Below are 55,295 nucleotides of genomic sequence, written 5' to 3'. Positions count from 1 at the left end.
ACCCCCCGTCCACCCTCGCACCCGCCCCCGCCCCCGTCCCCGCCACTCCCGCCCCCACCCCCATCACCTCGATCGTGATGCCCCGGCCCGGGTCCCTGAACGTCTCCCCGGGAGTGAACGGCGCGTCCGAGAGTTCCGCGTGGACGTTCGGTGCGCGCGTGCAGCCGCCGCTGTTGCGGCGGGAGTCGGTGACGGTGACCGGGCCCATGCCGGTGTCCACCTCCGCGTCGACCCTGTAGATCAGGACGCCCGGGCGGCACACCGCCTCGTCGTTGCCGGCGTGGGTGCGCAGTTCGACGGCGTAGCCGGTGCGGCCGTCGAGGGGGATGAAGACCAGCTTGGAGCCACCGGCCCGGGCCAGCGGCGTCAGGGTGTACTCCGTGGTGCCGGGGGATGCCGCGCAGTGGACCTGGGCGGCGTCGAGCCAGCCCAGCTTCCACTTGTGCCAGCCGAGGAAGTCGTTGTTGGCGCCCCAGTCCTCGCTCATGATGTCCCAGTGGCCGACCGCGCCCCCGCCCTCCGCGGTGTACAGGTCGGGAAGGCCGAAGACGTGGCCGTTCTCGTGGGGGAGGACGCGGTAGCCCGTGCGGTCGTAGGAGCCGGAGCCGTCGTCCTGGCGGGAGTAGACGAAGGACGCGTTGGCCACGGGAATGCCGTCGGCCACCGGGGCGTCCGGGTTGCCGGCGAAGGTGACGGACAGGACGGTGTCCAGGGCGGAGGGGCCGGCGTTGGGGCTGACCAGGACGTTCAGCAGGTCGTACGCGCGGAAGTCCACCTCCGGGTCGGCCACGGCCACGAGGTCCTGGACCAGGGTGCGGTAGCCGGGCTCGAACGGAGCCCCGCGCTCTATGCCGTACTCCCGGAAGGACTTCGGCATCCGCAGCCAGCCGGGGATCGGCGTCTCCGGGCGGTAGTCGAGGCGGCCGTAGGAGCTGGTGCGGAACCACTCGCGGGTCTGCGGGAAGAACTCGCGGAAGCGGTCCTGGGCGTCGCCCGCGCCGGGGGCGTCGGAGAAGTCGATCATCAGGGTGAGAGCGCGGACGACGCCGGTGGAGCGGGTGTAGCCGGTGGCGGTGGGGATGCCCTCGGACATCTGGACCTCGCGTGCGCCGCGGATCATGCAGGGGCCGTGTTCGGGGGTGTGGGACAGGACGATGGGCCCTGCTCCCGCCGTGCTGGAGCCCGGGGCGAGCCGGCCCGTGCCGGCCGAGGTGCTGACGGTGAAGGTCAGGGCGCTCACACAGGCCAGGGCGGCTAGCCGCCGCCTGGGTATCCGGCGGCGGGGCGGGCGCGTGCCGCCCGGGCGGGGGCGCCGGGGCGGCGGCTGTATGCAAGGGACCTGCAAGAGACCTCCCGCGCCGCGGCAGCCTCCCGTCTCCGGCTGCACCCTTGCGCTCACCCTGCGTCGCTGGGTGGGGGGACGCGCGCTGGAAGAGACCGATCGTGGGTTTCCCGTCGGTAGCGGTGGGGGGCACGCGGCGGGTTTGTGAGCCAGGTCACAAAGAATTTCCTCCGGAGCGGGAAATACCGGGGACCTACTCCCCGTTTAGCCATGTGTCCGACCGAAACGGGGACCCGCTCCCCGGATCGGAGCACCACCCGCTTTCCACCACGAGGAGTACGCCGTGCAGACCGCCAGCCCCGAAGCGCGCAAGGTGCCCCGGCCCCGCGCCGACGCCCTGCGCAACCGGGAGCGGATCGTCACCGCCGCCCGGGAGATGTTCGTCGAGCACGGCCCCGAGGTGCCGCTCGACGAGATCGCCCGCCGGGCCGGCGTCGGCAATGCCACGGTGTACCGCAACTTCCCGGACCGCGACGCACTCGTCCGCGAGGTCGTCTGCTCCGTCATGGACCGCACGGCCGCGGCCGCCGAGGCCGCGCTCACCGAGACCGGCGACGCGTTCGAGGCGCTGGAGCGCTTCGTGCACGCCGCCGCCGACGAGCGGATCAGCGCGCTGTGCCCGATGGTCGCCAGCACGTTCGACCAGCACCACCCGGATCTGGAGGCCGCGCGCGAACGCGTCGAGCGGCTGATCGCGGAGGTCATGGACCGCGCCAGGTCGGCCGGACAGCTCCGGTCCGACGTGGACGTGGGGGACGTCACGATCGCCGTGGCCCAGCTCAGCCGGCCCCCGGCCGGCACGGACTGCATCCGGGCCGACCGTTTCGTCCACCGCCATCTTCAGCTGTTCCTGGACGGGCTGCGGGCTCCCGCTCGCTCGGTCCTGCCGGGTACCGCCGTGACCCTGGAGGACCTGCGCCGGCCGTGACCCTGGAGGATCCGCACCGGCCCTGACCGACCTGCCCGGCCCGATCGGCTCCGTCCGATCGCTTCGGCCGAGAGTTCAACCCGATGAGCAACCCGATGAGTTCAGCCCGATGAGTTCAGCCCGATGAGTTCAGGCCGCCCCACCCGCCTGAACCCTCACTGACAGTCCCTTCGGCCGTCCCTGTGGACGAGTCGTCACCTTTCGTCACCTTTTTCCGTCACGAAGTCCCGAAGTGGGTATCCCCATGTCTGAAACAGCCTCGAAGACCCTCGCCGCACCGGCCAGAGAACCGGACGCCGGCCGCTGGAAAGCGCTCGTCTTCATCGCGCTCGCCCAGCTGATGGTCGTGCTGGACGCCACCATCGTGAACATCGCCCTGCCCTCCGCCCAGCAGGACCTGGGCATCTCCGACGGCAACCGGCAGTGGGTCGTCACGGCCTACGCCCTCGCCTTCGGCGGTCTGCTCCTGTTCGGCGGCCGGATAGCCGACCTGTGGGGTCGCAAGAAGGCCTTCGTGGTCGGGCTCGGCGGTTTCGCCGCGGCCTCCGCGCTCGGCGGCGCGGCCACCAACGAGGCGATGATGTTCGGCGCCCGCGCCCTCCAGGGTGTTTTCGGCGCGCTGCTCGCGCCCGCCGCGCTCTCCCTGCTCGCCGTGATGTTCACCGACGCCAAGGAGCGCGCCAAGGCGTTCGGCATCTACGGCGCGATCGCCGGTGGCGGCGGTGCCGTCGGTCTGATCCTGGGCGGCTTCCTCACCGAGTACCTGGACTGGCGCTGGACGTTCTTCGTGAACATCCCGTTCGCCATCGTCGCCGCGGCCGGCGCGTACTTCGTCATCCGTGAGCCGGAGGGCGGCCGCAACCGCTCCCCGCTCGACATCCCCGGCGTGATCCTGTCCACCCTCGGCCTGGTCGCCCTCGTCTACGGCTTCACCCGCGCGGAGTCGAACGGCTGGAGCGACTCCGTCACCGTCGGCATGTTCGTCGCCTCGGCCGTGCTGCTGCTCGCCTTCGTGCTCGTCGAGTCGAAGGTCAAGGCCCCACTGCTGCCGCTGCGCGTGATCACCGAGCGCAACCGGGGCGGGATCTATCTCTCCCTCGGCCTCGCAATCATCGCGATGTTCGGCCTGTTCCTCTTCCTGACCTACTACCTGCAGATCGTGAAGGGCTACTCGCCGGTCAAGACCGGGTTCGCCTTCCTGCCGATGATCGCGGGCATGATCACCGGCTCCACCCAGATCGGCACGCGCCTGATGACCCGGGTCGCGCCGCGCCTGCTGATGGGCCCCGGCTTCCTGGTCGCCGCGCTCGGCATGCTGCTGCTGACCCAGCTGGAGATCGGCTCCTCGTACGCGGCCCTGCTGCTGCCGGCGATGCTGCTGCTCGGCCTCGGCATGGGTACGGCGTTCATGCCGGCCATGTCGCTGGCCACCCAGGGCGTCGAGCCGCGGGACGCCGGTGTCGCCTCCGCGATGGTCAACACCTCGCAGCAGGTGGGCGGCGCGATCGGCACGGCCCTGCTGAACACCATCGCCGCCTCGGCGACCACGGCGTACGTCGCCGACCACATCGCCGGGGCGACCAGCCGGTCCCAGCAGCAGCTGGTCCAGCTGGAGGCCATGGTGGAGGGCTACACCAGCGCCATCTGGTTCGCCGTCGGCATCCTCGTGGTGGCCGCCGCGATCGCCCTGACGTTCGTCAACGCCGGCCGCCCGGGCACCGGCATCGTGACCGGCGGCGACTCCGGCAAGGACGTGGCGGACGAGGTGCAGATCCCGGTCGTCGCCCACTGACGGCCGCACGCCCCACCCCTTCGGGCCACTCCGCGGGCGCGAGGAAGGGGACGCCTCGCACCTGCGGAATCCAGGACCTGCCCCGGCTCCGCGCGGCTCAGCGGAGCCAGGGCAGGTCCGCACCGGCTTCGGCCGGCTGAAGTCCCTCGGCGACGATCCGCATGATCTCGCCGAGGGACTTCTGCTGTTCCGGCGAGAGCCGGTCGAAGACGGCCTGGCGTACGGCTTCGACATGCCCGGGCGCGGTCTGTCGCAGCACCTGGAGGCCCTCGTCCGTGAGGACGGCGAACTGGCCCCGCTTGTCGTCGGGGCAGTCCTCCCGGCGCACCCAGCCGTTCTTCTCCAGACGCGCGACGGCGTGCGAGAGACGGGACCGGGTGATCTTCGCCAGCATCGCGAGCTCGGTCATCCGCAGCCTGCGCCGCGGCGCCTCGGCGAGCTTGACCAGAAGGCCGTAATAGACGTGCGGCATGCCCGCGTCGCGCTGGAGCTGACGGTCGAGATGGTCGTCGAGGAGGGTGGCGCCCTCCATGAACCAGCGCCAGACGCGCTGCTCCTCGTCGGTGAGCCAGCGCGGCTCCTGAGGTGGGGCGGTCGAGCCGGTTGTCGGTGCGGATGCGGGTGCCTTCATGTGTTCCACTCTACGTGGCCCCTCCTTGAACTTTAAACAAATGGCCCGTACAGTTTTGTTAGGGAACCACGTTTTGGAAGGAGCCGCAGCATGTCCGCCGCCACCCAGGAGCGCATGCCCGCTCTGTACCTCAGCCACGGCGCGCCGCCCCTGGCGGACGACCCGTTCTGGCCCGGTGAACTGGCCGCCTGGTCCGCCGGCCTGCCTCGGCCCAAGGCCGTCCTGATCGTCTCCGCCCACTGGGAGGAGGCCCCGCTCGCCCTCGGCGCGACGGAGACCGTCCCGCTCGTCTACGACTTCTGGGGCTTCCCCGAGCGCTACTACCGGGTGAAGTACGACGCCCCCGGCGCACCGGAGCTCGCGGAGTCCGTACGCAAACTGCTACGCGCCCCCGGCATCCCCGTCCAGGACGCCCCCGACCGCGGCCTCGACCATGGCGCCTACGTCCCGCTGGTCGAGATGTACCCCGAGGCCGACCTGCCGGTCCTGCAGGTGTCCATGCCGACGCTGGACCCGGTCCGGCTGATGGAGATCGGCCGCAAGCTCGCCCCGCTGCGGGACGAGGGCGTGCTCATCGTCGGCTCGGGCTTCTTCACCCACAACCTGGCCGCGCTGCGGCAGGGCGGCATCCCCGCGTGGTCGGCCGAGTTCGACGACTGGGGCCGGCGGGCGCTGGAGGCGCGGGACGTGGACGCCCTGCTCGACTTCACCCGCAAGTCGCCCGCGGGGCAGCTGGCCCACCCGCGCACCGAGCACTTCGCCCCGCTCTTCGTGACCATGGGCGCGGCCGACGCGGCCGGTGAGCTGGACACCCAGAAGTCCGTGATCGACGGGTTCTGGATGGGGCTCGCGAAGCGGTCGGTCCAGTTCGGCTGAGGCAGGCCCGGACCGTGTGCCCGCGGGGGCGGTCCTACAGCGGCTTCTCGTACCAGGCCACGTCCCAGTACCGGCCGAACTTGCGGCCCACCTCCCGGTACGTGCCGACGTGCCGGAATCCGAAGCGCTCGTGCAGCCGGGCCGACGCCTCGTTCGGCAGCGCGATGCCCGCGTAGGCGCGGTGCAGGTCCTCACCTGACAGGGCCTCGAAGAGGGCCGTGTAGAGGAGTGTGCCGACGCCGCGGCGGCCGGCGCCCGGGGCGACGTACACGGTCGTCTCCACGGAAGTGGCATAAGCGGGCTTCATGCGGAAAGGGCTTGAAGTGGAGTACCCCAGAACCTCCTGTGTCCCGGGCTCCGCGGCAACCATCAGGCGGTGCGGCCCGTCTTCAGGGTGGGAGAGCAGCCAAGGGCGGCGCTCCTCCGGACTGAAGATCGCGGTATCGAATGTGATCGCCGTCTCAGATACATAGTGGTTGTAGAGGGCCGTGAGGGCTTCGAGGTCGTCCTCGACTCCCGGCCTGACCTGCACCTCTGTGGACTGCGACGGCATCGGGCCTCCTCATGTGGCCGGACAGGGTACTGCATGATCAGAAAAATCGGAGGCCCGGTTGGGAATTCTGTCCTGATTCCAGTCGTTGTTTCCATCGGATGCAGGGCACCCGAGGAGAGTCCGGAGAGTCCCGGAAGACGGAGTCCAGCGTCCGAAGGACCACCCGCTGACCTCACCATCGCAAGGGAGCTCGCATGGCAACCCGTGCCGTCGCCCGTCGTCAGTCCGCCACCGGCGAGACGGCCGACGCGGCAAGCAGTGTTCGCGCCCATGGCGGCGAGATCGCCGACCGCGACCTGGTCGGCATGTACCTCGACGAGATCGCGCGCACACCGCTGCTCGACGCCGCCAAGGAGGTCGAGCTGTCGCAGATCATCGAAGCGGGTGTGTTCGCCCAGCAGATCCTCGACGGCCTGGAGGAGAACAAGGCCGGGGCTTCACCCGAGGAGCTGCAGGCCCTGGTCGACGCGAGCGAGAGCGCCAAGGACATCTTCATCCGCTCCAACCTGCGCCTCGTCGTCGCCGTCGCCCGCCGCTACCCCCGCAGCGGGCTGCCGCTGCTGGACCTGATCCAGGAGGGCAACGCCGGCCTGGTGCGCGCGGTCGAGAAGTTCGACTACCGCAAGGGCTTCAAGTTCTCCACGTACGCGACGTGGTGGATCCGCCAGGCCATCACCCGCTCGATAGCCGACCAGTCCCGTACGATCCGCCTGCCCGTCCACCTCGTGGAGGAGCTCGGCAGGATCCGCCGTGTGCAGCGCGAGTTCAACCGCGAGCACGGCCGGGACCCGGAGCCCGCGGAGATCGCGGCCGAGCTCGGCTCGACGCCGGAGCGCGTCACCGACGTCCTGGACTGGGCCCGTGACCCGGTCTCGCTGAACATGTCGGTGGACGACGAGGGCGAGACCCAGTTCGGCGACCTCCTGGAGGACACCTCGGCGGTGTCGCCCGAGCAGTCGGTGCTCACACTGCTGCGCAGCGAGGAGCTCGACGACCTCATCGGCCGGCTCGACCAGCGCACGGCGTCGATCATCAAGATGCGCTACGGCATCGAGGACGGCCGCGAGCGCACGCTGACCGAGGTCGGCAAGGAGCACGGCCTGACCCGCGAGCGCATCCGGCAGATCGAGAAGCACGCGCTGCTGGAGCTGAAGAAGCTGGCGCGCAGCACCGGGTTCGACGCGGCGGCGTGACCTACGGGGCCGCCGGGCGGAGCAACAGCCCGTCGGGCGGCTCGAGACCGGTGGAAGACGGTGAGCGTCCGGGCGCACGACGCGTTCCCACGCCCAATGGGTGACGGGCCGTAATGCGCCCGGGGGGCACCGCGTACGCCGGGTGGCGAAAGACCGCGCAAACATGGCGGTGTAACGCCGCTTCAATCCGCAGACTCAGGGAACAAGACTTCTGGGTCCACCAGTTCGGACCCGGGTCACGCCCCCTGACCCCCGAAAGCCACGTCCCGTCGCACTCCCCCCGGCGCCGGGACATTCCCCGAGACCGGGCTTCGGCGTCCTTCCCCCCGGACGCCGGAGCCCGGTTCTCCGTTTCTGGAGGGCGGGGCACCCCGTACCTGAACCACGGGGTGGCCCGCCAGTGGCAGATTGTGTCACATGGGCATAGCCTGCCGGGCGTGAGCAGCACCACCCCGACCCCGCCTCTGCCCTCACTGACCGAGCGGCGGAAGGCCGAGACGCGTATGGAGATCGCCCGGGTGGCAGCCGGTCTCTTCGTACGGCACGGCCTGCGCGCCACCCGTGCGGAGGACATCGCCCAGGCCGCCGGTATCGCCCCGCGCACCTTCTACCGGTACTTCGCCACCAAAGAAGAAGCCGTCGCCCCGCTCTACGCGACCGGCGCCCGGCGCTGGGTGGAGGCGGTGCGTGTCGCTCCCCCCGACGCCGGTGTGCTGCGCGCACTGGAGCAGGGGGTGCACCACACCCTCACTCCGGGCGTGGGCGTCTCGGTGTCCTCCTGGGAGTGGGTCCGCACTCTCCTGCGCCTGGCCGAGGCGACCCCGTCCCTGGGCAGGGTGTGGGCGGAGGTGTGCCAGGCGTCCGAGCGGCGTCTGGGGGAGGTTCTGGCGGAACGGGTGACACGTGCAGGGTCCTCCGGAACCGGCGGTGGCGACAACGTTGCCGTGGCCGGTGAGCCGCCCGTGGTCACCCCCGAGCTCCGCTTCGCCGCCGCCGTCGCCGGTGCCGCCGTACGGGCCGCGCTGGAGGCCTGGGCCGTGGGGGACGCTCCTGCGGAAGGACCGGACGGTCCGGCGGAAATCGCCCTGCGCAATCTCACGGCATTGCGCGACTTCCCGTGGGGGCGGTGACGCGACGGTCATACCCCGCCCGCGTCCGGCACCCCGCCCGCGTCCGGCACCCCGCCGGCGTCCCGCATCCTGCCCGCGTCCGGCGCCCCGGCGGCCTTGCTCAACCGTGCCCCCAACTCCCTGACCGCCGTCACGAGTTGTTCCGGCTCGTGCACCACGAAGTCGCACCCCAGCATCGCCAGCCGGAACGCCGCCCACTGCACGGCGTCGCCGATGGATCCCCGCAGCCGGCAGCTGCCGTCGTCCAACGGCACGGGTGTGCCCAGCCAGTCGGGCACCCGGGCGGCGACGAAGTCGGCCGGTGCGGCGAACGTGACGTCGAAGGCGTAGGTCTGGTGCTGCCGTTGCATCGAGCGCCGCAGGAACTCCGCCGCGTTCCCCGTCGGCAGCTCACGCGGCACGAAGCGGGCTCCGGTGGCGAACGGCTCGCTCACCCGGTCGACGCGGAACGTGCGCCAGTCGTCCCGGTCGATGTCGTACGCCACCAGGTACCAGCGGCGACCCGTCGACACCAGCCGGTAGGGCTCCGTCAGGCGCCGCGACCCGGTGCCATCCGCGGCCCGGTACGCGAACCGCAGCCGCTCGTGCCCGGCCACCGTCGAGGCCATGACGGTCAGCGTCTCGGGCGCGATGCTCGGACCGTCCCCGCTGGTCAGGGGCGTGGTCGCGGCCTGGAGGGTGGTCACCCGGTGGCGCAGCCGGCCCGGCAGGACCTGCTCCAGCTTGGCCAGTGCCCGCACCGAGGCCTCGTCCAGGCCCTCCACCGCGTGCCCCGCTCCGGCGCGCAGCCCGACCGCGATGGCCACGGCCTCCTCGTCGTCGAGCACGAGCGGCGGCATGGCCTTGCCGGCGACCAGCCGGTAGCCGCCGTCGGCGCCCTTGGTCGCCTGCACGGGATAGCCGAGCTCGCGCAGCCGGTCGATGTCCCGCCGCACCGTGCGGCGGGACACCCCGAGCCGCTCGGAGAGCTCGCCGCCGGGCCATTCGCGGGGCGTCTGGAGAAGGGAGAGGAGCGTCAGCAGCCGGGCCGGAGTGTCCGTCGTCATACCGACGAGGATGCCGGACCACTAGGACACGATCTGACCTATTGGGGGTCTAACTTCGAAGCATGAACTCCACCGACACCACCCTCGGCACGGCGGGCGGCGGGACCGACCGCCGGCGCTGGTTCGCCCTCGCGATCGTGATGACCGCGGCCTTCATGGACCTCGTGGACGTGACCATCGTCAACATCGCCATCCCGTCGATCCAGCGGGAGGCGGGTGCGTCCTTCAGCCAGATCCAGTGGATCACCGCCGGTTACGCGCTCGCCTTCGCCGCCGGACTGATCACCGGCGGGCGGCTCGGCGACATCCACGGGCGCAAGCGGATCTTCCTCGTGGGCATCGGCGGGTTCACGGTCGCCTCCGCGCTGTGCGGCCTCGCGGTGAACCCGGAGATGCTGGTCGCCTCGCGGTTCCTCCAGGGCGGCATGGCGGCACTGATGGTGCCGCAGGTGCTCTCGATCGTGCACGCCACCTTCCCGGCGCACGAGCGCGGCAAGGTGTTCGGGCTGTTCGGCGCGGTCGTCGGCCTCGGGGCCGTGTCCGGTCCGCTGCTCGGCGCGTTGCTGACCGAGTGGAACCTGTTCGGCTGGGAGTGGCGGTCGATCTTCCTGATCAACCTGCCCGTCGGTGTGGCCGGACTGATCCTCGGCAGCCGCTTCATCACCGAGTCCAAGGCACCGCGCGCCCTGAAGCTGGACCTGGTGGGTGTCGCGCTGGTGACGCTGGGCCTGCTGATGCTGCTCTACCCGCTCATCCGCGGCCGCGAGCTGGACTGGCCGGTGTGGGGGTACGTCTCGATGGCCGGGTCGCTCGTCGTCCTCGCGGCGCTGGTGGCGTACGAGAGGCGCAAGGCCGCGCGGGACGGTTCCCCGCTGGTCGAGCTGTCGCTGTTCAAGGTCAAGAGCTTCGCGGCCGGGATCGCGGTGCAGACCGTCTTCGGTGTCGCACTCGGCGTGTTCTTCCTGGTGTGGACGCTGTACATGCAGTTCGGGCTGGGCTGGAGCCCGCTGAAGGCCGGGCTGACCGGGGTGCCGTTCTCGATCGCCGTGTCGGTGGCGGCCGGGATGTCGGTGCAGAAGCTGGTGCCGCGGTTCGGCCGCAAGGTGCTGCAGGCGGGCGCGCTGGTGATGGCGGCCGGGGTGCTGGTCTACATCTGGGAGTCCGGGCACTACGGCCTGGACATAGCTCCCTGGCAGATGGCGCTCCCGCTGATCGTGATGGGCGTGGGGATGGGGCTGATCGTCGCGCCGCTGACCGACGCGATTCTCTCGGAGGTGCCGCGCGAGCACGCCGGTTCGGCGTCGGGGCTGATCAACACCGTGCAGCAGATGGGCAACGCGCTGGGGCTCGGCCTGGTGTCGGTGGTGTTCTTCGGTTCGATCTCAGACCGTCTGCGGCCTGAGCAGGTCGGTCGGGCCTTCGCGGACGCCTTCCAGAACTCGCTCGGCTGGGTCGCCGCGGTGATGGGCGTCATCTTCCTGCTGATGTTCGCGCTGCCCAAGCGGCCCGCCCAGCATGTGGAGGGCGAGCAGGTGCCGGCGGGGGAGAAGGAAGCGGTGCTGGTCTGACCGCTGGAAACGGGCCCGGCACCTCGGTGCCGGGCCCGTTCGCGTGTCCGCTCCCGTTCCTGCCCGTTCCCGCTCCCGCTTTCTACTCATGCCCGATTGGGTCCGAACCTGTTTACTTTGCGGAAATCTCGGCGTAGCCTCCCGCTGAAACCACACGTTCGGGCATGAGGCGGAGGCGAACGGACATGTACGCACCGGAGCGGCAGCAGGAGATCCTCCGGCTCGCCCGTGACGGCGGCCGAGTGGATGTCGTGTCGCTGGCCGAGGAGTTCCAGGTGACGGCGGAGACGATCCGCCGGGATCTGAAGGCCCTCGACCGCGCCGGACTGGTCCGCCGGGTGCACGGCGGTGCCATCCCGGCCGGGCGCCTCGACTTCGAGCCGGATCTCGCCGAGCGCGAGACGACCGCCGCCGACGAGAAGGACGGCATCGCCAAGGCGGCCCTCGCGGAACTGCCCGGCGAGGGCACGGTGATCCTCGACGCCGGGACGACGGTGGCCCGGATGGCCGCCGCCCTCCCCCTGGATGCCTCGCTCACCGTCGTCACGCACAGCCTCCCCATCGCCGCCCGCCTCGCCGACCACCCCGGCATCCAGCTCCACCTCATCGGGGGCCGCGTCCGGCACCGCACGCGCGCCGCCGTGGACGCCTGGGCGCTCAGGGCATACGGCGAGATCCGTGCCGACGTGCTGTTCGTGGCCGCCAACGGCTTCTCCGCCGAACACGGCCTGACCACCCCCGACCTCGCCGAGGCCGCCGTGAAACGCGCGGCCGTGGCCGCCGCCCGCCGGGTGGTGCTGCTCGCCGACTCCTCCAAGCACGGCCAGGAGCACTTCGCCCGCTTCGGCGACCTGAGCGATGTGGACCTGCTGATCACCGACAGCGGGCTGAGCCCCGAAGACACCGTCGCGATCGAGCGCGGCGGCACGGAAGTAGTGCGCGCATGATCCTCACCGTCACCCCCAACCCGTCCCTGGACCGCACCTACGAGGTGCCGTCCCTCGACCGCGGCGAGGTCATCCGCGCCACCGGCGAGCGGATGGACCCGGGCGGCAAGGGCGTGAACGTCTCGCGTGCCGTCGCCGCGGCCGGCCGGCGCACGGTGGCGGTCCTGCCGCTGGGCGGCGCCCCGGGCGCCCTGGTCGCCGATCTGCTCGACCAGCAGGGCATCGAGGTCGCGCCCGTCCCCGTCGCCGGGGCCACCCGCTCCAACATCGCCCTCGCCGAGTCCGACGGCGTCCTGACGAAGATCAACGCGCCCGGCCCCGAACTCTCCGCCGCCGAACGCGAACTGCTCCTGGAGACCGTACGGCGGCAGTCCCGCGACGCGTCCTGGATCGCCTGCTGCGGCAGCCTCCCGCGGGGCCTCGCCCCCTCCTGGTACGCCGACCTGGTCGCCCGCGCGCACGCCGCCGGGGCACGGATCGCCCTGGACGCCTCCGGTCCCGCGCTGCTCGCGGCCCTGCGCGAACGGCCCGACGTGGTCAAGCCGAACGCCGAGGAACTCGCCGGAGCCGTCGGCCGCCCCCTCGCCACCGTCGGCGACGCCGTGAAGGCCGCCGAGGAACTGCGCGAGATGGGTGCCCGGGCCGTCCTCGCCAGCCTCGGCGCCGACGGGCAGCTGCTCGTCTCCGAGCAGGGCGCCTGGTTCGGAAGCGCCCGTGTGGCCTCCGTCCGCAGCAATGTCGGTGCCGGCGACTCCTCCCTCGCCGGATTCCTGATCGCCGGCGGCAACGGCCCCGAGGCCCTGGCCTCCGCGGTCGCGCACGGCGCGGCTGCCGTCCAGCTGCCCGGCAGCGTGATGCCGACGCCACGCGACCTGGACCCGGCAGCGGTGACGGTCACGGCCGAGGTCCCGGCGGACCGTGCGCTGAAGGAGCCGGTGTCATGACGTACGAGGAGCCGGTGTCATGACGTACGACGAGCAGCGTGCACCGACGCGCGAGCGGCGAGCCCCCTCCCCGTTACTCGTGGGCCCCGCCTCCACCCCCGTCACCCCCCACCGCACCCCCGTCCCCCTCCCCGCCCACCCCTCCCATCGGGCGATACGCGTGCTAAGGAGCCCGCGATGAGCGACATGATCACGGCGGACCTGGTCGACCTCGGCCTGTCCGCCGACACCAAGGAAGCGGCGGCGCGTGCCCTCGCCGAGCGCATGGTGGCCCTGGGCCGGGTGACCGACCTGGACGGCTTCCTCGCCGACGTGGCAGCCCGCGAGGCCCAGATGCCGACCGGTCTCGACGGCGGCATCGGCATCCCGCACTGCCGTAGCGAGCACGTCACCGAGCCGACGCTCGCCTTCGGCCGCAGCGCCGAGGGCATCGACTTCGGCGCCGCGGACGGCCCCGCCGACCTGATCTTCCTGATCGCCGCGCCCGCCGGCGCGGACGACGCCCATCTGACGATCCTGTCGTCACTGGCCCGGCAGCTGATGAACAGCGAGTTCACCGACGCCCTGCGCGCGGTGAGCGACGCACCGGCCGCGGCGGCCCTGATCCGCGGCGACGAGCCGGACGCACCCGCACCCGCGGGTTCCGAAGACCCCGTGGCGTCGGCGGGAGCGGCCTCTCCCGCCGCCGCCACGGACACAGCCGAAGCCGGTGGCACCACCGAAGCCGGGGGCGAGGAGCGGCCGTTCCGCATCGTCGCCGTCACCTCCTGCCCCACCGGCATCGCCCACACCTACATGGCGGCGGAGTCCCTGGAGAACGCCGGCCGTGAGGCGGGCGTCGAACTCACCGTGGAGCCCCAGGGATCGGCCGGCTTCACCCGGCTGGACCCGCAGGTCATCGCGGCGGCCGACGCCGTGATCTTCGCCCACGACGTGCCGGTACGGGAGAAGGAGCGGTTCGCCGGCAAGCCCACCGTCGACGTCGGGGTGAAGGCGGGCATCAACCGCGCCGCCGAACTCATCGCCGAGGTGCGCGAGAAGGCCGCGCGCGGCGAGGTCACCTCCGGGTCCGCCCCGGCCACTCCCGTGGAGCGCGCCGGCGAGTCCGGCGAGGGCTACGGCACCAAGCTGCGCAAGTGGCTGATGTCCGGTGTCAGTTACATGGTGCCCTTCGTCGCCGCGGGCGGTCTGCTCATCGCCCTCGGGTTCGCGCTCGGCGGCTACAAGATCAACAAGGCCCCGTCGGTGATGGACCACTTCCTGTGGACGCAGGCCGACAGCTGGGCGGCCCTGCTCTTCCAGATCGGCGGCGTCGCCTTCGGCTTCCTCGTCCCGGTCCTGGCCGGCTACATCGCCTACGGCATGGCCGACCGGCCCGGCATCGTCCCCGGGTTCGTCGGCGGCATGATCGCCTTCAACATCAACGCCGGGTTCCTCGGCGGCCTGGCGGCCGGTCTGATCGCCGGTGGCGTCGTGATGGCGATCCAGAAGGTGAACGTCCCGGCGGCGCTGCGCGGCATCATGCCCGTGGTGGTGATCCCGCTGATCTCCTCGGCGATCGTCGGGTTCCTGATGTTCGTCGTCATCGGCAAGCCCATCGCCGAGGCCCAGAAGGGCATGACCGACTGGCTGAACGGCCTGTCCGGCAGCAACGCGATCCTGCTCGGCACCCTCCTCGGCCTGATGATGTGCTTCGACCTCGGCGGCCCCGTCAACAAGGTCGCCTACACCTTCGCCACGGCTGGTATCGCGGTGGCCAGCCCCAGCGACTCGGCGATGAAGATCATGGCCGCGGTGATGGCGGCCGGTATGGTCCCGCCGCTGGCCATGGCCCTGGCCACGACCGTGCGCGGCAAGCTCTTCACCCAGACCGAGCGCGAGAACGGCAAGGCGGCCTGGGTGCTCGGCGCCTCCTTCATCTCCGAGGGCGCGATCCCCTTCGCGGCGGCCGACCCGCTTCGCGTCATCCCGGCCTCCATGGCGGGCGGCGCGGTCACCGGCGCCCTGTCGATGGCCTTCGGCGCCACCCTGCGCGCCCCGCACGGCGGCATCTTCGTGGTCCCGCTGATCGGCAACGCGTTCCTCTACCTGATCGCCATCGCCGCGGGTGTCTGCGTCACGACGGCCCTGGTCGTCGTCCTGAAGGGCATGCGCAAGCCGGCCCCGGGCGCGGCACCGGCCCCTGGCGAGGGCGGCGCGGTCCAGGCGACCGAGACGAAGCAGCCCGTCGCGGCGTGAAAGCGGCGTGGGTTCGCCCCATTCGAGGCGTGTGAACCGTTCATGCCACCTGCGAGATAGATCACGAAAATCACGGCCCGGGACCGAAGTCCCGGGCCGTGGTGTCTACTGGGGTGCATGCCCGAGCACGTCTCCCGATGGCCCGAAGGCCACCCACTCCCCGCCCTCCCGCAGCAGCGGCAGACGGGCTCCCGGTCGGAATCCGTGGAGCTGACCGCCGAGGAGAGAGGCACCTTCGCGGAGCTGGTGCGGCACTTCGGGGACAGAGGCATCTGAGGAACCTCGGTCCGCCTCAGGACAGCTGCGCCGCCCGCCGCTCCATCGCCTCGCGCGCCGCGTCCTCGCTGGCGTACACCTCGCACATGTGCCGCCCGTCCGGCGTCGCCGTGTGCTCGACCTCCCAGAGGGAGATCTCGTCGCCGTCGCGCAGCAGGAACGCGTGCTCGTAGAGCGAGAAACCCAGCCCCGCCCGGCCCGCGCGGCACGGCCGGCCGAAGGCCTGGGTGATCTGATGCCCGGACGCCGTGGCCAGCAGTGCCGCCGTGTCCACGCCCGGCCGGTCCACGTTCTCCGCCCGGCGCAATAACCTGCGCGCGTGGTCCGCCGAATTCTCCGCGGCGTACGCGTGCCGCGGGGCGGGGACCGGTGACAGCTGCACCGTCACCGGCAGTTCGAAGTCCGGGGTGTCCGGCGGCAGCGGCAGCCGTGCGGTGGCGGCGCGCAACTCCTCCTCGTCGACGTACACCTCGTGCTGCGGTTCGCTGCCCGGCGCGGTGTTGTGGACGAGCTCCCACAGGGTGAGCGCCGAACCGTCGGCGAGCAGCCACGTGTGCCGGTACGTCTCCCGGTGCAGGCCCGCGCTGTGGTGCGCGGAATGCAGCGAACCGTCGTGCGCCAGCGCGCAGTCCAGACGCCTTATCGCCTCGTCCGGTAGCTCGAAGGAGTTCAGGGCGCGGCCGAGGAGTCGCGCGAGGTGCTCCTCCGGAGTCTCGGGCGAGTCGTGGGGTTCGTACGCTGCCGTCTCGTACGGAACGCTCAAGGTTTCTCCCGGCGTTGCTGCATGTCACCTTGTGGGTGCATACCGTAGCCCCTCGGTCGGACATCGTGTCCGGGAACCGAGAAAACGTACCTCCGGGAAAACGCGCGGGCCGCGCGAAAAGTTCCCGCGCGGCCCGTTCGGTCCGTCAAAATCCCCAGTTGGGACGGTTCTTCAGACGATCCGCCAAGAGGTCAGGAAGCGCTGTCCGCGGTCCACTGGCTCCACGCCATGTTCCAGCCGTTCAGCCCGTTGTCCGGCGCCACCGTCTTGTCGGGGGAGTTCTTCACGATCACCACGTCCCCGATGAGGGAGTTGTCGTAGAACCACTTGGCGGTCGTGCTGCCGCCGGCGCCCTGGACGTCGGCGAGGCCCACGCAGCCGTGGCTGGTGCCCTGGCGGCCGAAGGGCGGGTTGCCCTTGTTGTACCAGTAGTTGCCGTGGATGAACGTGCCCGACGTCGTCAGACGCATCGCGTGCGGCACGTCCGGGATGTCGTACTCGCCGCCCAGCCCGACCGTCCGGCTGTTCATCCGGGTCTGGACGAACTTCTCGGAGATCACCATCTGCCCGTTGTAGGTGGTGTGCTCCGGGCTGCCGGCCGAGATCGGGATCGTCTTGAGGGTCTTGCCGTCCCGGACCACCGTCATCGTCTGGGTGTTGGCGTCGACCGTGGAGACCTGCGAACGGCCCACCGTGAAGGTGACCGTCTTCTTCTGTACGCCGTAGACACCGTTCGCGCCCTCGACCCCGTCCAGGTCGATCTTCATCGTGACCTTGGAGCCGGCCTTCCAGTACTCCTCCGGCCGGAAGTCGAGCCGCTGCCCGTTGAACCAGTGCCCGACGACCTGCTGTCCGCTGCTGGACGTCACCGTGATGTGCGACTGCACGGCCTTGCGGTCGGTGATGGCCTTGTCGAAGGTGAACGACACCGGCATCCCCACGCCGACCGTCGTGCCGTTGTCCGGCGTGTACGTGCCGATGAAGCTGTTCGACGTCGTCACCGTCGTGAAGATGGAGTTGGCGGCGGCCGTCCGGCCGTCCGCGTCCTTGGCGGTCGCGGATATCTGGTACTTGGTGCCGCGCTCCAGCTGCTCCTTCGGCTTCCACACCTTGCCGTCGCCGGAGATCGACCCCGCGACGGCCTGGCCGCTGCCCGCGACCGTCATCTTCACGACGCTCAGCTTCCCGTCGCTGACCTTCACGCCGGTCCTGTTGATGGACGCGCCGGTCGAACCGTCCTTCGCCGAGATGGCGATCTTCGCGACGGACGTCTTGGTGCCGCCCTCGCCGCCCTTGTCGTCGTCCTTGGCGTTGGCGCTGCCACCGCAGGCGGTGAGGGTCAGGGCGCCGACCACCAGGGCGGCACAGGCCCCCAGAGTGCGCCGCGCTGAAATGTTCGGCGTTGTCACGGGCTGCTCCCAGTTCATGTGATGTTGCGTGATCCGCTCCGGTACGTGGGAGTAGAGGGGGCCGGGGGCCGGTCGGGTTCCGTCCGTTCCCCATGAAGGCCGTCACGTGACAGAACCGCGACAAATTCCGAGTCCGCTGTGCATCCGCTGTGCGCAGCAAGCCTGTTCAACGGCCCGCGTACAACTCCCCGTACGACGGCCACGCCCCGCCCGGACCGTCCACCGGCTCCGCGGCCCGCACGGCCCGGACGATCGCGCGCGTCACCATGTCGGCGCCCGCGGCCAGGATCTCGTTCAGGGCGAGGGGGTCGGTGGCGTCCAGGGTGCGGTCGCCGGTCGCCAGCGAGAACACCGTGTCCCCGTCGTTGAGGAGATGCACCGGACGCACCGCGCGGGCGATGCCGTCGTGCGCCGTGCCGGCCAGCTTCTGCGCCTGCGCCTTGGACAGATCCGCGTCCGTGGCGACCACCGCGAGCGTGGTGTTGAGCGGCGGTGGCGTGCTCCTCGCGGCCGTCTCGGCGAGACGCCGCCGCGCCGCCGCGTGGACCTCCGCCTCCGGGTACTCCACCCGACCCTGGAACAACTCCCCGTACAGCACCCCCGTTTCCGGATCCACCGTCGACCCCGCCGCGTTGGCCACCACCAGCGCGGCCACGGTGATCCCCGAGCCGAGCACCGTGCTCGCGCTGCCGACACCGCCCTTCACCACCCCGACCACCGCTCCCGTGCCCGCGCCCACGCACCCCTGGGGCACCGGGGCGCCGAGCTCGCTCGCCGCGGCCGCCTCGACCGCGGCCCGGCCGGTCGCCGCGTCCGGCCGGGCCCGGAAGTCGCCGCCCCGCCCCAGGTCGAAAACGCACGCGGCGGGCACCACCGGCACCACGTGCGCCGGATCCGCCCCGACCCGGATCCCACGCCCCCGCTCCTCCAGCCAGGCCATCACACCCGCCGCGGCGTCGAGCCCGTAGGCGCTGCCGCCGGTCAGCACGACCGCCTCGACCTTGCGCACCACGTTGCGCGGGTCGAGCGCGTCCGTCTCCTTGGTGCCGGGCCCGCCGCCCCGCACGTCCACGGCGGCCACCGCCCCGCCCTCCGGGGCGAGTACCACCGTGGTGCCGGAGAGCCAACCGTCGCCGGTGCGTGTCGCGTGCCCCACCCGCAGGCCGGAGACATCCGTCAGTGCGTCAACTGTCATGAGGCACAGTCTCGTCCAGCCGCCGGCCCCGGAGGAGGCACCGAGCCGTGGGCGCCGCGTCAGGCCGTCGACATGCGCGTGGTGGGGAATGCGGAGGCCCTCACCCGGTGCGCGTCGCCGGCCCGCTCTCCCCGGCCGCCCCACGGCGCGCCGCCACGGTCTCTCCGGCCACCACCGACAGCGCGCACACCGCGCCTGCCGCGAACACCGCCCAGTGCCCCAGGAACGTGCAGCAGATCACCAGCAGCGCCGTCGTCGGCAGCACCAGCTGCTGGGTGATGCCCCGCTTGAAGTGGCGCGAGTGCAGGGCCCACACCGTGAGCAGGTACAGGGCCGTCGGCAGGGTCACGGCCGCCGACGCCGCCAGCGTGGAGATGTGCGCCTTGCCGACCGTCTCCTCCACCGCGACCTCCAGCCCGGCCCCGATCGCCGCCGCGGAGGCGAACACCAGGTAGTGGCCGTAGCCCCACAGGAACGCCTGCCGGTTGGATCGCAGATGGCCGTGGATGGGCACCACGAAGTAGATCCACCAGGCCGCGAAGACGATCAGCAGACCGCCCGCCGCGATGGGGAGGAGCTCGCCCAGCGCGTCGTTCTCGTCGATGCCGGACTTCACCGCGACCGTGGCCGCCGCGATCGTCTCGCCCAGCACGATGATCGTGAACAACCCGTACCGCTCCGAGATGTGGCGGGGATGCCAGGACGTGGTGTGGCCCCTCTCCGCGAGAGGCGGCACGCACATCTCCAGCAGCGCCATCACCAGGAACCACCAAGGCCGGGCTCCTTCGGGCAGGAACAGCAGCCCCAGCCAGCCGACCTGGCACGCCAGCACGCCGCCGGCGTAGCGCAGGGCCGTCCTGCGCTCCGGGCCCTCCCCCGCCCGGGCCGCCCGCAGCCACTGCGCCGCCATGGCTACCCGCATGATCGCGTAGCCCAGCCAGACCACGAGGTACTCGTGCTCCTCGAACGCCCGCGAGACCCCCGCCGCGAGAACCAGCACACCCGCGATCTGCACCAGCGTGACGACCCGGTAGAGCACGTCGTCGTTGTCGTACGCCGAGGCGAACCAGGTGAAGTTCATCCACGCCCACCACACGGCGAAGAACACCATCGCGTAGTCGAGGATCCCCTGGCCCGCGTGCCCCTCGGCGACGGAGTGCACCAGCTCGATGCCCGCCTGGGCGACGGCCACGACGAAGCACAGGTCGAAGAAGAGCTCCAGCGGCGAGGCCGTCCGGTGCGTCTCGTCGCGGCCTCGGGCCCGGAGCCTGCGCAGTGGTCCCCGGCCGCCGGGCGCGCCGGAGGGGACGGGCGGGGGAGTGGGGCTGGACGTCATGCGTCCCAGCACAGCAGAAGGCACGGGGAATTTCTCCGCGACCGTACCCTGGTTGCATGAGTACCGTCCCCGGCCCCGAGCCGCGCGAGCCGAAGCCCGCGCTGGTCTTCGACGACCCGCTCGACCAGCAGTCCTCCGACGACACCGACCGCGGATGGGGCGAGCGCACCGACTCCGGCGGCAGTGCGGCGGACCTCAGGCGCTTCCTGGACGAGAAGCCGCCCCACCACATCTGAACCGGCCGGGTGGCCGCCCGCAGCGCTCCTCCGGCCGCCCTCAGCGCCGTTACCGCCGGTCGTGTCCCGAGCCGCGCTGGGCGACCAGGGCGTCCCGGATCTCCTTCAGGACCTCCAGCTCGGTCACCTCGATGATCTCCTGGCTGCCCTCCTTGGCCTTCCGGCGCGCCTCCTGCCGGGCCAGGTACTTCGCCATGGGCAGGACCATCAGGAAGTAGACGACCGCCGCGGTGATCACGAAGCTCAGGGCGGCGCCCAGAACGGAGCCCCACAGGATCCGGATGCCCTGCTCGCCCTCGCAGGTCGAGCTCAGGCACGAGCTGTAGTGGTCGAGGTTCTTGGTCCCGATGGCTCCGACGACCGGGTTGATGATCCCCTTCACCACGGCGTTCACGATGTTGGTGAAGGCGGCACCGATCACCACCGCCACCGCCAGATCGACGACGTTTCCGCGCATCAGGAAGGCCTTGAAGCCCTGCAGGATGTTCGGCTCCTTCTTCTCGCTCACCTCGGGGCGTCTCCTCACACGAGCAGCTTGTGGAACAAAACGCTCCGCAACCTACGTCAACGTCGGCCCCCACCGAGCACCTGGGTCCCTCCGGGGAAGGATGGGACGCGGCGGTGTCCCTCAGCACCGCGCCCGGTACGACCACACCCGACCCGTCCCAGCCCGTCACGACCGCGCCCGTCACCACAACGTCACCGCCAGCCGCCCGGTCGCACCGGCACCGGCCAGCCGCGCCGCGACGGCCCGCGGCACCGACAGCACGACCAGCGCCCCGCCGTCGCCCGCGTCCTCCACCGGTTCCGGCACCTCCGTGACCCTGGCCCCGCGTGCGACCACCCGGGCAGCGCCACCCGGCACCGCCCCCTCGGCGGCGATGACGTCGACCCGGTCACCGGGCCGCAGCAGCCGCACGGTGGCCGCGTCGGAGATCCGGACCGGGGCAGTCACCGACCCCGTCGCGTGACGCGGGCCCCCGGGCTGCTGCCCGGACATCGTCACCGTGTGTGCGGGAGGCCGGGCCCGGGGATGGCCACGGGCCCCGTCGGCGTCGCGCGGCCCCGCCGCCACGAGCGCCGTCGCGGTGACCGCCAGTCCGACGGCCACGGCCCGCCGCCGGTGCCGGACGAGCCGGCCGGAGCGGTGACCGCCGCGCACCCGTACCGGGTCGAACCGCGGCACCTCACGGGTCGCGGGCACCTCCGCCCCGGGCGGGCCCGAGGCGAGCGACCAGGAGGGAGAAGAGGACACGACCGAAGAACGAGAGAAGGGCACGGAGACCACCACCTGCGACGAGGGACCGGCTTGCGCTCCCCACGATGAGGCCTCGTACCGCCGCCCGCTGAAGCCTGTGGATCCCCGACCGGCCTGTGGACAACTCCCTCACCCGAACGGGACGCTCCACCACCGACGCCCCGGCCGCGCAACGCTCCACGGCCCCGCAACGCGGCCGCGCAACGCTCCACGGCCCCGCAACGCTCCCCTGCTCCGGAAGGCCTCCACCCTCGGAAGCCCCCTGCCCCAGCTGGCCTCCACCCTCGGAAACCCCCCGGCCCCGGAACGCCTCCGCCCTCGAAAGTCCCCCGGCCCCAGACGGCCTCCGCCCCCGGAAGCCCCACGGCCCCGCAACGCCCCTCGCCCGCAAAGCCGCAAGTCGGCTAGCCCGCTACGGCAGCACGAACCCCGGGTCCATCCCGCCCAGCGCGCTCACACACAGGCAGTCCCGCTCGTTCTCCGCGGGCAGCCCGGCCACCGCGTCGAACAGCACCCCCCGCAGCCGGTCCACGTTCGCCGCGAACACCCGGAGCACCTCGTCGTGGGAGACACCCTCACCCGTCTCGGCACCCGCGTCGAGGTCCGTGACCAGGGTCAGGGACGTGTAGCAGAGCTCCAGCTCACGGGCGAGCGCCGCCTCGGGATGGCCGGTCATGCCCACCACCGACCAGCCCTGCGCCTGGTGCCACAACGATTCCGCACGGGTCGAGAAGCGCGGCCCCTCGACGACGACCAGCGTGCCGCCGTCCACCGGCTCCCAGTCCCGCCCGCGCGCCGCCTTCAGCGCGACGGCCCGCCCGGCGGGGCAGTAGGGGTCGGCCAGCGACACGTGCACCACGTTCGGCACCGAGCCGTCGGGCAGCGGCAGCCCGTCGAAGAAGGTGCCCGTGCGGGACTTCGTGCGGTCGACCAGCTGGTCCGGAACCAGCAGCGTGCCCGGCCCGTACTCGGGGCGCAGGCCGCCCACGGCGCACGGGGCGAGGACCTGGCGCACGCCGACCGAGCGCAGCGCCCACAGGTTGGCGCGGTAGTTGATCCGGTGTGGCGGCAGGTGGTGGCCCCGGCCGTGCCGCGGCAGGAAGGCGACCCGCCGGCCGGCGACGTCACCGAGGAAGAGGGAGTCGCTGGGCGGTCCGTACGGGGTGTCGACCTGGATCTCGGTCACGTCGTCGAGGAAGGAGTAGAACCCCGAGCCGCCGATGACGCCGATCCCGGCGCCTGCCTGGTCCGTCGCGTTCGCCTTGTTCGCCATGCCCGCACCCTAACCGCAGGCTGAAACGCCGAGGACCCCGTCGCCCGAGGGCGACAGGGTCCCGTAAGAATCAGGCCTTACGCGGCGGTGGTGCTGCTGGAGGAGCTGCCGGTGCTCGAGGACGAGCTCGAAGCGGAGCTCGACGAGCCGGAGTCGGAGGACGAGCCCGAGGTGCTCGACGACTTCGCCGGGGAGCTGCTCGACGAGGAGCCGCGGCTGTCGTTCCGGTAGAAGCCGGAGCCCTTGAAGACGATGCCGACCGCCGAGAACACCTTCTTCAGGCGGCCCTTGCAGTTGGGGCACTCGGTGAGGGCGTCGTCGGTGAACTTCTGCACCGCCTCGAGGCCTTCGCCGCACTCGGTGCACTGGTACTGGTAGGTCGGCACTGTCTTCCTCCTGGCACTCTCACTCGATGAGTGCTAACGACGATCCATAGTGACGTATTCCGGCCGCTCAGTCCACTGCCACCGGCACGCGGTGACCCACGCCACGTGCGACGGTCCGGCCGTTGCCCCGCGCCACCAGCCGGGAACGCAGTGCCAGGAGGGTCACCAGGGCCAGCAGCGTGCCGCCCATCGGCACCAGGAAACCGGCGCCCGACCAGAGGCGGTCCTCCAGCTGTCCGGCGACCGTCACGGCGGCGGCCTGGCCGAGCGCCACCGCGCCGGTCAGCCACGTGAACGCCTCGGTGCGGGCACCGGCCGGGACCAGGCTGTCGACCAGGGTGTAGCCGGTGATCAGGGCGGGCGCGATGCTCATGCCGACCAGCAGGCCGAGGCCCGCGAGGACCGGCACCGAGTGGGCGGCCCACAGGCCGGACGCGGTGAGGGCGAGCGCCGTGTAGCCGACGACCAGGCGCCGCTGCGGGGCCGCCTTCCAGGCGATCGCGCCGCAGACCACGCCGGAGAGCATGTTGCCGGCGGCGAAGACGCCGTAGAGGACGCCGTTCAGGCCCGGTTCGCCGATCGACTCGGTGAACGCGGCCAGCGAGACCTGCATGCCGCCGAAAACGGTGCCGATGCCCAGGAAGGTCACGATCAGCACGCGCACTCCGGGGACGCGCAGTGCCGAAGCGTGCTCCACGCGCGCGTGCCCGCTGCCGGCGACCGAGGGCTGCGTGCTCTTCTGCGCGGCGAACAGCAGGCCGCCCAGCAAGGTCAGCGAGGCCTCGGTGACGAGCCCGGCGGCCGGGTCGACGGCCGTGCACAGGGCGGTGGCCAGCAGCGGCCCGACCACGAAGGTCAGCTCGTCCGTGACGGACTCGAAGGCGGCCGCGGTGGTCATCAGCGGCGAGTCCTTGAGCTTGACGCCCCAGCGGGCCCGCACCATCGGGCCGACCTGCGGCACCGAGGCACCGGTCGGGACGGCCGCCGCGAACACCGCCCACAGGGGCGCGTCCAGCAGCGCGAGCGCCGTCAGTGTCAGCCCGGACACCGCGTGCAGCAGCACTCCGGGGACCAGTACGGCGCGCTGCCCGTAGCGGTCGGCGAGGCGTCCGCTGTAGGGCGCGAACAGGGCCATGGAGACACCGGTGACGGCCGCGGCGGCGCCCGCCGCTCCGTAGGAGCCGGTGGTGTGCTGCACCAGCAGCACGATGGAGATGGTCAGCATCGCGAACGGCTGGCGTGCCGCGAAGCCGGGGATCAGGAACGTCCAGGCGCCGCGGGTGCGCAGCAGCCGGCCGTATCCCGGGCGGGCGGAAGCCGTCGGGTTCTCCGACGCCTTCGAGGTGACCGTGGACGCCACGGCCCGTGCCTTTCTGCCGCCTGGTAGCGCGGCCCCGTAGTGGGCGGCGCCGAGAGCTGTCCTCTTGCGCGGAACTGCGGTAGATGCCGGGGCCCGGTGAGGAGGGGTGTCCCGACCGCCATACGGTCGCGCCAGCTCTGCGTCAGGCAGAGTTGGTTCGATCTGGGTAACGCCTTCATCGTACAGGGATCAAGGCTGGGTGTGCCTGTGAAAGTGAGCACCATGGGGCTGCCGCCCTGTGAATCACAAAGGGCGCAAAATGCCCCCCTCAGGCGCTCGCCCCGCCCGTCCCCAGCCAGCCGGCCAGCTTGCCGCCGTGCCCCACGGCCCGCAGCCGGTTCTCGGTCGCGTCCCGGACAGGGTCGGTGGCGACCACGAGGAGCTCGTCCCCGCGTTGCAGGATCGTCGTCGGCAGTGGAACGAAGGACTCGCCCCCGCGCACGATGAGCGTCACGGCGGCGCCGTGCGGCAGCCGGAGTTCGGCCACTTCCACGCCGTGCATCTTCGATTCGCCGGGGATCGCCACGGACAGCAGGTGCCCGCGCAGCCGCTCCAGCGGCGCCGACTCGATGCCGAGGTCGGCGGCCTCCGAACCGTCGCCGAGCCGCAGCTTGCGGCCCAGCCAGGGCAGGGTCGGGCCCTGGACCAGGGTGTAGACGACGACCAGCACGAAGACGATGTTGAAGATCCGGCGGCTTGCGTCGACCCCCTGCACCATCGGGATGGTCGCCAGGATGATGGGCACGGCGCCGCGCAGCCCCGCCCACGACATCAGCGTCTGCTCCTGCCACGGCACCCGGAACGGCGACAGGCAGAGCATCACGCTCAGCGGCCGGGCCACCATGGTCAGGACCAGCCCGATGACCAGCGCGGGCACGATGTCGTCGCCCAGCTCGTGCGGGGTGACCAGCAGGCCGAGCAGGACGAACATGCCGATCTGGGCCATCCAGCCGAGCCCGTCGGCGAACCCGCGCGTGGCCGGCCAGTGCGGCAGGCGCGCGTTGCCCATCACCATCGCGGCGAGGTACACCGCGAGGAAGCCGCTGCCGTGGGCCAGTGCGCCGGCCGCGTACGCCACCACGGCGATCGCCATGACGGCGATGGGGTAGAGGCCGGACGCGGGCAGCGCCACGTGCCTGAGGCCCCAGGAGCCCAGCCAGCCCACCGCGAGCCCGATGGCCGCGCCGATGGCCAGTTCCCCCACGATCACGCCCAGCAGCGTGTACCAGTGCTCGACCGGGCCGGCCGTGGACAGGGACACCACGAGGATGACCACCGGGGCGTCGTTGAAGCCGGACTCCGCCTCCAGCGTGCCCGTCACGCGCGCGGGCAGCGGGATCTTGCGCAGCACCGAGAAGACGGCCGCCGCGTCCGTCGAGGAGACGACCGCCCCGATGATGAGCGCCTGCCGCCACTCCAGCCCGATCAGATAGTGCGCGGCCGACGCCGTGACCCCGACGCTCACCGCGACGCCGGCCAGCGCCAGTGCCGTGGCGGCCGGCAGGGCCGGCTTGATCTCCTTCCACTTCGTTCCCAGGCCGCCCTCGGCCAGGATCACGACCAGGGCCGCGTATCCGATGACCTGGGTCAGCTCGGCGTTGTCGAAGTGGATGTCGCCCACGCCGTCCTGGCCCATGGCGACGCCTATCCCCAGGTACACGAGCAGGCTGGGGAGCCCGCTGCGCGAGGAGATCCGTACCGCTGCGACGGCGACGAGCAGGACGAGCGAGCAGACGAGCAGGAGCTGGTTGAGGTGGTGAACAGTCAGCGGCCGAATCCTTCCCTGGCCCGCACGCCGCGCGCGTGGGCTCACGTACATCGCACATGAAGCTGTGGCGCAGTGCGCCAACTACTTCGTTACCTTACCTAACTCTTGACGATTTCTTGACGCTTCCGGGGGCAAGATCGAACGTCCGTCCGGGCTTGATCCCGACTCCGCGTCAAGGGGCGCAGGACCCTGCGCCTATCGTTGCTCCAGCGCTCAGTTAAAAGCACAGCCGAACCTGCCGCTCGCGTTAGGACAGCAAGGACAGCGATGCCCCCCAACACCACCGCCTCCACGGGTCAGCAGCCCGGCAAGTCCGGCAGGAGAAAGGGGCGCAAAGCCCGTCTTATCGTGCTCGTCCTCGTGCTGGCCCTCATCGGGGGCGTGGCGTACGGGTCGTACTGGTCGATCAGTACCGTCCGGGCCTCCTTCCCGCAGACCAAGGGCACCCTGACACTGAAGGGCCTCTCGGGTCCCGTCGAGGTCAAACGCGACAACTACGGCATCCCGCAGATCTACGCGTCCTCCGACGCGGACCTGTTCATGGCCCAGGGCTTCGTCCAGGCGCAGGACCGGTTCTACGAGATGGACGTCCGCCGCCACATGGCCTCCGGCCGGCTGTCGGAGATGTTCGGCAAGAGCCAGGTCGACAACGACGAGTTCCTGCGCACCCTCGGCTGGGACCGCGTCGCCAAGCAGGAGTACGACACCAAGCTGTCGGCGACCACGAAGAAGTACCTCCAGGCGTACGCGGAGGGCGTCAACTCCTACCTCCAGGGCAAGGACGGCGAGGACATCTCCCTGGAGTACGCGGCGCTGGGCTTCACCAACGACTACAAGCCGCAGGCGTGGACCCCGGTCGACTCGATCTCCTGGCTGAAGGCGATGGCCTGGGACCTGCGCGGCAACATGCAGGACGAGATCGACCGCGCCCTGCTGACCAGCCGCCTCGGCCCGAAGCAGATCGCCGACCTGTACCCGCAGTACCCGTACAGCCGCAACAAGGCGATCGTCCAGGAGGGCCAGTACAGCGAGCTGGCGGGGGCGTTCGAGCAGGGCGGCACGAGCGGCGCGTCCGGCACCTCCGGCGCGAACGGAACCGGCGGTACCTCCACCGGCACGGCGTCCGGCGGCTCCGGCACGGCAGGCACCGCCTCCGGCACGCCGGGCACCGCCTCCGGTACGGGCGGCACCGCCTCCGGCGCCTCGGGCACCGAGGGCCTGGACAGCCAGCTCGGCGGCCTCACCCATGTCCTGGACGACCTCCCGCCGGCCGTCGGCGTGAACGGCGACGGCATCGGCTCCAACTCCTGGGTTGTCGGCGGGGCGCACACCATCACCGGCAAGCCGCTGCTGGCCAACGACCCGCACCTGTCGCCCTCCCTGCCGTCCGTCTGGTACCAGATGGGCCTGCACTGCCGCAGCGTCTCCAGTGCCTGCCAGTACGACGTCAGCGGCTACACCTTCGCCGGCATGCCGGGCGTGATAATCGGTCACAACCAGGACATCGCCTGGGGCATGACCAACTCCGGCGTGGACGTCACGGACCTCTACCTGGAGAAGATCACCGGCAACGGCTACCTGTACGACGGCAAGGTCAAGCCCTTCACGACCCGCGAGGAGACCATCAAGGTCGCCGGGGGCTCACCCAAGAAGATCGTCGTCCGCGAGACCAACAACGGCCCCCTGCTGTCCGACCGCGACGAGGAGCTCGTCAAGGTCGGCAGGAAGGCCTCCGTCGACACCGCCGCACCCGACAGAGGCGACGGCTACGGCGTCGCGCTGCGCTGGACCGCCCTGCAGCCCGGCACCACCATGGACGCCGTCTTCGCCATGGACAAGGCGAAGGACTGGGGCGACTTCCGCAAGGCCGCGTCGCAATTCGAGGTGCCCTCGCAGAACCTGATCTACGCCGACAACGAGAACCACATCGGCTACACGCTGCCCGGGAAGATCCCGATCCGCTCGAAGAAGGACAACGGCTCCATCCCGGCGCCCGGCTGGGACCCCGAGTACCGCTGGACGGGCTACATCCCGCAGGACGCGCTGCCCTACGAGTACGACCCGGAGCGCGGCTACATCGTCACCGCCAACCAGGCCGTGATCGACCCGGACAAGTACCCGTACACGCTCACCGCCGACTGGGGCTACGGCGCGCGCAGCCAGCGGATCACCGACCTGATCCAGTCGAAGATCAAGGACGGCGGCAAGATCTCCACGGACGACATGCGCCAGATGCAGCTGGACAACAGCAGTGAGATCGCCCGGCTGCTGGTGCCCACGCTGCTGAAGATCGACCCGGAGAACCAGGACGTCCGCGACGCGCAGAAGCTCCTGGAGGGCTGGGACTACACCCAGGACGCCGACTCCGCGGCAGCGGCCTACTTCAACGCCGTCTGGCGCAACATCCTCAAGCTCGCCTTCGGCAACAAGCTGCCCAAGGAGCTGCGGCCCAAGGGCCAGTGCCTGTGGGTCGAGCCGGTCAACACCACAGGCCCGGCCGACGAGGCCGAGAAGGTCCGCGAGTGCGGCCAGCGCGACCCCGACCAGGCGCAGCCGGACGGCGGCGACCGGTGGTTCGAGGTGGTCCGCAAGCTGATGGACCAGCCGGACAGCGACTGGTGGACGACCCCCGAGGTGGGCACCCGCCCCGCCGCCCACAACCGCGACCAGCTGTTCAAGCGGGCGCTGATCGACGCCCGCTGGGAGCTGACCGCCAAGCTCGGCAAGGACATCGACACCTGGAGCTGGGGCCGGCTGCACCGCCTGTTCCTGAAGAACCAGACCCTCGGCACCGCGGGCCCCGGTTTCATCCAGTACGCCCTCAACCGCGGCCCCTGGGAGCTCGGCGGCGGCGAGGCCACGGTCAACGCGACCGGCTGGAACGCGGCCGGCGGCTACGGGGTCGTGTGGGTGCCGTCCATGCGGATGGTGGTGAACCTCGGCGACCTCGACAAGTCGAAGTGGATCAACCTCACCGGCGCCTCCGGGCACGCCTACAGCGCCCACTACGTCGACCAGACCGACAAGTGGGCCGACGGCGAACTGCTGCCCTGGGCCTTCTCGGACCAGGCGGTCGAGAAGAGCACGGCCGACAAGCTGGTGCTCAAGCCATGAGCCACTGACGCCGGCAGGACGAGCGGCCCTCCACGCACGCGTGGCGGGCCGTTTCGCGTCAGCGTGGCTGCCCGAACCGCCGTGCCCCCGACGGTGTGACCACCGCGTGCACCGGCCGGTCGTGCGGCTCCTCCGGGACGTGCTCGACGACCTCGGAGTCGTACAGCAGCACCACCAGGGCGGGATGAGAGCCCGCCCGCTCCAGTCGTGCGAGGACCCGGTCGTACGAGCCGCCGCCCCGCCCGAGCCGCATCCCGCGCGCGTCCACCGCGAGCCCCGGCAGCAGTACGGCGTCGGCGGTGGTCACGGCGTCCGGCCCGAGGCGCTCGCCCACGGGCTCGAGGAGGGCCATCCTGCCGCCGTGCCGGACGGGCGCGAGCGAGCTCTCGCCCTCGTACGCGCCCCAGTCGAGGTCGTTGTCCGGCAGCAGGACCGGGAGCAGCACGCGCACGCCCCGGTCTCGCAGGCCGTCCAGGAGCGCGAGAGTGCCGGGTTCACTCCCCACGGATACGTACGCCGCGACCGTTCCGGCCCCCGCCAACTCGGGCAGCTCCAGCGCCCGCCCGGCCAGCGCGGCCGACGTTTCCCGCAGGTCATCCGCCGTCAACCTGCTCCTCACCGCGAGGAACCCGCGCCGCAAACTCCGCTTGTCAGGCTCGCCCGGACGTGCAATAGGCCTCAATGGTTGCTCCCGTACCGTCGCAATACGCTCATATGAGCTCCTATGAACCGGAGCCGCAGATTCCATGCAAAGGCACCGGATAGGGTGGCCGACATGACTCAGCACCCTCGGATCAGCAAGGCTGTCATTCCCGCAGCAGGCCTCGGCACCCGGTTCCTGCCGGCCACCAAGGCCACTCCCAAGGAGATGCTGCCGGTCGTGGACAAGCCCGCGATCCAGTACGTGGTCGAGGAGGCCGTTGCCGCGGGTCTCGACGACGTCCTCATGGTGACGGGCCGCAACAAGCGCCCCCTCGAGGACCACTTCGACCGCAACTACGAGCTGGAGTCGGCCCTTCAGAAGAAGGGCGACGCCGGGCGCCTCGCCAAGGTGCAGGAATCCAGCGACCTCGCGACCATGCACTACGTCCGCCAGGGCGACCCCAAGGGACTCGGACACGCCGTCCTGTGCGCCGCCCCGCACGTGGGCGACGAGCCCTTCGCGGTCCTCCTCGGCGACGACCTCATCGACCCCCGCGACCCGCTGCTGCAGCGCATGGTCGAGGTCCAGGAGCAGCGCGGCGGCAGCGTCGTCGCGCTCATGGAGGTCGCCCCCGAGCAGATCCACCTCTACGGCTGCGCGGCCGTGGAGACCACCGAGGACAGCGACGTCGTCCAGGTCAGCGGCCTCGTCGAGAAGCCCGACCCGGCCGACGCGCCCTCCAACTACGCCATCATCGGCCGCTACGTCCTCGACCCGCACATCTTCGAGATACTGCGCCGGACCGAGCCCGGCCGCGGCGGCGAGATCCAGCTCACCGACGCCCTCCAGCAGCTCGCCGAGGACGAGAAGATCGGCGGCCCCGTGCACGGCGTCGTCTTCAAGGGCCGCCGCTATGACACCGGCGACCGCGGCGACTACCTGCGTGCCATTGTCCGACTCGCATGCGAACGTGAAGACCTGGGCCCGGACTTCCGGACCTGGCTTCGCAGTTACGTAGCCGAGGAGATGTAGCACGTTGAGCAGCGCCGCGCCCCACGTCACCGGCCAGGAGCACTTCGGCCCCGACCACCTCTGGTCGGTGGACGAGCACCTGGAGGACATCCTCGCCACCGTCCGGCCCCTGGAACCCATCGAGCTGCACCTGCTCGACGCCCAGGGCTGCGTCCTCGTCGAGGACATCACGGTGCCGGTGTCCCTGCCGCCCTTCGACAACAGCTCGATGGACGGCTACGCGGTACGGGTCGCGGACGTCGCGGGCGCGAGCGAGGAGTTCCCGGCGGCCCTCGAGGTCGTCGGGGACGTGGCCGCCGGCCAGTCCGAACTGCTCCCCGTGGGCCCGGGGCAGGCCGCCCGCATCATGACCGGCGCCCCGCTGCCGCCCGGTGCCGAGGCGGTCGTGCCCGTCGAGTGGACCGACGGCGGTCTCGGCGAGGGCCCGGTGCACGGCATGCGCGCCCGCAGCCTCGGCCCCGAGGGCGCCACCGGCCACGTGCACGTGTACCGCCCGGCCGATGCACGCGCGCATGTGCGCGCGAAGGGCAGCGACGTGAAGGCCGGCGACCGCGCCCTGGAGGCCGGCACCGTCCTCGGCCCGCCCCAGATCTCCCTGCTCGCCGCGATCGGCCGGGGCACCGTCCGGGTACGCCCGCGCCCGCGCGTGGTGGTGCTCTCCACCGGCAGCGAACTCGTCCAGCCCGACACGGAACTGGGCACCGGTCAGATCTACGACTCCAACAGCTTCGCCCTCACCGCCGCCGCCCGCGACGCCGGCGCCATCGCCTACCGCGTGGGAGCCGTCGCCGACGACGCCGAGACCCTGCGCTCCACCATCGAGGACCAGCTGGTCCGCGCCGACCTGGTGGTCACCACCGGCGGGGTGAGCGTCGGCGCGTACGACGTGGTCAAGGAGGCCCTGTCCCACGTCGGCGACGAGGACGAGGCCGGCAGCGGCATCGAGTTCCGCAAGCTCGCCATGCAGCCCGGCAAGCCCCAGGGCTTCGGCTCCATCGGCCCCGACCACACCCCGCTGCTGGCCCTGCCCGGCAACCCGGTGTCGTCGTACGTCTCCTTCGAGCTGTTCGTCCGCCCCGCGATCCGCACCCTCATGGGGCTGGAGGACGTCCATCGCCCCACGATCCGGGCGACCCTGTCCGCCGGCAAGGCGCTGACCTCCCCGAAGGGCCGCCGCCAGTTCCTGCGCGGCACGTACGCCGACGGCAAGGTCACCCCGGTCGGCGGCGCCGGCTCCCACCTGGTCGCGGCCCTCGCCCACGCGGACGCCCTGATCACCGTCCCCGAGGACACCGTCTCCGTGGAACCCGGCACCGAGGTCGACGTGGTCCTGCTCGGCCGATAGCCGCTGGTTGGGGGTACCGTGTCGCGCACAACAGGCCCGTGCGCCGCACCGCGTCGGGCCCGGACCGGGAGCGCCACACAGCATGAGCACGCAGGACCCATTCCCGCAGGACGGCCCCACGCAGGACCGGCTGACGCACATCGACGCGGCGGGCGCCGCCCGCATGGTCGACGTGTCGGAGAAGGACGTGACCGCGCGCACCGCCCGCGCCAGCGGACGCGTCCTCGTCTCGCCCCGCGTGATCGAATTGCTGCGCGGTGAGGGCGTCCCGAAGGGCGACGCCCTCGCCACCGCGCGGATCGCCGGGATCATGGGCGCCAAACGCACCCCCGACCTGATTCCGCTCTGCCACCCGTTGTCGGTGTCCGGTGTGAAACTGGACCTGTCGGTCGCGGACGACGCCGTGGAGATCCTGGCCACCGTGAAGACGACGGACCGCACGGGCGTCGAGATGGAGGCCCTCACCGCGGTCTCCGTCGCCGCGCTCACCGTGATCGACATGGTCAAGGCGGTCGACAAGGGAGCGGTCATCACGGACGTACGGGTGGAGGAGAAGACGGGCGGCAAGTCGGGCGACTGGAGCCGGTCATGACGTATCGCGCTCTCGTCGTCACGGCCTCGAACCGGGCCGCCGCCGGAATCTACGAGGACAAGGGCGGCCCGATGGTCTCCGACGGCCTGAAGGGCTTCGGCTTCGAGGTCGACGGCCCACAGGTCGTCCCCGACGGCGACCCGGTGGAGGCCGCCCTGCGCGCCGGTGCCGACGCCGGCTACGACGTCATCGTGACCACCGGCGGCACGGGCATCTCGCCCACCGACCGCACGCCCGAGGCGACCCGCCGCGTGATCGACCACGAGGTGCCGGGCATCGCCGAGGCCATCCGGGCCTACGGCCGGGAGAAGGTGCCGACCGCGGCGCTCTCCCGGGGTCTGGCCGGAGTGGCGGGCGGCACGCTGATCGTCAATCTGCCCGGCTCCAGCGGCGGCGTGAAGGACGGCCTCGCCGTCCTGGAGCCGCTGCTCGTCCACGCCGTCGAGCAGATCCGGGGCGGCGACCACCCCAGACCCGGCAGTGGGGGTGCGAGCTGAACAGCCCATCCTGGCCCGTGGAGCTGGTGGACGGCGACATCGTCCTCAGGCCGATAAAGCTGCGCGACCAGCGGGCCTGGCGCGAGGTCAACCGGCGCAACCGCGACTGGCTTCGCCCCTGGGAGGCGACGATCCCGCCGCCCGGCCCCGGTGGGCCGATGGCGCACCGCCCCACCTTCCGCCAGATGGTCCGCCATCTGCGGTCGGAGGCGAACGCGGGCCGGATGCTGCCCTTCGTCATCGAGTACCAGGGGCGGCTGGTCGGGCAGTTGACCGTCGCCGGGATCACCTGGGGCTCGATGTGCTCGGGGCACGTCGGTTACTGGGTGGACGAGTCGGTGGCCGGCCGCGGGGTGATGCCGACGTCGGTGGCGCTCGTCGTGGACCACTGTTTCCGCGCCGTCGGACTGCACCGCATCGAAGTCTGCATTCGCCCGGAGAACGGGCCCAGCCGCCGGGTCGTGGAAAAGCTCGGATTCCGCGAGGAGGGGCTGCGGCCGCGCTATCTCCACATCGACGGAGCATGGCGCGACCACCTCGTCTTCGCCCTCACGGCCGAGGAGGTGCCGGACGGCCTGCTGAAGCGCTGGCACCGGGCACGCTCGCAGAGCAAGCCCGGAATGCGGCATCACCCCGGAAATTGAATACGTGTTCGAAATTGATCGGTCGATGACCGTCTCAGGGCAAGGAATTCCCAGCCTGGGCGGTCTGCTGATCGCATCGGTCACAAAAAAAGTTCGAAATATCAGCCAGATCGTGCGACACACCGGCGCAATTGGCAGATGGCCTCACACAAACCCCTCTACGGTGTGAGACGTGAGCAGCAGCGGCCTCATCTACGCAGTCATTGTCGGGGCCTGGGCCGCCTACTTGGTGCCGATGTGGCTCCGTAGGCAGGACGAGCTGAACGAGGCCCGTCCGACGGAACGCTTCAGCACCGCCATCCGGCTGCTGTCCGGACGGGCGGGAATGGAGCGCCGGTACGCCAAGGACCTGCGGGCGCGCTCCACCGACGAGGGGGAGCAGGGCGCCGACGACCCGGATGCCGTCACCGACTCGGTGGACGTCCGGGCCTTCGCCGTGTCCAAGACCCGTCCGCAGACCCAGGCACCCGTCCCGTCGCCCGCCCCCGAGCAGCCGGCCCGCCAGGCGACCCCCGAACCCCAGGTCCGGCAGTCGCCCGCACCCGACGCGGCGCGCTCCGGGCGCCCCCGGGAGCGGGTGCCCGCCGCCCGGCGCAACGCTTCGGCGCAGGCGAACCAGGCAGCCGCGGCACGAGCCCGGCGCTCAAAGGTCCTCGCGCGCCGTCGACGCACCACCACCATGCTGTTCCTCGCCTTCACGCTCGGCGCGATCGTCGCCGCGGTCGGAGGACTCGCGTTCCTGTGGGCCCCCGGCGTGCCCGCGGTCATGCTCAGCGTCTACATCGCCTACCTGCGCTCCCAGGAGCGCCGCCGCTTCACCTACCAGATGGACCGCCGGATGGCCGAGGCCGCGGCCCAGCGCCTGCGGGAGCGGCAGCGCCAGCCCCGCCGGCGCGCCCTGGCCGACGAGGAGAGCGACGAACCGGAGGAGGGACCCGAGCCGGTGACCGACCCCGGCCACTCGGCCCTCGCGGCGGACCGGCGCGCCCTCGTCGAGCAGACCGACCACGCGGAGTGGGTCGACCAGCAGCGCGAGCGCCGGCGGCGGCCCGGGCAGGGCGGCGACAGCTGGGAGCCCGTGCCGGTGCCCCTGCCGACCTATGTGACGGCCCCGGTCGCCCCGCGGGCCACCAGCGACGTGGACCTCGGTGCCCCCGACACCTGGAGCTCGGCCCGGTCGAGCACGGTGACCCCGGACGCGGAGAACGACTCCGGCGCCGCCGGCCACCCGGGCGAGCCGCACCCGCCCGCACAGGACGCGGGCGACGGCGACGGACGCACCGACGCCCTCCCCCACGCTCGAACGCGCTCGCGCGGGGGGACCCCGAGGGCGGCCTCCGCCAGACGCGCCCGAGAGCGCGGCCGCACCCCGCTGTTCGACCAGTACGAGGACGGGGAGCGGCCCCGGGCCGCGAACGAGTAGCGCCGCGAAGCCGCAGGTGACCGCCCCTCCGGAACGGATTTCCAAGCAGGCCGATCGGGGTGCTAAAGTTTCACTCGTTGCAAGGGCCTGTGGCGCAGTCCGGTAGCGCACCTCGTTCGCATCGAGGGGGCCAGGGGTTCAAATCCCCTCAGGTCCACGCAGCTCAGAGCCCCGGTCGGAATCTCCCGACCGGGGCTCTGACGTGTCGTACAGCAGCGAAGTACAGCAACTACTTCGAGTCTTGCTTCCCAAGGTGCTTGCCCAGCTTGCGCAGTGCCCGGCGGGTGGCCTCCGACGGGACGTGCGTATACACCTCCATCGTCACTGCGATTTTGCTGTGCCGGAGGATCTGCATCGCGACGCGGGGGTGTACGTCGAGGGCGGCGAGGAGCGAACCACAGGTGTGCCGCGTGTCGTGGAGCCGGATTCGGCGGACCCCGGCGCGAGCGGAGCGGTCCATGAACCGGCGGTTGAAGTTGCGAGGTTCGAACGGCGTGCCGTAGCGCGTCGTGAATACGAAGTCGGAGTCCATCCAAAGCTCGCCGGCCGCCTGCTTGGCCAAGTCCCGCTCCTTCTGCCTGCGCTGGAGAGCCGCGATGCAGATCTCCGGGAGCGGCAGCGTGGCCGAGGACGCTTCGGTTTTGGTCTCGTCGTGGACCAAGCGCCGGTTGATCCGCTGTAGCTGCATCTGCACTGTGATCTCCCCGGCGTCCAGGTTGACGTTCTCCCATGTGAGCCCCAGCACCTCACCGCGACGGAAGCCCAGGACGAGGATCAGCACGTAGGCCGCGTACAGCGGGTCATGGGCCGCGCTGGCGGCTTCGAGGAACTGCCGAGCCTCTTCGACCGACCACGGGTGCCGCTTCTTCTTCCGCGCCGAGCGCACCTTGACCAGGGCCGCCACGTTCTTCGTGATCAATTCCTCGGTCATGGCGTTGGTCAGGGCCGACCGCAGGACCGCGCGAGCGTCCTGGACGGTACGGCGGGACGGTAGGCGCTCGCAGCAGTCGCCGGCTGCACAGCAGCGGGGCGTGTCCCGCTTCGCGTCGAGGCCCTGGGCGCAGCACTGGCACTCTTCCAGGAGGGTGTTCACCCAGTTCCTCACGTCCCGCACAGTGAGCTTGTCAAGCCGCTTCGAGCCCAGCCCTGGGGTGATGTAGAGCCGGACGTGCATCGCGTACGTCTCGGCGGTCTTGGGCTTCAGGTCGGGCGTCACGACCTCCTTGAGCCACCGTGCGAGGTACTGCCCGAGCGTCGGCGAGGACGTGACGACCGGGCCTTGCTTGGCTTCGGCGTGCAGCCTGATCCACTTGTCGTGGACCTCTTCGCGGGTCTTGCCGTAGACGTACTTCCGCTTGCGGTTGCCCTCGGGCGTGGTCACCCAGGCGTAGGCGGCGAAGCCGTTCTTGTACGGATAGATCGAGCCCTCACCGTTGCCGCGCTTGCCACTCATGCCGACACCCCCTCAGGGGCGGAGGTGACGCGTTCGACGTACTCATCCACCCATGCGGGGAGGATGCGCCGGTTGCGGCCAACCTTCACGGAGCGGATCTCTCCGGTGAGGACCAGCATCTTGGTCTTAGAGAGGCCGAAGCCGAGCATGGCCGCGACTTCCGCCGTGGTGTGCCACTTCGGTTGGACGATGGTTGCGGTCATGCTGAGTGTTCCTCCCAGTCTTGGCCTTGCAGGGCTTCGCGGGCGGTTTCGCGGTTGAGCTGGATGTCCCGCCGGATGTTGGCGGCGAGCCAGGATTCGCCGGGGCTATGGCCGTGGCCGGCGTAGGTCCAGTGGGCGAGGGTCAGGGTGGTTGCTTCCTCGTCGTCGGGCAGGCCGAGGGCTTCGCGTTGCTGGGTGGCGCGGTAGTCGGCGCGGGTCTGGCGCAGGGCGCCGAGGGTGGTGGAGTAGCGGCGGGACTTGGTGGAGAAGTGGCCGCGGAAGCCGAGCATGTGAGCCCAGTCCCGGAGCTTGCGGTCCGGGTAGAGCGGGTGCAGGTCCAAGCACGCTTCGATGAGGCGGCGGGGGTGGTCGGGCACGCCGAGCAGGACCAGGGCTTCCTTGTTGCCGATGCGGCGATCGACGGTGCCGGTTGTCTCGGCTGCCTTGGTGGCGTACTTGGCGACGTAGGAGGCGACCGCCTGTTCGGTGATCTCCTCGCCGTGGCCGAAGGCGCCGATGGGCTGCACGTCGAGCTGTGTGCCCCAGTGCAGCGATCGGGCGGGCTGGTCCCCTGCGGCGGGCACGTCGACCGCGACGCGGGCGGCGGCGGCATGGATGGAGTCGGTGAGCAGGTCGAGGGTGGCCCATGCCGGCGGCGGATCGTCCGGCCCGTTGGGGCCGTCGAAGCGGATCACGGCATGGAAGTGGACGGCCCCGCGCTTTTGGTACTCGGCGACCTTGCCGAAGGAGACGCGGGACTGTTCCTTGGCAGCCTTCTGTGTCAGTCCGGCTCGCTTGGCGATCTCGCGGCGCAGGTAGATCGTGAAGTAGCGCCACAGCTCGGAGGCGTAGTTGTTCCACAGCACGGCGCCCGCGTAGTCGTACGTGGCGGGGTCGAGCGGGGTGCCGAGTTCGGGTGCGTCCTCGCCGTGGTGCTGACCGCAGCGGCAGGGCCGGTTTCCGGGGCGGTTGTGGACTGGGCCGAACGAGGGTGCGGTGAGGGTGGCGAAGACCCGGGGGTGATCGCGGATGGTGTGAGGGGTGCCCTTGTCGGGGTCGCCGACGAGGCCGGCGCGGATGAGGTGGTAGGTGTCGCCGGCGTAGGTCCAGGCGCAGGCCGGGCAGCGGGAGGCCCGGCGGTTGCCACAGGCGACCCGGAGCCGGCCGCCGGGCTCGGTGTCCGTCGAGTAGGAATGCAGGACCTGTCCGGTGGCAGCGTCGCGGGTGACGGTTGTGCCTTGCAGGTGGATGGGGTCGGAGCAGCCGCCGGTGCGGCGGATCTGGTCTTGGATGCGGTCGAAGCCGGGGGACCCGGCCACCCTCAGCACGTCGGCGAGGGTGGCCGGGTCCAGGCCCGCCATGGTGGCGGTGTCGGTCACGCGTCCTCCTCCTGGACGGTGTGGCGGTCGATCCAGTCCTCGGCGCAGACCTTGTGGACGGGCTTGCCGCGGTCGGAGCGCAGGGGGGTGGGCCTGGTGCAGATCACGCAGGGCTTGTCGCCGCTGTGGTCGAAGTGCTCGGGCGAGCGCCAGTCGAGGAGAGCCACGGCGGTCACCTCCCGGCCCGTGCGAGGGCGGCGGGCAGGGTGCGGCCGGTGCCCTGGCAGGTGCGGCATTCGGCGCGGAGGAGGATGCGGGAGCCGTCGTGGTGGCGCTGTCCGGTGGTGATAGCGACCACGGGGAAGCCGTCGCAGTTGCGGCAGACGGGCGTGTTCTGGGCGTGCTCGGGCATGATGGGGTTTCCCTTTCGGGTCCGTTGGGTCTGCAAGGGGTGCAGGCGCCCGGAGCGGCGGAAGTTTGGCGACCGAGGCCGCTCCGGGGGCCGTTCAGCGGCGGCGGTTGTTGCGCCTGGAGTAGGCCGGCGGGATGGAGTCGTAGGACTCGCGGCCCTGCTGGAAGGAGGCGCGGTCGCTGTCGCTCATGCCGGACGTGCCGATCTGGCGGTTGATGCGGCCCATGGCCTTGCGGTCGCCGTGGCGCTTGGCGATGGCGTACTCGCGGCCCAGTTCGGCCATCTCCGGGTTGGACGGGGTGTCGTTGTTCTTGCGGCTGAAGATGCCCATGTCAGCGGTTCCTTTCGGCGTTGAGGAGCGAGCGGAGGACGACCGCGCACACGGCCACGGAGGCGGCGGTGATGGCGACCGCGAGGAGCATGGAGACCAGGACCGCGCCGACGACGAGGACCACGGCGCCACCGCCGGCGGCGAGGGCGAGCGCGCTACCCGGGGTGAGCTGGACCGTCGGACGGTTCGAGGCGGCGGGAGCCACCGGGGCCGGGGCCGTGGGCTGGACGGGCGCCGGAGTCTGGGCGGTCGGGGCGGTGGCCGTGACCGGTGGTGCGGTGTCCTGGGGCGGGTACTTCGGTGTGAACACGAGGCAGGTCCCTTCTACTTGAGGACGGTGCCGAGGGCGGGAGCGAGGAAGCTTCCGGCGACGAGGTAGCCGCCGACCAGGAGCACGGCAACCAGCCACCACGGCGGGCGGGCGAGCTTGACGCCGAGCCATCCGACGGCGAGCAGGGCGAGCCAGAGCGGTACGTCCATGGCGCGATCTCCTCTCAGGCCTTGCAGCGGTGGGTGCGGGCGGCGAGTTCGGCGCCGGCGCGGGTGTCGTAGTCGGCGGCGAAGCCACAGCCGGGGGCGGTGCAGGCGGCGGTGTGCTTGTCGCGGCCACGGCCGTCGTAGGCGGTGGCGACCTGCACGGGGCCGATGCGGATCACGTTGCGGAAGCGGCGGTAGGCGGTCACGGGCGGTTCTCCCTTCTGGTCAGGTGAGTTGGAGTTCGGCGGCGATGGCGTCGGCCATCGGGGCAGGCAGTTGCAGTCGGGCCGACAGAGCGTCAGCGGACATCGGGGACCCGGTGGAGGCCCGATGGGCGTCGGTGATCTTCCGGGCGTGGTCGAGCAGCGCGGTCGGTACGGCAGTGGCGCTGGGAGCGGGCTGCGGTGGTGCTGGGGTCAGTTCCGGCACGGTTGCCGCGGGGGCCGGGTCCGAGTCGGGGGCTGGTTCGTCGGTGCGGTGCATTTCGACTTCCGGCGCGGCCGTTTCGTCCGCAGGCTGTGCAGGAGGAGCGGGCGGGTCGGTGGGCGTGTGGACCAGGAGGGTTCCGCCGAGGAAGGCCAGAGCGGGCCAACCGGCGACGAGGATGCGCAGCCAGGCGGGCACGTGATGCAGGTCGAGCAGGCCGGCGGTGGCGATGTTCGCGCCAAGCGAGGCGGTCAGGGCGATGACGAACCAGGTCCAGGCGGAGCGGTCACGGCGTGCCGTGCGCAGGCGGCGCCAGGCGGCGACCAAGAGCAGATCGACGGAGACCGGGTAGGCCCAGGCCTTCCAGCCGGTCTGTCCGGCCGCTTCCGCCAGGTCGTGGAGGTGGGCGAAGGACAGCGCACCGGCGATGACAGCTTGTACGAGTACGGCATCCGGGCGGATCGAGCGGGACACGGGGGCACCTCCCTTCAGGGAGTCGGGCCGGGGCAGGCGGTGTCCGGCCGCCCGGCCCCGGCGGGTTCAGTCGGGTGCCTGGCCAGAGCCGAGGCAGTTGAGACAGAGGCCTGACTGTTCGCCGACGACGCGGTGCTTGCGGCCTACGCGGACAGTGCGGGCGACCTCTCCGGTGCCGTGGCAGACCGGGCAGTCCTGCTCTTCGGTCTGGTGGGTGTCGGAGTCGGGTGTGGCCATCGGTGGTGCCCTCCTTCCGGTTTTCGGCATGGCGGGGGTAGGGGCCTGGCGCGATGCGGTCGCGCCGACCGTTGCGGTACGGGGGTGCTACTCGGTGACCGGGCGGGGCTTGACCAGCGACGGACCAACCACCGGCGCGGGAGCAGACACGTAAGGGCGGAACGGGTCGAGGAACGGCAGGTCCGGGACCAGGTGGGCGAACTCCCGGCAGATGGCAACCACCTCATCCCGCGAGGTCTCCGGGGTGCGGATCTTCGACCAGCCGCCGGAGGAGTCCGCCGCGACCGCGGTTCCCGGGCGGTTCATCGGGATCAGACTCGCGGCCGGGACCGCGTCCGGGGCCACGTCTGCCAGGCCCATCTCAGCGGTCTGCTTGTCGTTGACGCGGTGCACCACACGGCCGGTGAGCTGAGCTCGGAGCATGGTGGCGCCCTTGCCGAGGTCGGAGCCGAAGCGCTGCCCGCAGATCTCCAGGTAAATACCGATCGCGCGGGCCATCTGCGCCAGCCGGATAAACGCGGTCACTATCCGTTCCCGGCGCTCCTCATCCTTCTTGGAGGAGATCAGGAACAGTTCCGCCACCTCGTCCACCAGGACGACCACCGGCACGGGGCGCACCTCGTCGGGCAGCTCCCACACATCCGAGACGCCGTGACGGCTCAGCAGGTCGAAGCGGTTTTCCATCTCCGCGACCAGGACGCCGAGCAGCGAGGCGGCATCGTCGGGGGTTGTGACCAGCGCCGACAGACGGGGCGCGAAGGCAGACTGTTCCACCCCGCGCTTGCAGTCGACCCCGACCAGGGCCACCGGCAGTTGCGCCAGCCCCTTGATCAGGTTGCGCTGATACATGGACTTACCGGAGTGGTTCGCGCCCAGAGTGAGAGCCATGGGCGCCTTGCGGTAGTCCCGCTCGAACGCGGTCCCGTCCTCACGAACCGCGACCGGAACGGCCATGTCGTGCGGGCGAGCCTTGCGGGGCATGCGCACCCGGCGCAGCACGTCATAACCGGTCATCCGCAGTTCCACGAAGCCGGGCTTCGTCTCGACCACGGTCACGGAGTGGACGCCCCATGCGTGCCGGAGCCGTTCCGAGGAAGCCATCACATCCGCGGGCTCCAGACCGGCCGGAAGCCGCAGAATGACCCGCAGCCCGGTCGACGTGCCGCGTACCCGGCGGATCTTCGGCGGGACCGGCTGAACCTCTCGGCGGGCGACGTTGCGGGTCATGAACGCCCGCAGACCCGACGGGTGCACCGTCAGCCCACACACGTCCATCGTCGAGCGGTACGAGAGGATGAAGCGGCCCCAAGTGACCGGCATCCCGACCAGCGACCAGTACACACGCGGGGCGCGTACCTTCGCGTAGCCGAGACCACCGGCGCCCGCTAAGGCTCCCGTGGCTTCCAGCCACATCGTCAGGTCACTCATGGTCAGGCCGCCGGGGTGATCGCGACCGCGCGGAACGAGATGCCGTGCCGCTTCTGGCCGTTGAACTCGTTCTCCCAGTCGCGGGCCTTCAGGCCGATGACCTTGACCGGCATGCCCGGCTGGAGACCCTCGGGGTAGCCCGTCTCCGGGATGGTCACCTGGTAGAGGTTGCCCTCGCCCTCATCCGAGACCAGCAGACCCACGGTCGACAGACCCGCACCCGTGTCCCGGTCCACGGCCCGCTCACCGGTCTTCTTGTTGGCCATCTTCGGTTCCGGCGCGGTCGCCACGAACACGATGGCGGTCGAGGTGTCGATCTTGAACGACGGCATGAAGCTCTCCTAGGGCAGGTAGGGGTTAAGCCACTTGGGCCCCTTGCTCAACTTGTTGGTACAAGCTGATGCCTAGAAGAGTGCCCCGCGGGATGTGATCCGTCAAGCACTTTGCTCGAACATGTACCAACAAGTTGAGCGAGTGCGTCATGATGGGGCTATGAGTAAGCAGCCCAAGTACCAGCAAGTGGCCGATGCGCTGCGGCGTGAGATCGACAAGGGCCTCTACAAGCCCGGCTCACGGTTGCCGTCGGAGGCTGAGCTTGCGGCTCGCTTCGAGGCTTCGCGCAACACGGTCCGGTCTGGGCTGGGGCTGCTCGTAAGCCAAGGACTCATCACATCGAGCCAAGGTCTCGGCTACGAGGTGCGGAAGCATGAGATCTTCGAGCTGAACGCTTCGCGGTTCGAGAACCTGACCTTCCCCCAGAACGGCGACGCCTACTCGACTGACGTCACGAACGCTGGTCGCCAGCCACACCAGACCTTCCGAGTCGAGATGACCACGACTCCCGAAGACGTTGCCCAGCGGCTGAAGGTAGAGGCGGGATCACGCGCAGTGCTTCGGTTCTGTCACCGCTTCGTTGACGATGTGCCGTGGTCGACGCAGGCGACGTACTACCCCGATTGGCTGGTCCAGGTGGCACCGCGCCTCGCGGAGCCTGGTGATGTCGCCGAGGGAACCACGCGGTACCTGGCCGACCGCGGTATCGAGCAGATCGGGTATGCAGACGAGATCGCTACCCGGATGCCCACGCCAGACGAAGCGCGCCTCCTAGAGATCGGGCCAGGAGTACCCGTGCTGTTGTGGACCCGCACGGGGTACACCTCAGAGCGCCCGGTGCGTTGCACGACCACCACTTTCCGAGGCGACCTGAACCGCATGAACTACGAGATCGGCGACCTGTCCGCCCGGAATGAGAACGACGCCCAGTGAGAATCACCCTCGCAACCCCGGCTGACCTCGATCAGTTGCTCGCCTTCCGTGAAGAGGCAGCCTCATGGATCAGTGCCCTAGGTAGCGATCAGTGGAGCCGTCCATACCCGGCAGACCGCCTGTTGGTCACGATCGAGGCTGGCACCGTCTTCATGCTGAGGGAGGGGAGATACACAGCCGGCACGATCACGCTCACCTCGGAGGCCGAGGAGGGGTTGTGGTCGGAGGGGGAACTTGCCGAGCCCTCGATGTTCGTCAACAAGTTGACTGTCTCCCGCGACTACGCAGGGCGGAATCTTGGGGGCAGGCTTCTGGACTGGGCCGGCGACCGAGCCTGTCGGTCAGACGCAAAGTGGCTGCGACTCGACGCCTGGACCAGCAACCAGCGGCTTCAGCGGTACTACCTTGACCAGGGCTTTCAGCACTTGAGAACCGTCCTCGAAGGCACTGCTGTCAACGGAGGCCCACGTGTCTCGGGCTGGCTTGCCCAGCGCCCTGCCCGGCTGGCCGATCACGGCTTTGCCGATGAGACCCCGAGTCCAGAACCTCTCCGGGCCTGAGCTGTTACAGGTTTCTCTACCTCATCAAGGCACCCGGCTGCGCTCCGCTCCGCCGGGCGCGCTTCCCGGCTCCGCTCCGGGCGCCGCTCCTGCCTTCGGCCCGCTCCGCCCGCGCTGCGCCGACGCGCGCCCACATGTTGATAGGGCCGGTAGCCATGAGTCGATCACCGCATGCAACGCCCGCGGGTTAGAACAGTGCCTCCGGCGGGGGATCGGCCGGCACCGGGATGGAGGGGGCGCCGCTCCCGACTGCGGGTCCGTAGTGGCGTGCGTGGGAGGCTCCCATCCCGTACGCCATCGACCCAGGCAGAGCCGAGCAGACGCGGCCCATGGCGTCCAGGTCGTTCGTACAGTGGCGCGCTCCACCTGGACGCCATGAACCACGCCTGCTCCACGGTGTGTGGGTCGACGGCGTACGGGATGGGAGCTGGGGAGAGTGGTGGGTTGCTGAAGCGGGTAGCGCGACGCACCACGATGAAGCCGTTAACGGCATCTAGAACCATCTAGGGGTAACTAGAGGCAAGACAGATATAGTGGGTTGACATTGCAATCTCGGATTGCAACTTCGGATAGCTAGCCCGCAGTGCACCTAGGCCCTCCAGCACGGAGGCCCGGCCCAGGTTTGCCGACCAGGACCGGGCTCGTGCGTGGAGTAATCGAAGCGGGTCCGGCCGAGTATGAGACGGTCGGACCCGCTTCGTTGCGGTCCACCATCGCCCGGCACCACTTCAACTCACGGCACTAGAGCCGCGCCAGCTGCTCCACACAGGCTGCGATAGCCGCCGCAGCGGTCAGAGTAGTGATCAGGAGCCGGAACCACCGCGGGTCCGGGTCGCGATCAGACTTCTCTTCCTGCTCCTCAGGCTCTCGCTTCTCCATCTCTTCTCCTCACCTGAGTGGTAGGCCCCGGCGAACCTGGGCCCCCTCGACCGTGTACAGGTCGAGAGCAAGGGTCGGTGAGAAGTCAGATGGCGACAGCTTACCTGTCGCTTCTAGCGCTCCACGGAGCGTAATCAGTAGAGCGAATTAGCAAGCCGCGCAGATCAAATTCATTCCCTCCAAAGTTCGTCGCAGGATCGTCGTAGCACGCCTTGCCCGAATCGGATGCCGAAATCGCGTATCCGATTCCCATGTCTGATTCACATGCGTCCCGGACAGCGTACAGTACGACCAGCCGTAGTAGACGCGGCTGGACTAAGGAGGCGAGCAACCGTGACGGAGGTGAGCTCCGCGGAGCACGAGGCCATCGAGTGGGACCTCGAACCAGGTGCTGTGATCGAGCGCAAGCAGCTGCACGTCAAGTACGGCGGACGGACGCAGGGCGGCATCGGACCATCGGCGAAGACGCCGAACGTGATGATCTTTACGGATCCGATCGCCGGCGAGAAGCATGGGTACTACGACGGCTGGATGCCCGATGGGCTCTTCCACTACAGCGGGGAAGGGCAGTACGGAGACCAGCGGATGCTCTCCGGCAACGCCAGCATCCTGAACCACAAGACCGAGGGGCGAGCGCTGCGCGTCTTCCAAGGAGCTCGCGGCAAGGTCACCTACCTAGGTGAATTCGAGGCAGACGGCTGGTACGAAGCAGACGCCCCCGAGACGGGTGACGGTCCACTGCGGAAGGTCATCGTCTTCCGACTTCGGCCCGTGGACGCGTCACGGCAGGAGCCAGGCACGAAGCTGGGGCGGCTCCTGGCGAGCCAGGCCGGAGCAGTCATGCAGGTCGACGTCGAGCAGTACGAGACCGAGAAGTCGTTCGTGGATCCGAACCGCGAACCGTATGAAGCGGAGCGGCGCGAGGGAAAGCTCGTACTGCAGTTCAGCGACTTCCTTCGGTCCAAGGGCTACCAGGTGAGCCGGCATCGCATCCTGCCCCCGGGGGAGACGCGCCCCCTGTTGACCGACCTCTACGTCCCGGACCTAGGTCTTCTCATTGAAGCCAAGGGCAGTGTTACCCGCGAGAACGTTCGTATGGCCATTGGGCAACTCGCCGACTACAGCCGCTTTCTGGACGCCCCGCGCCGAGCGATCTTGGTCCCGAGTGAACCGCGGAAGGACCTCCTGGACCTCGTGACCAGCCGAGGAGAGGACTTCATCTGGCCGCAGGGCAAGGGGTACTTCTGCACCGACCCGAAGCTGCTGCCGTGATGTTCGACGGGATGGCGGACCCGGTCGACCCCATCCTGCTCTTCGACCAAGACGGACGCATGTTCATCGTGCACGACGCAGCCCTAGCCGATGAGCTGATCGAGTCCGAGGACGAGTTCCTTGAAGGTTACGACGGTCACGCACGACCGGTTCGCGCCCATGGCGAGCCTGGACGGGTGCGGCTAGCTCTGGCCTCGTCGGAGGCCCGGGGGCGTGAACTTCGCGCACGTATCGAGCGCTATTACGCTGTTTTCGCCGTACGGCACCCTACGCGTATCCCTCCTCAGGAATCCGATCTAGTGACCTTCATCCGGGCTGTGGCGGACGACTGGATCGAGGAGTAGTCGCTAGGGCCGAGCGTGCTGTCATGTCCATGCTTATGTGATCGGAAGTGGCAGAACCTGACCGCAAGACGCTTCGAACTGGACCGTTTTTGAAAGTCAGTTGAAGAGTGGATATGACGGGTGGTTATATGCCGCTGCGCCGCCATCCCTCAGGTCCACGTCGGACCGCCTCCTTAGTGCGGTGCAGAAGCGAGGAACGCCTGTCATGGCGAAGAAGTACCGCTATGAGCTGCCTGAGCACCCCGTTGACTACGGAGTGCCGGTCAAGGCCACCGACTTGAAGATCGAGCCCGAGGCTCAGCGAACGCTCAATCCGACGCGCGCCAAGGCGATCGCTGCCGACATCAAGCCTCATGCACTCGGATCGATCATCGTCTCTCAGCGGCAGAACGGCGATCTGTACATCGTGGACGGGCAGCACCGTCGCGAAGCGTGCAAGATCGCAGGTATCGAGACCCTGATGGCCGAGGTGCACCGTGGGCTGACCATCCAGGAAGAAGCCACCCTCTTCCTGATCAAGAACCGGGAAGCCTCCAAGACCAACGCTCACGACGAATACCGCATCGGGTTGACGGCTGGACTCCCGCTCTTCGTCGACACCGAACAGGTCATCGCCTCCCACAGCCTGAAGATCGGCAGCACTTCCTCCAACCAGATCGGTGCTGTCCAGGGGATCCTCGCGATCACCGACCGCTACGGTCCGGATGTCCTGGACGACGTGCTCACGGTCGCGGAAGACGCCTACGGGCGTACCGCGGAGACGTGGGACGGAATCATCATCGGTGGCTTGGGCGAGTTCATCGGCCGGCATCGCAGCGTCATTGACACCCCTGCCGCCCTCGATGAGCTGGCCCGCAAGATGGGCAAGCGGTCTTCGGCCGCTCGGTTGATTGGGGACGCACGCAGTTTCGCGACGGGTTACGGAGCGAAGGCGGACGGGACCGGATCCAGGAAGATGGCGGCGTACCGTCTGATCGTGGAGGACGTCTGGAACAAGGGCCGGCGCAAGAACCGGATCGAGATCCACTAAGCCGGCAACCGGCTGTCCTTGGCTGCATTTCTGCGTGCGGTACAGCAGCGGAGTACAGCAACTGTGACAACCACAGGTGACTGTCCTGGACCGCTAGCGCCCTTGCGACCAGCCCAGCAGACCTCAGCGACCTCCCCGCCCGTAGTTCGCATCGAGGGGGCCAGGGGTTCAAATCCCCTCAGGTCCACGCAGCTCAGAGCCCCGGTCGGGAAACCGACCGGGGCTCTGACGTGTGTTCAGCGCCACAACGTTGCCAGGGCTTGGCCCGGCCGTGGATCCCCTTCGCGATCTCACGGCGGACACTGGGGCATCCAGTTGTGCGCTCACCGCGGAGGTGCCGTGGCACACCTCGTTCCCGACGCCGTCGCCGCCGTCCTCGCGGGCGGGATGGACCTGTTCTTCATCCGGGCGGCTTGGCTGCACTGGACCGGCTCCGACCGGGCGCCCGACCTGCTGTTCGGGTACTCGCTGAACCCGTCGGTCTGGCGCGGGCACGAGCGCGGCATCGTCGCCCTCGCCGCCTGGGCCGTGTGCCTTACGGTCGGTGTCGCCACCGCCACCGCTGCCGGGGACGTAGCGGGGCTCGCACTGGTGAATGTCGGTGCGACCCTCATCTTCGGCTCGCTCCCTTGGATGGCCCTGCATCTGACGATCGCCTGGTTCAACTGGCCGAAGGCGCTGGTGCCGCCGCACCGGCGGGGCGAGAGCGGCTCGGTGACCGAGTGGTGGCGGCAGCGCGCGGCTCGTGACAAGGGCCGCCGCCGGGACGGTCGCTGAGCCCTCGTCAGCCATGTGATCAGAGCCGCTTCGCGAAGCAGCGGCTCGCCTCGTGGTGGCGGTAATAGCCGAACTTGGCGCACGGCTCGTAGCCGCTGGACGTGTACAGGGCAATGGCTTCGGGCTGCTTGGTGCCGGTCTCCAGGACCATGCGGAGACGGCCCGCGGCGCGGGCGTCCTCCTCCAGAGCGGCCAGGACGCGCCGGGCCAGACCCCGGCCGCGCATGGCGTCGACCACGTACATGCGCTTGAGCTCGGCATCGCCGTCGACGTTGCCCTCGCCGTTGGTGTCCTGGGCGCGCCAGCCGCCCGAGGCGACGGGAGTGCCGTGCTCGTCGTACGCGATCAGGTAGACGCCGTTCGGCGGGTCGAAGTCCGCGGCGGCCATCGGCGTGGCGTCACCGTCGTCGCCGTAGCGGACGGCGTACTCGGCCTGGACCTGGTCGTTCAGCTTCATGGCGTCGGGGTGGTCGAAGGAGACCCGGCGTATGTGCATGGCCGCTACCGTATTCGATCCGGAACTGGACCTCGTCCAGCGTGCCGGTATCGTGCCGGGGTGCTCACTGTGACCTCTGTGAATGTGAACGGGCTGCGTGCCGCCGCGAAGAAGGGCTTCGTCGAGTGGCTCGCCGGCACCGAAGCCGACGTGCTGTGCCTGCAGGAGGTGCGCGCCGAGCCGGAGCAGCTGCCGGAGCACGTCCGCACGCCCGAGGGGTGGCACGTGGTGCACGCGCCGGCCGCCGCCAAGGGGCGGGCCGGGGTGTCCCTGTACAGCCGCCGCGAGCCCGACCGGGTCCAGGTCGGCTTCGGCTCGGAAGAGTTCGACGGCAGCGGACGGTACGTGGAGATCGACCTGCCGGGGGTCACCGTCGCGTCCCTCTACCTGCCCTCCGGCGAGGTCGGCACCGAGCGGCAGGACGAGAAGGAACGCTTCATGGGCGAGTTCCTCGCCTACCTCAAGGGGCTGCGGGAGCGTGCCACCGCCGACGGGCGCGAGGTGCTCGTCTGCGGCGACTGGAACATCGCCCACCAGCGGGCCGACCTGAAGAACTGGCGCGGCAACCAGAAGAACTCCGGGTTCCTGCCGGAGGAGCGCGAGTGGCTCGGCCAGGTACTCGACCCGGCCGACGGCGGCTACGTCGACGTCGTACGCGCCCTGCACCCGGACGTCGAGGGGCCGTACTCGTGGTGGTCGTACCGGGGGCGGGCTTTCGACAACGATTCAGGGTGGAGGATCGACTACCACGTGGCCACCGCGGGGCTGGCCGAGCGGGCGGTCAAGGGGTTCGTGGAGCGGGCCGCCACCCACACCGAGCGGTGGTCCGACCACGCGCCGGTGACCGTGGTCTACGACCGCTAGGGTTTCCGCATCCGCTGGTCCACGACCATCAGGGCTTTCGCATCCTCCGGTCCAGCGCCAGCGACAGCTCCGCCTCCACCACGCTGCGGGCCAGGGGGCGCAGGCGGGGCAGGTCCTGGGCGGAGGTGTGGCGCAGGATCAGGTCGGTGAAGAGGTCGGCGAGGGCGTCGGTGTGGGTGCGGACCTGTTGGGCGGCGCGCAGGACCTCCGCGAGCGGGATGCCCTCGTGGACCAGGGCCGACGAGACGTCCAGCAGGCGGCGGCTGATGTGGACGATCTCCTCGCCGTCGGTGCCGAGGTAGCCGAGGTCCATCGCGGCGGCGAGGTTCTCCGGTGTGGCCTCGCCCGCGTAGCGGTCGGCGAGTTCCTCGGGGGTGAGGTGGACGGGCTCCTCCTCGGTGGGGCCGCCGACGCCGAGCAGGTCGCCGACGTCCCGGCCGTGGTCGAAGGCCTCCGCCAGTTCCGCGATGCCGTTGAGGGTGTGGCCGCGCTCGAGAAGGGCCGTGATCGTGCGCAGCCGGGCCAGGTGATGGTCGTCGTACCAGGCGATGCGGCCCTCGCGGCGGGGTGGCCGGATGAGTTTGCGTTCGCGGTAGAAGCGCAGGGTGCGCACCGTGATCCCGGCGAGGCGGGCCAGTTCTTCCATGCGGTATTCACGCTTCTCGGCCACCTGGGCACCTTAAGGCGTACTGCGGGTAACTACCTTGTCCCGCCCCCTACCCATCAGTACGCCGCTGCCCTACGCTCCCACTGCGCCAGTGTTCACTGGCGCGGTTCTCGTGGGTGCGTGGAGGTGTCGGCATGGGCGAGCGCGAGCATGTGCGGGTCGCGGTGGTCGGGTCCGGGTTCGGCGGGCTGGGGGCCGCCGTGCGGCTGCGCCGCGAGGGCGTCACCGACTTCGTCGTCCTGGAGCGGGCGAGCAGTGTCGGCGGTACCTGGCGGGACAACAGCTACCCGGGATGCCGGTGTGACGTGCCCTCGCACCTCTACTCGTTCTCCTTCGCGCCCCATCCCGACTGGCCGCGCACCTTCTCGGGGCAGGAGCACATCCGCGCCTACCTGGAGCACGTGACGGACGTGTTCCGGCTGCGGCCGCACCTCCGCTTCGACTCGGAGGTGAAGCGGATGACCTGGAACGCCGAGCGGCTGTGCTGGGACATCGAGACCAGCAGCGGGAACCTGTCGGCGGACCTGGTCGTCTCGGCGACGGGGCCGCTGTCCGACCCGAAGGTGCCGGACATCCCCGGGCTGGAGTCCTTCCCGGGCAAGGTGTTCCACTCGGCCCGCTGGGACCACGACTACGACCTGCGCGGCAAGCGCGTCGCGATGGTGGGCACCGGTGCCTCGGCCGCCCAGATCGTGCCGTCGATCCAGCCCGACGTCTCGCGGCTCACCCTGTTCCAGCGCACGGCGCCCTGGGTGATGCCCCGTATGGACCGGGCGATCAGCGACGCCGAGCGGTGGGTGCACCGGCGGTTGCCCTTCACCTCGCAGGTACGGCGCGCACTGCTGTGGGGCATCCGCGAGATGCAGGTCCAGGCGTTCACCAAGCATCCGAAGCAGCTCGGGCTGGTCGAGGACCTGGCCCGGCGCAACATGGCCCGGTCCATCAAGGATCCGGCCCTGCGGGCGAAACTCACCCCCGACTACCGCATCGGCTGCAAGCGGATCCTGCTGTCCAGCGACTACTACCCGGCGCTCGCGCAGCCGAATGTGGACGTGATCGCGAGCGGGTTGACCGAGGTCCGCGGTTCGACTCTCGTCGCCGCCGACGGCAGTGAGGCCGAGGTGGACGCGATCGTCTTCGGTACCGGCTTCCACGTCACCGACATGCCCATCGCCGACCGGGTCGTGGGCGCCGACGGGCGGACGCTCGCCGAGGTCTGGAAGGGCGGCATGGAGGCCCTGCGCGGCGCCTCGGCGGCCGGCTTCCCGAACTGGATGACGGTCATCGGGCCCAACACGGGCCTCGGGAACTCCTCGATGATCCTCATGATCGAGTCCCAGCTGAACTACCTCGCCGACTACGTCCGCCAGCTCGACGTCCTGGGCGGCCGGGTCGCCCTCGACGCCCGCCCGGACGCCGTGCGCACCTGGAACGACCGGGTGCAGGAGCGGATGAAGCGCACCGTGTGGAACACCGGCGGCTGCACCAGCTGGTACCTCGACGCGAGCGGCCGCAACACCACCATCTGGCCCGGCACCACCGGGGAGTTCCGGCGGGCGACGCGGCGGGTGGACCTCGCGGAGTACGAGGTGCTGCGGGCGCCCGTAACGGATAGGCCCGCCGCGGCGAAGGCCGGGGTGGACGCGTGAGCCGCCTCCTGCACGTCGGCTCCGGCCCCTACGCCCCGCCCGCCCCGGCGCGTGAGCTGACCGCCGTCTCCGCCGACGGTGCCCGGCTGCATGTCGAGGTCCACGGACCCGAGGGCGCCCCCGCCGTCGTCCTCGCCCACGGCTGGACCTGCTCCACCGCCTTCTGGGCGGCCCAGCTGCGCGACCTGGCCGCCGACCACCGGGTCATCGCCTACGACCAGCGCGGTCACGGCCGCAGCCCCGCGAGCCCCGCGTGCAGCTCCGACGCGCTCGCCGACGACCTGGAAGCGGTCCTGAAGGCCGCCCTCGTGCCCGGCGAACAGGCAGTGATCGCGGGGCACTCCATGGGCGGGATGACCGTGATGGCGGCCTCCGGGAGAGCTGCCTTCCGGGCGCACGCGGCCGCCGTCCTGCTGTGCAGTACGGGCAGTTCGCAGCTGGTCGCGGCCTCCACGGTCGTACCGATGCGGGCCGGGCGGGTGCGGACCTGGCTGACCCGGCGGATCCTCGGCTCCCGCGCGCCGCTGGGGCCGGTCACGCCGCTGGCCCGCCGGATCCTCAAGTACGGCACGATGGGCCCCGGTTCGGCCCCGCACATGATCGAGGCGTGTGCCCGGATCGTGCACGCCTGCCCCCGTAAGGTCCGCCACTCCTGGTCGCAGGTGCTGGATCTGCTCGACCTCGACCACGGCGTGCGCGAGCTGGACGTGCCCACGGCCGTGCTCGTCGGTACGGCGGACCGGCTGACGCCGCCGGTGCAGGCCCGGGCTCTGGCCGCCGCCCTGCCGCACTGCACCGGGCTCGTCGAACTGCCCGGCATCGGCCACATGACGCCCGTCGAGGCGCCCGAGCTGGTCAGCGGCACCATCCGGGAGCTCGTCCGCGCACACGTCGAGGGCCGCGCACACGACGAGGTCCATGCACCCGTCGAGGTCCACGCACACATCCAGGCCGTAACCGAGGAGAGCGCATGAGCAGGGTGAGCCTTGAGGGCAAGGTCGCCGTGGTGACCGGAGCGGCGCGCGGCGTCGGGGAGTTGCTGGCCCGCAAGCTGTCGGCGCGTGGGGTGAAGGTGGCGCTGGTCGGCCTGGAGCCGGACGCGCTCAAGGAGGTCTCCGGCCGGCTGCACAGCGACAGCGACCACTGGCACGCCGACGTCACCGACCACGAGGCGATGGCCCGCGTGGCGAGCGAGGTCGAGGAGCGCTTCGGCCGGGTCGACATCGTCGTCGCCAACGCCGGTGTCGCCACCGGCGGGCCGTTCGCGGACTCCGACCCGGAGTCCTGGCGGCGGGTGATCGAGGTGAACCTGATCGGTTCGGCGGTGACCGCCCGGGCGTTCCTGCCGCTGCTGACGCGGAGCCGGGGCTATCTGCTGCAGATCGCCTCCCTCGCGGCGATCACCCCGGCGCCGATGATGACCGCGTACTGCGCGTCCAAGTCGGGCGTGGAGGCGTACGCGCACAGCCTGCGGGCCGAGGTCGGGCACCGGGGCGTGAAGGTGGGCGTCGGCTATCTGTCCTGGACCGACACCGACATGGTGCGCGGGGCCGACCAGGACGACGTCATGCGGGAGTTGAGGCAGCGGCTGCCCTGGCCGTCCAACAAGACCTACCCCCTGGGACCGGCCGTGGACCGGCTCGTGGAGGGGATCGAGCGCAGGTCGAGCCATGTGTACGGGCAGTGGTGGCTGCGCGGGATGCAGGGTGTGCGGGGCTACCTGCCGGCGGTCATCGGGACGGTGGGCCAGCGCGAGATGCGGCGGTTCGCGGACCGCCTGACGGGCATCCGCACGGGCCTCGTCGGGGCCGGTGGAGCAGCCGATGAACAGGAGCGGACTACGCTCCGTAAGTGATCGACATGCGCAGGGTCACGACCCGTGTGAATCTGATCGAGCCAGATCCCCTCACCCCCAACGGGAGTGAACCCACATGGGTATGAAGGACCAGTTCCAGGAGAAGTCCGAGCAGTGGCAGAACCAGGCTCGCCAGAAGGCGGACCAGGCTCGCGAGCAGATGCAGGGCCGCGGTCGCCGGCGCGACGAGGACATGGACCCCTCGCAGCCGCAGCGTGACCGTGAGCGCTCGGAGCCGCAGCGGGACCGCGAGCGTGAGCGTGACGAGGACCGCTTCGACCAGGACTTCGACGCCTGACGTTGCGTGCCGAAGGAAAGGGGCGCCCCTGAGTGGGGTGCCCCTTTCCCCTTGCGACGCCCGGGCGTTCACGTCCGGGGCGGCAGCTTCGGACGGGAGCGGTCCGGTACGTCGCTGTAGGTCGGCGGTGTGGCCGGCGGCTCGGTCTCCAGCAGTCCGAGCGCCAGTTCCACCGCGTCGGCCAGCTGGGCGTGCCGTCCCTCGGCCCAGTCCAGCGGGGTGCGCAGGACGTCGATGTCGGGGGCGACGCCCTTGTTCTCGACCGACCAGCCGTACGCGTCGAACCAGGCCGCGTTCATCGGCACCGTGATCACCGTGCCGTCGCCCAGCTCGTGACGGCCGGTCATGCCGACGACACCACCCCAGGTGCGCTGCCCCACGACCGGGCCGAGTCTCAGCAGTTTGAACGCCGCGGTGATCATGTCGCCGTCGGAGGAGGTCGCCTCGTCCGCCAAGGCCACCACCGGGCCCCGCGGCGCGTTCGAGGTGTACGACACCGGCTGGGCGTCGCGGGTCAGGTCCCAGCCCAGGATCGTCCGGCTCAGCGTCTCGATGACGAGTTCGCTGATGTGGCCGCCCGCGTTGCCGCGCACGTCCACGATCAGCGCGGGGCGGGACACCTCCATGCGCAGGTCGCGGTTGAACTGGGCCCAGCCCGAACCGCCCATGTCCGGGATGTGCAGGTAGCCGCAGCGCCCGCCGCTCAACTCGCGTACCACCGAGCGGCGTTTGGCCACCCAGTCCTGATAGCGGAGCGGGCGCTCGTCGACCAGCGGGACGACGGCGACACGCCGGGGCGGGGCCCCGGCCTGTGCCGAGTCCGCTCCCGAGTCCGCCGCC

Annotated in this window: 59 protein-coding genes, 1 tRNA gene and 1 pseudogene (1 of these 61 running past the window's edge); 30 read left to right on the top strand and 31 right to left on the bottom strand. The window is 70.5% G+C overall.

The window, feature by feature from the left end; translation table 11 throughout:
- On the bottom strand, positions 1 to 1,330 hold the 5' portion of the coding sequence (locus ABTX60_RS13650) for a M6 family metalloprotease domain-containing protein (protein WP_502992319.1). It extends 26 nt beyond the left edge of the window; only the first 1,330 of its 1,356 coding nucleotides appear in the window; the start codon lies at positions 1,328 to 1,330; its stop codon lies beyond the left edge, outside the window.
- 295 nt (positions 1,331 to 1,625) lie between these two features.
- Here ABTX60_RS13650 and ABTX60_RS13645 point away from each other — a divergent pair, with 295 nt between their 5' ends.
- Positions 1,626 to 2,270: a TetR/AcrR family transcriptional regulator gene (locus tag ABTX60_RS13645; protein WP_352097237.1), complete on the top strand. Its 645-nt coding sequence runs from the start codon at positions 1,626 to 1,628 to the stop codon at positions 2,268 to 2,270.
- Positions 2,271 to 2,514: 244 nt separating this feature from the next.
- Positions 2,515 to 4,062, top strand: coding sequence for an MFS transporter (locus ABTX60_RS13640; protein WP_352097236.1), 1,548 nt, complete (start codon positions 2,515 to 2,517; stop codon positions 4,060 to 4,062).
- Between the two features lie 97 nt (positions 4,063 to 4,159).
- Here ABTX60_RS13640 and ABTX60_RS13635 read toward each other — a convergent pair whose 3' ends face one another.
- Positions 4,160 to 4,693 carry a MarR family winged helix-turn-helix transcriptional regulator gene (locus tag ABTX60_RS13635; RefSeq protein WP_352097235.1) on the bottom strand — a complete coding sequence of 178 codons (534 nt, stop codon included), beginning with the start codon at positions 4,691 to 4,693 and terminating at the stop codon, positions 4,160 to 4,162.
- Between the two features lie 90 nt (positions 4,694 to 4,783).
- Between ABTX60_RS13635 and ABTX60_RS13630 the strand changes: the two genes are divergently transcribed.
- Entirely contained in the window at positions 4,784 to 5,569 is a 786-nt protein-coding gene (locus ABTX60_RS13630) for a dioxygenase family protein (RefSeq protein ID WP_352097234.1), read from the top strand.
- Between the two features lie 34 nt (positions 5,570 to 5,603).
- On the opposite strand, the gene ABTX60_RS13625 is transcribed toward ABTX60_RS13630, so the two are convergent.
- Positions 5,604 to 6,122 carry a GNAT family N-acetyltransferase gene (locus tag ABTX60_RS13625; protein WP_352097233.1) on the bottom strand — a complete coding sequence of 173 codons (519 nt, stop codon included), beginning with the start codon at positions 6,120 to 6,122 and terminating at the stop codon, positions 5,604 to 5,606.
- Positions 6,123 to 6,316: 194 nt separating this feature from the next.
- Here ABTX60_RS13625 and ABTX60_RS13620 point away from each other — a divergent pair, with 194 nt between their 5' ends.
- Positions 6,317 to 7,315 (top strand): sigma-70 family RNA polymerase sigma factor, encoded by a 999-nt coding sequence (locus ABTX60_RS13620; RefSeq protein ID WP_053675956.1) that lies wholly within the window; start codon positions 6,317 to 6,319, stop codon positions 7,313 to 7,315.
- Positions 7,316 to 7,752: 437 nt separating this feature from the next.
- Entirely contained in the window at positions 7,753 to 8,445 is a 693-nt protein-coding gene (locus ABTX60_RS13615; protein WP_352097232.1) for a TetR/AcrR family transcriptional regulator, read from the top strand.
- 8 nt (positions 8,446 to 8,453) lie between these two features.
- On the opposite strand, the gene ABTX60_RS13610 is transcribed toward ABTX60_RS13615, so the two are convergent.
- A complete protein-coding gene (locus ABTX60_RS13610; RefSeq protein WP_352097231.1) occupies positions 8,454 to 9,491 on the bottom strand; it encodes a helix-turn-helix transcriptional regulator in 1,038 nt (345 codons plus the stop codon).
- Between the two features lie 62 nt (positions 9,492 to 9,553).
- Here ABTX60_RS13610 and ABTX60_RS13605 point away from each other — a divergent pair, with 62 nt between their 5' ends.
- The 5 genes from ABTX60_RS13605 to ABTX60_RS13585 all read left to right on the top strand — a co-directional run bounded on the left by ABTX60_RS13605 (position 9,554) and on the right by ABTX60_RS13585 (position 15,464).
- Positions 9,554 to 11,059 (top strand): MFS transporter, encoded by a 1,506-nt coding sequence (locus ABTX60_RS13605; RefSeq protein WP_352097230.1) that lies wholly within the window; start codon positions 9,554 to 9,556, stop codon positions 11,057 to 11,059.
- Between the two features lie 185 nt (positions 11,060 to 11,244).
- Positions 11,245 to 12,006, top strand: coding sequence for a DeoR/GlpR family DNA-binding transcription regulator (locus ABTX60_RS13600; RefSeq protein ID WP_352097229.1), 762 nt, complete (start codon positions 11,245 to 11,247; stop codon positions 12,004 to 12,006).
- Entirely contained in the window at positions 12,003 to 12,950 is a 948-nt protein-coding gene (pfkB, locus tag ABTX60_RS13595; RefSeq protein ID WP_352097228.1) for a 1-phosphofructokinase, read from the top strand. Before ABTX60_RS13600 ends, pfkB begins: the two co-directional genes overlap by 4 nt.
- A gap of 177 nt (positions 12,951 to 13,127) precedes the next feature.
- Positions 13,128 to 15,188 carry a PTS fructose transporter subunit IIABC gene (locus tag ABTX60_RS13590; RefSeq protein WP_352097227.1) on the top strand — a complete coding sequence of 687 codons (2,061 nt, stop codon included), beginning with the start codon at positions 13,128 to 13,130 and terminating at the stop codon, positions 15,186 to 15,188.
- Positions 15,189 to 15,305: 117 nt separating this feature from the next.
- Entirely contained in the window at positions 15,306 to 15,464 is a 159-nt protein-coding gene (locus ABTX60_RS13585) for a hypothetical protein (RefSeq protein WP_352097226.1), read from the top strand.
- A 16-nt stretch (positions 15,465 to 15,480) separates the two neighbouring features.
- Here the strand turns inward: ABTX60_RS13585 and ABTX60_RS13580 are convergent, their stop codons facing one another.
- The 4 genes from ABTX60_RS13580 to ABTX60_RS13565 all read right to left on the bottom strand — a co-directional run bounded on the left by ABTX60_RS13580 (position 15,481) and on the right by ABTX60_RS13565 (position 20,167).
- Complete coding sequence (locus ABTX60_RS13580) at positions 15,481 to 16,227, bottom strand: DUF6227 family protein (RefSeq protein WP_352097225.1); 747 nt, start codon at positions 16,225 to 16,227, stop codon at positions 15,481 to 15,483.
- Positions 16,228 to 16,418: 191 nt separating this feature from the next.
- Complete coding sequence (locus ABTX60_RS13575) at positions 16,419 to 17,636, bottom strand: L,D-transpeptidase (RefSeq protein ID WP_352097224.1); 1,218 nt, start codon at positions 17,634 to 17,636, stop codon at positions 16,419 to 16,421.
- Between the two features lie 166 nt (positions 17,637 to 17,802).
- A complete protein-coding gene (locus tag ABTX60_RS13570) occupies positions 17,803 to 18,831 on the bottom strand; it encodes a P1 family peptidase (RefSeq protein ID WP_352097223.1) in 1,029 nt (342 codons plus the stop codon).
- Between the two features lie 100 nt (positions 18,832 to 18,931).
- The gene (locus ABTX60_RS13565; RefSeq protein WP_352097222.1) at positions 18,932 to 20,167 is read right to left on the bottom strand and encodes a low temperature requirement protein A; all 1,236 of its coding nucleotides are present in this window, start codon (positions 20,165 to 20,167) and stop codon (positions 18,932 to 18,934) included.
- Positions 20,168 to 20,223: 56 nt separating this feature from the next.
- Here ABTX60_RS13565 and ABTX60_RS13560 point away from each other — a divergent pair, with 56 nt between their 5' ends.
- Entirely contained in the window at positions 20,224 to 20,403 is a 180-nt protein-coding gene (locus ABTX60_RS13560; protein ID WP_351631282.1) for a hypothetical protein, read from the top strand.
- A gap of 49 nt (positions 20,404 to 20,452) precedes the next feature.
- Here the strand turns inward: ABTX60_RS13560 and mscL are convergent, their stop codons facing one another.
- The 6 genes from mscL to ABTX60_RS13530 form a co-directional block, all read right to left on the bottom strand.
- A complete protein-coding gene (mscL, locus tag ABTX60_RS13555) occupies positions 20,453 to 20,911 on the bottom strand; it encodes a large conductance mechanosensitive channel protein MscL (protein ID WP_352097221.1) in 459 nt (152 codons plus the stop codon).
- Between the two features lie 180 nt (positions 20,912 to 21,091).
- Complete coding sequence (locus ABTX60_RS13550) at positions 21,092 to 21,658, bottom strand: hypothetical protein (RefSeq protein ID WP_502992316.1); 567 nt, start codon at positions 21,656 to 21,658, stop codon at positions 21,092 to 21,094.
- Between the two features lie 415 nt (positions 21,659 to 22,073).
- Positions 22,074 to 22,934, bottom strand: coding sequence for an S-methyl-5'-thioadenosine phosphorylase (locus ABTX60_RS13545; RefSeq protein ID WP_352097220.1), 861 nt, complete (start codon positions 22,932 to 22,934; stop codon positions 22,074 to 22,076).
- Positions 22,935 to 23,011: 77 nt separating this feature from the next.
- Positions 23,012 to 23,320, bottom strand: a complete 309-nt coding sequence (locus ABTX60_RS13540) for an FmdB family zinc ribbon protein (RefSeq protein ID WP_352097219.1) — start codon at positions 23,318 to 23,320, stop codon at positions 23,012 to 23,014.
- Positions 23,321 to 23,387: 67 nt separating this feature from the next.
- Positions 23,388 to 24,680, bottom strand: coding sequence for an MFS transporter (locus tag ABTX60_RS13535; protein ID WP_352097218.1), 1,293 nt, complete (start codon positions 24,678 to 24,680; stop codon positions 23,388 to 23,390).
- 268 nt (positions 24,681 to 24,948) lie between these two features.
- Positions 24,949 to 26,499, bottom strand: coding sequence for a potassium/proton antiporter (locus tag ABTX60_RS13530; protein WP_352097217.1), 1,551 nt, complete (start codon positions 26,497 to 26,499; stop codon positions 24,949 to 24,951).
- Between the two features lie 216 nt (positions 26,500 to 26,715).
- On the opposite strand from ABTX60_RS13530, the gene ABTX60_RS13525 reads away from it, so the two are divergent.
- Positions 26,716 to 29,562 carry a penicillin acylase family protein gene (locus ABTX60_RS13525; RefSeq protein WP_352097216.1) on the top strand — a complete coding sequence of 949 codons (2,847 nt, stop codon included), beginning with the start codon at positions 26,716 to 26,718 and terminating at the stop codon, positions 29,560 to 29,562.
- 58 nt (positions 29,563 to 29,620) lie between these two features.
- Here the strand turns inward: ABTX60_RS13525 and ABTX60_RS13520 are convergent, their stop codons facing one another.
- Positions 29,621 to 30,169 carry a 5-formyltetrahydrofolate cyclo-ligase gene (locus ABTX60_RS13520; protein WP_502992315.1) on the bottom strand — a complete coding sequence of 183 codons (549 nt, stop codon included), beginning with the start codon at positions 30,167 to 30,169 and terminating at the stop codon, positions 29,621 to 29,623.
- A gap of 168 nt (positions 30,170 to 30,337) precedes the next feature.
- Between ABTX60_RS13520 and galU the strand changes: the two genes are divergently transcribed.
- The 7 genes from galU (at position 30,338) to ABTX60_RS13485 (ending at position 35,895) form a co-directional block, all read left to right on the top strand.
- Positions 30,338 to 31,237, top strand: coding sequence for a UTP--glucose-1-phosphate uridylyltransferase GalU (gene galU / locus ABTX60_RS13515; protein ID WP_352097214.1), 900 nt, complete (start codon positions 30,338 to 30,340; stop codon positions 31,235 to 31,237).
- A 4-nt stretch (positions 31,238 to 31,241) separates the two neighbouring features.
- Entirely contained in the window at positions 31,242 to 32,582 is a 1,341-nt protein-coding gene (glp, locus tag ABTX60_RS13510) for a molybdotransferase-like divisome protein Glp (protein ID WP_352097213.1), read from the top strand.
- Positions 32,583 to 32,664: 82 nt separating this feature from the next.
- On the top strand, positions 32,665 to 33,174 hold the full coding sequence (gene moaC, locus ABTX60_RS13505; RefSeq protein ID WP_352097212.1) for a cyclic pyranopterin monophosphate synthase MoaC: 510 nt from the start codon (positions 32,665 to 32,667) through the stop codon (positions 33,172 to 33,174).
- Positions 33,171 to 33,671: a MogA/MoaB family molybdenum cofactor biosynthesis protein gene (locus ABTX60_RS13500; RefSeq protein ID WP_352097211.1), complete on the top strand. Its 501-nt coding sequence runs from the start codon at positions 33,171 to 33,173 to the stop codon at positions 33,669 to 33,671. Before moaC ends, ABTX60_RS13500 begins: the two co-directional genes overlap by 4 nt.
- Positions 33,672 to 33,694: 23 nt before the next feature.
- Positions 33,695 to 34,315 carry a GNAT family N-acetyltransferase gene (locus tag ABTX60_RS13495; protein WP_352097323.1) on the top strand — a complete coding sequence of 207 codons (621 nt, stop codon included), beginning with the start codon at positions 33,695 to 33,697 and terminating at the stop codon, positions 34,313 to 34,315.
- A 172-nt stretch (positions 34,316 to 34,487) separates the two neighbouring features.
- Complete coding sequence (sepX, locus tag ABTX60_RS13490) at positions 34,488 to 35,738, top strand: divisome protein SepX/GlpR (RefSeq protein ID WP_352097210.1); 1,251 nt, start codon at positions 34,488 to 34,490, stop codon at positions 35,736 to 35,738.
- An 83-nt stretch (positions 35,739 to 35,821) separates the two neighbouring features.
- Positions 35,822 to 35,895: transfer RNA gene (locus ABTX60_RS13485), tRNA-Ala, on the top strand.
- Positions 35,896 to 35,967: 72 nt separating this feature from the next.
- On the opposite strand, the gene ABTX60_RS13480 is transcribed toward ABTX60_RS13485, so the two are convergent.
- The 13 genes from ABTX60_RS13480 to ABTX60_RS13420 form a co-directional block, all read right to left on the bottom strand.
- Entirely contained in the window at positions 35,968 to 37,191 is a 1,224-nt protein-coding gene (locus ABTX60_RS13480; protein WP_352097209.1) for a site-specific integrase, read from the bottom strand.
- The gene (locus ABTX60_RS13475) at positions 37,188 to 37,394 is read right to left on the bottom strand and encodes an excisionase family DNA-binding protein (RefSeq protein ID WP_352097208.1); all 207 of its coding nucleotides are present in this window, start codon (positions 37,392 to 37,394) and stop codon (positions 37,188 to 37,190) included. The genes ABTX60_RS13480 and ABTX60_RS13475 overlap by 4 nt, the downstream gene beginning before the upstream one ends.
- Positions 37,391 to 38,773 carry a replication initiator protein RepSA gene (gene repSA, locus ABTX60_RS13470; protein ID WP_352097207.1) on the bottom strand — a complete coding sequence of 461 codons (1,383 nt, stop codon included), beginning with the start codon at positions 38,771 to 38,773 and terminating at the stop codon, positions 37,391 to 37,393. Before repSA ends, ABTX60_RS13475 begins: the two co-directional genes overlap by 4 nt.
- Complete coding sequence (locus ABTX60_RS13465; RefSeq protein WP_352097206.1) at positions 38,770 to 38,940, bottom strand: hypothetical protein; 171 nt, start codon at positions 38,938 to 38,940, stop codon at positions 38,770 to 38,772. Before ABTX60_RS13465 ends, repSA begins: the two co-directional genes overlap by 4 nt.
- Positions 38,941 to 38,945: 5 nt before the next feature.
- Positions 38,946 to 39,125 (bottom strand): hypothetical protein, encoded by a 180-nt coding sequence (locus tag ABTX60_RS13460; RefSeq protein WP_352097205.1) that lies wholly within the window; start codon positions 39,123 to 39,125, stop codon positions 38,946 to 38,948.
- 94 nt (positions 39,126 to 39,219) lie between these two features.
- A complete protein-coding gene (locus tag ABTX60_RS13455) occupies positions 39,220 to 39,456 on the bottom strand; it encodes a hypothetical protein (protein WP_352097204.1) in 237 nt (78 codons plus the stop codon).
- A 1-nt stretch (position 39,457) separates the two neighbouring features.
- Entirely contained in the window at positions 39,458 to 39,766 is a 309-nt protein-coding gene (locus ABTX60_RS13450; protein ID WP_352097203.1) for a SpdD protein, read from the bottom strand.
- 14 nt (positions 39,767 to 39,780) lie between these two features.
- Positions 39,781 to 39,936 carry a hypothetical protein gene (locus tag ABTX60_RS13445; protein WP_016437058.1) on the bottom strand — a complete coding sequence of 52 codons (156 nt, stop codon included), beginning with the start codon at positions 39,934 to 39,936 and terminating at the stop codon, positions 39,781 to 39,783.
- A 14-nt stretch (positions 39,937 to 39,950) separates the two neighbouring features.
- On the bottom strand, positions 39,951 to 40,139 hold the full coding sequence (locus tag ABTX60_RS13440) for a mobile element transfer protein (RefSeq protein WP_208783122.1): 189 nt from the start codon (positions 40,137 to 40,139) through the stop codon (positions 39,951 to 39,953).
- A gap of 19 nt (positions 40,140 to 40,158) precedes the next feature.
- Positions 40,159 to 40,833: a DUF2637 domain-containing protein gene (locus ABTX60_RS13435; RefSeq protein ID WP_352097202.1), complete on the bottom strand. Its 675-nt coding sequence runs from the start codon at positions 40,831 to 40,833 to the stop codon at positions 40,159 to 40,161.
- 66 nt (positions 40,834 to 40,899) lie between these two features.
- Positions 40,900 to 41,070, bottom strand: coding sequence for a hypothetical protein (locus ABTX60_RS13430; protein ID WP_352097201.1), 171 nt, complete (start codon positions 41,068 to 41,070; stop codon positions 40,900 to 40,902).
- Between the two features lie 87 nt (positions 41,071 to 41,157).
- The gene (locus ABTX60_RS13425; protein ID WP_352097200.1) at positions 41,158 to 42,498 is read right to left on the bottom strand and encodes an FtsK/SpoIIIE domain-containing protein; all 1,341 of its coding nucleotides are present in this window, start codon (positions 42,496 to 42,498) and stop codon (positions 41,158 to 41,160) included.
- A 2-nt stretch (positions 42,499 to 42,500) separates the two neighbouring features.
- On the bottom strand, positions 42,501 to 42,830 hold the full coding sequence (locus ABTX60_RS13420) for an SCO3933 family regulatory protein (RefSeq protein ID WP_193505173.1): 330 nt from the start codon (positions 42,828 to 42,830) through the stop codon (positions 42,501 to 42,503).
- Positions 42,831 to 42,990: 160 nt separating this feature from the next.
- Here ABTX60_RS13420 and ABTX60_RS13415 point away from each other — a divergent pair, with 160 nt between their 5' ends.
- From ABTX60_RS13415 to ABTX60_RS13390, 6 genes are all read left to right on the top strand, one after another.
- Entirely contained in the window at positions 42,991 to 43,764 is a 774-nt protein-coding gene (locus tag ABTX60_RS13415) for a GntR family transcriptional regulator (protein ID WP_352097199.1), read from the top strand.
- Complete coding sequence (locus tag ABTX60_RS13410; protein WP_352097198.1) at positions 43,761 to 44,324, top strand: GNAT family N-acetyltransferase; 564 nt, start codon at positions 43,761 to 43,763, stop codon at positions 44,322 to 44,324. Before ABTX60_RS13415 ends, ABTX60_RS13410 begins: the two co-directional genes overlap by 4 nt.
- A gap of 1,212 nt (positions 44,325 to 45,536) precedes the next feature.
- Positions 45,537 to 46,475, top strand: a complete 939-nt coding sequence (locus tag ABTX60_RS13405) for an SRA domain-containing endonuclease (protein WP_352097197.1) — start codon at positions 45,537 to 45,539, stop codon at positions 46,473 to 46,475.
- On the top strand, positions 46,472 to 46,819 hold the full coding sequence (locus ABTX60_RS13400; RefSeq protein WP_352097196.1) for a hypothetical protein: 348 nt from the start codon (positions 46,472 to 46,474) through the stop codon (positions 46,817 to 46,819). Before ABTX60_RS13405 ends, ABTX60_RS13400 begins: the two co-directional genes overlap by 4 nt.
- Positions 46,820 to 47,024: 205 nt before the next feature.
- The gene (locus ABTX60_RS13395; RefSeq protein WP_352097195.1) at positions 47,025 to 47,849 is read left to right on the top strand and encodes a DUF6551 family protein; all 825 of its coding nucleotides are present in this window, start codon (positions 47,025 to 47,027) and stop codon (positions 47,847 to 47,849) included.
- A 339-nt stretch (positions 47,850 to 48,188) separates the two neighbouring features.
- On the top strand, positions 48,189 to 48,626 hold the full coding sequence (locus ABTX60_RS13390) for a hypothetical protein (RefSeq protein ID WP_352097194.1): 438 nt from the start codon (positions 48,189 to 48,191) through the stop codon (positions 48,624 to 48,626).
- A 19-nt stretch (positions 48,627 to 48,645) separates the two neighbouring features.
- Here the strand turns inward: ABTX60_RS13390 and ABTX60_RS13385 are convergent, their stop codons facing one another.
- Entirely contained in the window at positions 48,646 to 49,122 is a 477-nt protein-coding gene (locus ABTX60_RS13385; protein ID WP_352097193.1) for a GNAT family N-acetyltransferase, read from the bottom strand.
- 60 nt (positions 49,123 to 49,182) lie between these two features.
- Between ABTX60_RS13385 and ABTX60_RS13380 the strand changes: the two genes are divergently transcribed.
- Positions 49,183 to 49,986 (top strand): exodeoxyribonuclease III, encoded by an 804-nt coding sequence (locus ABTX60_RS13380; RefSeq protein ID WP_352097192.1) that lies wholly within the window; start codon positions 49,183 to 49,185, stop codon positions 49,984 to 49,986.
- A gap of 28 nt (positions 49,987 to 50,014) precedes the next feature.
- Here ABTX60_RS13380 and ABTX60_RS13375 read toward each other — a convergent pair whose 3' ends face one another.
- The gene (locus tag ABTX60_RS13375; protein ID WP_352097191.1) at positions 50,015 to 50,656 is read right to left on the bottom strand and encodes a MerR family transcriptional regulator; all 642 of its coding nucleotides are present in this window, start codon (positions 50,654 to 50,656) and stop codon (positions 50,015 to 50,017) included.
- 131 nt (positions 50,657 to 50,787) lie between these two features.
- Between ABTX60_RS13375 and ABTX60_RS13370 the strand changes: the two genes are divergently transcribed.
- The 4 genes from ABTX60_RS13370 (at position 50,788) to ABTX60_RS13355 (ending at position 54,455) form a co-directional block, all read left to right on the top strand.
- Positions 50,788 to 52,302 carry a flavin-containing monooxygenase gene (locus ABTX60_RS13370; protein ID WP_352097190.1) on the top strand — a complete coding sequence of 505 codons (1,515 nt, stop codon included), beginning with the start codon at positions 50,788 to 50,790 and terminating at the stop codon, positions 52,300 to 52,302.
- Entirely contained in the window at positions 52,299 to 53,276 is a 978-nt protein-coding gene (locus ABTX60_RS13365; protein WP_352097189.1) for an alpha/beta fold hydrolase, read from the top strand. Before ABTX60_RS13370 ends, ABTX60_RS13365 begins: the two co-directional genes overlap by 4 nt.
- Positions 53,273 to 54,157, top strand: a complete 885-nt coding sequence (locus ABTX60_RS13360; protein WP_352097188.1) for an SDR family oxidoreductase — start codon at positions 53,273 to 53,275, stop codon at positions 54,155 to 54,157. Before ABTX60_RS13365 ends, ABTX60_RS13360 begins: the two co-directional genes overlap by 4 nt.
- A gap of 76 nt (positions 54,158 to 54,233) precedes the next feature.
- Positions 54,234 to 54,455, top strand: coding sequence for a hypothetical protein (locus ABTX60_RS13355; RefSeq protein WP_352097187.1), 222 nt, complete (start codon positions 54,234 to 54,236; stop codon positions 54,453 to 54,455).
- Between the two features lie 68 nt (positions 54,456 to 54,523).
- Here the strand turns inward: ABTX60_RS13355 and ABTX60_RS13350 are convergent.
- Positions 54,524 to 55,295, bottom strand: a pseudogene (locus tag ABTX60_RS13350) (S41 family peptidase); the annotation flags it as partial.

The organism is Streptomyces sp. NPDC126510 (genome assembly GCF_040302345.1).
In the GTDB taxonomy this organism is placed as follows: domain Bacteria; phylum Actinomycetota; class Actinomycetes; order Streptomycetales; family Streptomycetaceae; genus Streptomyces.
This window is presented reverse-complemented; position numbering and strand designations above follow the sequence as displayed.

Coding starts and splice junctions, on each gene's coding strand:
- ABTX60_RS13640 (WP_352097236.1), top strand. CDS start 2,515: ATGTCTGAAACAGCCTCGAAGACCCTCGCCGCACCGGCCAGAGAACCG.
- ABTX60_RS13635 (WP_352097235.1), bottom strand. CDS start 4,693: ATGAAGGCACCCGCATCCGCACCGACAACCGGCTCGACCGCCCCACCT.
- ABTX60_RS13630 (WP_352097234.1), top strand. CDS start 4,784: ATGTCCGCCGCCACCCAGGAGCGCATGCCCGCTCTGTACCTCAGCCAC.
- ABTX60_RS13625 (WP_352097233.1), bottom strand. CDS start 6,122: ATGCCGTCGCAGTCCACAGAGGTGCAGGTCAGGCCGGGAGTCGAGGAC.
- ABTX60_RS13620 (WP_053675956.1), top strand. CDS start 6,317: ATGGCAACCCGTGCCGTCGCCCGTCGTCAGTCCGCCACCGGCGAGACG.
- ABTX60_RS13610 (WP_352097231.1), bottom strand. CDS start 9,491: ATGACGACGGACACTCCGGCCCGGCTGCTGACGCTCCTCTCCCTTCTC.
- ABTX60_RS13605 (WP_352097230.1), top strand. CDS start 9,554: ATGAACTCCACCGACACCACCCTCGGCACGGCGGGCGGCGGGACCGAC.
- ABTX60_RS13600 (WP_352097229.1), top strand. CDS start 11,245: ATGTACGCACCGGAGCGGCAGCAGGAGATCCTCCGGCTCGCCCGTGAC.
- pfkB (WP_352097228.1), top strand. CDS start 12,003: ATGATCCTCACCGTCACCCCCAACCCGTCCCTGGACCGCACCTACGAG.
- ABTX60_RS13590 (WP_352097227.1), top strand. CDS start 13,128: ATGAGCGACATGATCACGGCGGACCTGGTCGACCTCGGCCTGTCCGCC.
- ABTX60_RS13585 (WP_352097226.1), top strand. CDS start 15,306: ATGCCCGAGCACGTCTCCCGATGGCCCGAAGGCCACCCACTCCCCGCC.
- ABTX60_RS13570 (WP_352097223.1), bottom strand. CDS start 18,831: ATGACAGTTGACGCACTGACGGATGTCTCCGGCCTGCGGGTGGGGCAC.
- ABTX60_RS13565 (WP_352097222.1), bottom strand. CDS start 20,167: ATGACGTCCAGCCCCACTCCCCCGCCCGTCCCCTCCGGCGCGCCCGGC.
- ABTX60_RS13560 (WP_351631282.1), top strand. CDS start 20,224: ATGAGTACCGTCCCCGGCCCCGAGCCGCGCGAGCCGAAGCCCGCGCTG.
- ABTX60_RS13545 (WP_352097220.1), bottom strand. CDS start 22,934: ATGGCGAACAAGGCGAACGCGACGGACCAGGCAGGCGCCGGGATCGGC.
- ABTX60_RS13530 (WP_352097217.1), bottom strand. CDS start 26,499: ATGTACGTGAGCCCACGCGCGCGGCGTGCGGGCCAGGGAAGGATTCGG.
- ABTX60_RS13525 (WP_352097216.1), top strand. CDS start 26,716: ATGCCCCCCAACACCACCGCCTCCACGGGTCAGCAGCCCGGCAAGTCC.
- galU (WP_352097214.1), top strand. CDS start 30,338: ATGACTCAGCACCCTCGGATCAGCAAGGCTGTCATTCCCGCAGCAGGC.
- moaC (WP_352097212.1), top strand. CDS start 32,665: ATGAGCACGCAGGACCCATTCCCGCAGGACGGCCCCACGCAGGACCGG.
- ABTX60_RS13500 (WP_352097211.1), top strand. CDS start 33,171: ATGACGTATCGCGCTCTCGTCGTCACGGCCTCGAACCGGGCCGCCGCC.
- ABTX60_RS13480 (WP_352097209.1), bottom strand. CDS start 37,191: ATGAGTGGCAAGCGCGGCAACGGTGAGGGCTCGATCTATCCGTACAAG.
- ABTX60_RS13475 (WP_352097208.1), bottom strand. CDS start 37,394: ATGACCGCAACCATCGTCCAACCGAAGTGGCACACCACGGCGGAAGTC.
- ABTX60_RS13460 (WP_352097205.1), bottom strand. CDS start 39,125: ATGCCCGAGCACGCCCAGAACACGCCCGTCTGCCGCAACTGCGACGGC.
- ABTX60_RS13455 (WP_352097204.1), bottom strand. CDS start 39,456: ATGGGCATCTTCAGCCGCAAGAACAACGACACCCCGTCCAACCCGGAG.
- ABTX60_RS13445 (WP_016437058.1), bottom strand. CDS start 39,936: ATGGACGTACCGCTCTGGCTCGCCCTGCTCGCCGTCGGATGGCTCGGC.
- ABTX60_RS13430 (WP_352097201.1), bottom strand. CDS start 41,070: ATGGCCACACCCGACTCCGACACCCACCAGACCGAAGAGCAGGACTGC.
- ABTX60_RS13425 (WP_352097200.1), bottom strand. CDS start 42,498: ATGAGTGACCTGACGATGTGGCTGGAAGCCACGGGAGCCTTAGCGGGC.
- ABTX60_RS13420 (WP_193505173.1), bottom strand. CDS start 42,830: ATGCCGTCGTTCAAGATCGACACCTCGACCGCCATCGTGTTCGTGGCG.
- ABTX60_RS13415 (WP_352097199.1), top strand. CDS start 42,991: ATGAGTAAGCAGCCCAAGTACCAGCAAGTGGCCGATGCGCTGCGGCGT.
- ABTX60_RS13395 (WP_352097195.1), top strand. CDS start 47,025: ATGGCGAAGAAGTACCGCTATGAGCTGCCTGAGCACCCCGTTGACTAC.
- ABTX60_RS13385 (WP_352097193.1), bottom strand. CDS start 49,122: ATGCACATACGCCGGGTCTCCTTCGACCACCCCGACGCCATGAAGCTG.
- ABTX60_RS13370 (WP_352097190.1), top strand. CDS start 50,788: ATGGGCGAGCGCGAGCATGTGCGGGTCGCGGTGGTCGGGTCCGGGTTC.
- ABTX60_RS13360 (WP_352097188.1), top strand. CDS start 53,273: ATGAGCAGGGTGAGCCTTGAGGGCAAGGTCGCCGTGGTGACCGGAGCG.
- ABTX60_RS13355 (WP_352097187.1), top strand. CDS start 54,234: ATGGGTATGAAGGACCAGTTCCAGGAGAAGTCCGAGCAGTGGCAGAAC.